Annotated in this window: 57 protein-coding genes (1 of these 57 running past the window's edge); 28 read left to right on the top strand and 29 right to left on the bottom strand. The window is 33.3% G+C overall.

What is annotated here, in order from left to right; translation table 11 throughout:
- Window positions 1–17 precede the first annotated feature (17 nt).
- From AC1EUY_RS09345 to AC1EUY_RS09375, 7 genes are all read right to left on the bottom strand, one after another.
- Entirely contained in the window at window positions 18–2,858 is a 2,841-nt protein-coding gene (locus AC1EUY_RS09345) for a M16 family metallopeptidase (protein ID WP_480195260.1), read from the bottom strand.
- Between the two features lie 116 nt (window positions 2,859–2,974).
- A complete protein-coding gene (locus tag AC1EUY_RS09350; protein ID WP_480195261.1) occupies window positions 2,975–3,394 on the bottom strand; it encodes a nuclear transport factor 2 family protein in 420 nt (139 codons plus the stop codon).
- 813 nt (window positions 3,395–4,207) lie between these two features.
- Window positions 4,208–5,074, bottom strand: coding sequence for a lipoyl synthase (lipA, locus tag AC1EUY_RS09355; RefSeq protein ID WP_480195262.1), 867 nt, complete (start codon window positions 5,072–5,074; stop codon window positions 4,208–4,210).
- Window positions 5,075–5,096: 22 nt separating this feature from the next.
- A complete protein-coding gene (locus AC1EUY_RS09360) occupies window positions 5,097–6,314 on the bottom strand; it encodes an NRAMP family divalent metal transporter (protein ID WP_480195263.1) in 1,218 nt (405 codons plus the stop codon).
- A 34-nt stretch (window positions 6,315–6,348) separates the two neighbouring features.
- Window positions 6,349–6,909, bottom strand: a complete 561-nt coding sequence (locus AC1EUY_RS09365) for an RNA polymerase sigma factor (RefSeq protein ID WP_480195264.1) — start codon at window positions 6,907–6,909, stop codon at window positions 6,349–6,351.
- Window positions 6,909–8,015, bottom strand: a complete 1,107-nt coding sequence (locus tag AC1EUY_RS09370; RefSeq protein ID WP_480195265.1) for a glycosyltransferase — start codon at window positions 8,013–8,015, stop codon at window positions 6,909–6,911. The genes AC1EUY_RS09365 and AC1EUY_RS09370 overlap by 1 nt, the downstream gene beginning before the upstream one ends.
- A 15-nt stretch (window positions 8,016–8,030) precedes the next feature.
- A complete protein-coding gene (locus AC1EUY_RS09375; RefSeq protein WP_480195266.1) occupies window positions 8,031–8,234 on the bottom strand; it encodes a membrane or secreted protein in 204 nt (67 codons plus the stop codon).
- 134 nt (window positions 8,235–8,368) lie between these two features.
- On the opposite strand from AC1EUY_RS09375, the gene aqpZ reads away from it, so the two are divergent.
- Window positions 8,369–9,055, top strand: a complete 687-nt coding sequence (gene aqpZ, locus AC1EUY_RS09380; RefSeq protein ID WP_480195267.1) for an aquaporin Z — start codon at window positions 8,369–8,371, stop codon at window positions 9,053–9,055.
- Window positions 9,056–9,254: 199 nt separating this feature from the next.
- Here aqpZ and AC1EUY_RS09385 read toward each other — a convergent pair whose 3' ends face one another.
- The 3 genes from AC1EUY_RS09385 to AC1EUY_RS09395 form a co-directional block, all read right to left on the bottom strand.
- Window positions 9,255–10,553 carry a Fic family protein gene (locus AC1EUY_RS09385; protein WP_480195268.1) on the bottom strand — a complete coding sequence of 433 codons (1,299 nt, stop codon included), beginning with the start codon at window positions 10,551–10,553 and terminating at the stop codon, window positions 9,255–9,257.
- 169 nt (window positions 10,554–10,722) lie between these two features.
- On the bottom strand, window positions 10,723–11,730 hold the full coding sequence (gene murB / locus AC1EUY_RS09390) for a UDP-N-acetylmuramate dehydrogenase (protein ID WP_480195315.1): 1,008 nt from the start codon (window positions 11,728–11,730) through the stop codon (window positions 10,723–10,725).
- Window positions 11,730–12,920, bottom strand: a complete 1,191-nt coding sequence (locus AC1EUY_RS09395; protein WP_480195269.1) for a pyridoxal phosphate-dependent aminotransferase — start codon at window positions 12,918–12,920, stop codon at window positions 11,730–11,732. The genes murB and AC1EUY_RS09395 overlap by 1 nt, the downstream gene beginning before the upstream one ends.
- 144 nt (window positions 12,921–13,064) lie before the next feature.
- On the opposite strand from AC1EUY_RS09395, the gene AC1EUY_RS09400 reads away from it, so the two are divergent.
- The gene (locus tag AC1EUY_RS09400) at window positions 13,065–14,405 is read left to right on the top strand and encodes an aspartyl protease family protein (RefSeq protein ID WP_480195270.1); all 1,341 of its coding nucleotides are present in this window, start codon (window positions 13,065–13,067) and stop codon (window positions 14,403–14,405) included.
- 26 nt (window positions 14,406–14,431) lie between these two features.
- On the opposite strand, the gene AC1EUY_RS09405 is transcribed toward AC1EUY_RS09400, so the two are convergent.
- On the bottom strand, window positions 14,432–14,935 hold the full coding sequence (locus AC1EUY_RS09405; RefSeq protein ID WP_480195271.1) for a DUF1573 domain-containing protein: 504 nt from the start codon (window positions 14,933–14,935) through the stop codon (window positions 14,432–14,434).
- A 126-nt stretch (window positions 14,936–15,061) separates the two neighbouring features.
- Here AC1EUY_RS09405 and AC1EUY_RS09410 point away from each other — a divergent pair, with 126 nt between their 5' ends.
- Complete coding sequence (locus tag AC1EUY_RS09410) at window positions 15,062–17,695, top strand: valine--tRNA ligase (RefSeq protein ID WP_480195272.1); 2,634 nt, start codon at window positions 15,062–15,064, stop codon at window positions 17,693–17,695.
- A 340-nt stretch (window positions 17,696–18,035) separates the two neighbouring features.
- Here AC1EUY_RS09410 and AC1EUY_RS09415 read toward each other — a convergent pair whose 3' ends face one another.
- The 7 genes from AC1EUY_RS09415 to AC1EUY_RS09445 form a co-directional block, all read right to left on the bottom strand.
- On the bottom strand, window positions 18,036–20,633 hold the full coding sequence (locus AC1EUY_RS09415) for a zinc-dependent metalloprotease (RefSeq protein ID WP_480195273.1): 2,598 nt from the start codon (window positions 20,631–20,633) through the stop codon (window positions 18,036–18,038).
- Window positions 20,634–20,830: 197 nt separating this feature from the next.
- Entirely contained in the window at window positions 20,831–22,639 is a 1,809-nt protein-coding gene (locus tag AC1EUY_RS09420) for an acyl-CoA dehydrogenase family protein (protein WP_480195274.1), read from the bottom strand.
- A 32-nt stretch (window positions 22,640–22,671) separates the two neighbouring features.
- Window positions 22,672–23,025: a four helix bundle protein gene (locus AC1EUY_RS09425; protein WP_480195275.1), complete on the bottom strand. Its 354-nt coding sequence runs from the start codon at window positions 23,023–23,025 to the stop codon at window positions 22,672–22,674.
- Window positions 23,026–23,059: 34 nt separating this feature from the next.
- The gene (locus AC1EUY_RS09430; protein ID WP_480195276.1) at window positions 23,060–24,253 is read right to left on the bottom strand and encodes an acetyl-CoA C-acyltransferase; all 1,194 of its coding nucleotides are present in this window, start codon (window positions 24,251–24,253) and stop codon (window positions 23,060–23,062) included.
- Between the two features lie 61 nt (window positions 24,254–24,314).
- Window positions 24,315–24,674 carry a four helix bundle protein gene (locus AC1EUY_RS09435; RefSeq protein WP_480195277.1) on the bottom strand — a complete coding sequence of 120 codons (360 nt, stop codon included), beginning with the start codon at window positions 24,672–24,674 and terminating at the stop codon, window positions 24,315–24,317.
- A 33-nt stretch (window positions 24,675–24,707) separates the two neighbouring features.
- Complete coding sequence (locus AC1EUY_RS09440; RefSeq protein WP_480195278.1) at window positions 24,708–27,116, bottom strand: 3-hydroxyacyl-CoA dehydrogenase NAD-binding domain-containing protein; 2,409 nt, start codon at window positions 27,114–27,116, stop codon at window positions 24,708–24,710.
- Between the two features lie 20 nt (window positions 27,117–27,136).
- The gene (locus AC1EUY_RS09445) at window positions 27,137–27,595 is read right to left on the bottom strand and encodes a MarR family winged helix-turn-helix transcriptional regulator (RefSeq protein WP_480195279.1); all 459 of its coding nucleotides are present in this window, start codon (window positions 27,593–27,595) and stop codon (window positions 27,137–27,139) included.
- Window positions 27,596–27,790: 195 nt separating this feature from the next.
- Here AC1EUY_RS09445 and AC1EUY_RS09450 point away from each other — a divergent pair, with 195 nt between their 5' ends.
- From AC1EUY_RS09450 to AC1EUY_RS09465, 4 genes are all read left to right on the top strand, one after another.
- The gene (locus AC1EUY_RS09450) at window positions 27,791–28,717 is read left to right on the top strand and encodes an ABC transporter ATP-binding protein (RefSeq protein ID WP_480195280.1); all 927 of its coding nucleotides are present in this window, start codon (window positions 27,791–27,793) and stop codon (window positions 28,715–28,717) included.
- Window positions 28,718–28,719: 2 nt separating this feature from the next.
- Window positions 28,720–30,039, top strand: coding sequence for an ABC transporter permease (locus AC1EUY_RS09455; RefSeq protein WP_480195281.1), 1,320 nt, complete (start codon window positions 28,720–28,722; stop codon window positions 30,037–30,039).
- 41 nt (window positions 30,040–30,080) lie between these two features.
- A complete protein-coding gene (locus tag AC1EUY_RS09460) occupies window positions 30,081–30,953 on the top strand; it encodes a DUF6268 family outer membrane beta-barrel protein (protein WP_480195282.1) in 873 nt (290 codons plus the stop codon).
- Between the two features lie 98 nt (window positions 30,954–31,051).
- Window positions 31,052–32,215: a sigma-54-dependent transcriptional regulator gene (locus tag AC1EUY_RS09465; protein ID WP_480195283.1), complete on the top strand. Its 1,164-nt coding sequence runs from the start codon at window positions 31,052–31,054 to the stop codon at window positions 32,213–32,215.
- Between the two features lie 223 nt (window positions 32,216–32,438).
- Here AC1EUY_RS09465 and AC1EUY_RS09470 read toward each other — a convergent pair whose 3' ends face one another.
- From AC1EUY_RS09470 to AC1EUY_RS09480, 3 genes are all read right to left on the bottom strand, one after another.
- Window positions 32,439–33,254 (bottom strand): DUF3800 domain-containing protein, encoded by an 816-nt coding sequence (locus tag AC1EUY_RS09470; protein WP_480195284.1) that lies wholly within the window; start codon window positions 33,252–33,254, stop codon window positions 32,439–32,441.
- Window positions 33,236–33,523 carry a helix-turn-helix domain-containing protein gene (locus AC1EUY_RS09475; RefSeq protein ID WP_480195285.1) on the bottom strand — a complete coding sequence of 96 codons (288 nt, stop codon included), beginning with the start codon at window positions 33,521–33,523 and terminating at the stop codon, window positions 33,236–33,238. Before AC1EUY_RS09475 ends, AC1EUY_RS09470 begins: the two co-directional genes overlap by 19 nt.
- A 162-nt stretch (window positions 33,524–33,685) precedes the next feature.
- Window positions 33,686–34,192 carry a flavodoxin family protein gene (locus AC1EUY_RS09480; protein WP_480195286.1) on the bottom strand — a complete coding sequence of 169 codons (507 nt, stop codon included), beginning with the start codon at window positions 34,190–34,192 and terminating at the stop codon, window positions 33,686–33,688.
- Between the two features lie 120 nt (window positions 34,193–34,312).
- Between AC1EUY_RS09480 and AC1EUY_RS09485 the strand changes: the two genes are divergently transcribed.
- Genes AC1EUY_RS09485 through AC1EUY_RS09500 form a run of 4 tightly spaced genes read left to right on the top strand, consistent with a single transcriptional unit; the run spans window position 34,313 to window position 38,610 of the window.
- Window positions 34,313–35,170 carry a PPK2 family polyphosphate kinase gene (locus AC1EUY_RS09485; RefSeq protein ID WP_480195287.1) on the top strand — a complete coding sequence of 286 codons (858 nt, stop codon included), beginning with the start codon at window positions 34,313–34,315 and terminating at the stop codon, window positions 35,168–35,170.
- Complete coding sequence (locus tag AC1EUY_RS09490) at window positions 35,167–36,549, top strand: M20/M25/M40 family metallo-hydrolase (protein ID WP_480195288.1); 1,383 nt, start codon at window positions 35,167–35,169, stop codon at window positions 36,547–36,549. The genes AC1EUY_RS09485 and AC1EUY_RS09490 overlap by 4 nt, the downstream gene beginning before the upstream one ends.
- 5 nt (window positions 36,550–36,554) lie before the next feature.
- A complete protein-coding gene (gene menD / locus AC1EUY_RS09495) occupies window positions 36,555–38,225 on the top strand; it encodes a 2-succinyl-5-enolpyruvyl-6-hydroxy-3-cyclohexene-1-carboxylic-acid synthase (RefSeq protein WP_480195289.1) in 1,671 nt (556 codons plus the stop codon).
- A 43-nt stretch (window positions 38,226–38,268) separates the two neighbouring features.
- Window positions 38,269–38,610, top strand: a complete 342-nt coding sequence (locus tag AC1EUY_RS09500) for a DUF2853 family protein (RefSeq protein ID WP_480195290.1) — start codon at window positions 38,269–38,271, stop codon at window positions 38,608–38,610.
- A 65-nt stretch (window positions 38,611–38,675) separates the two neighbouring features.
- On the opposite strand, the gene AC1EUY_RS09505 is transcribed toward AC1EUY_RS09500, so the two are convergent.
- A complete protein-coding gene (locus AC1EUY_RS09505; protein ID WP_480195291.1) occupies window positions 38,676–39,095 on the bottom strand; it encodes a nucleoside-diphosphate kinase in 420 nt (139 codons plus the stop codon).
- 137 nt (window positions 39,096–39,232) lie between these two features.
- Between AC1EUY_RS09505 and AC1EUY_RS09510 the strand changes: the two genes are divergently transcribed.
- From AC1EUY_RS09510 to AC1EUY_RS09520, 3 genes are read left to right on the top strand one after another with little or no spacing between them, the layout of a single operon-like run.
- Entirely contained in the window at window positions 39,233–40,258 is a 1,026-nt protein-coding gene (locus tag AC1EUY_RS09510; protein WP_480195292.1) for a DHH family phosphoesterase, read from the top strand.
- Window positions 40,236–40,784, top strand: a complete 549-nt coding sequence (gene gldI / locus AC1EUY_RS09515; RefSeq protein WP_480195293.1) for a gliding motility-associated peptidyl-prolyl isomerase GldI — start codon at window positions 40,236–40,238, stop codon at window positions 40,782–40,784. The genes AC1EUY_RS09510 and gldI overlap by 23 nt, the downstream gene beginning before the upstream one ends.
- A gap of 11 nt (window positions 40,785–40,795) precedes the next feature.
- A complete protein-coding gene (locus tag AC1EUY_RS09520; protein WP_480195294.1) occupies window positions 40,796–41,902 on the top strand; it encodes a peptidylprolyl isomerase in 1,107 nt (368 codons plus the stop codon).
- Window positions 41,903–41,913: 11 nt separating this feature from the next.
- On the opposite strand, the gene AC1EUY_RS09525 is transcribed toward AC1EUY_RS09520, so the two are convergent.
- Window positions 41,914–42,264, bottom strand: coding sequence for a ribose-5-phosphate isomerase (locus AC1EUY_RS09525; RefSeq protein WP_480195295.1), 351 nt, complete (start codon window positions 42,262–42,264; stop codon window positions 41,914–41,916).
- A 12-nt stretch (window positions 42,265–42,276) separates the two neighbouring features.
- On the bottom strand, window positions 42,277–43,362 hold the full coding sequence (gene meaB / locus AC1EUY_RS09530; RefSeq protein ID WP_480195296.1) for a methylmalonyl Co-A mutase-associated GTPase MeaB: 1,086 nt from the start codon (window positions 43,360–43,362) through the stop codon (window positions 42,277–42,279).
- A gap of 82 nt (window positions 43,363–43,444) precedes the next feature.
- Here meaB and AC1EUY_RS09535 point away from each other — a divergent pair, with 82 nt between their 5' ends.
- The 10 genes from AC1EUY_RS09535 (at window position 43,445) to ppk2 (AC1EUY_RS09580) (ending at window position 51,908) form a co-directional block, all read left to right on the top strand.
- On the top strand, window positions 43,445–44,011 hold the full coding sequence (locus AC1EUY_RS09535) for an RNA polymerase sigma factor (protein ID WP_480195297.1): 567 nt from the start codon (window positions 43,445–43,447) through the stop codon (window positions 44,009–44,011).
- Complete coding sequence (locus AC1EUY_RS09540) at window positions 44,004–44,564, top strand: hypothetical protein (RefSeq protein WP_480195298.1); 561 nt, start codon at window positions 44,004–44,006, stop codon at window positions 44,562–44,564. The genes AC1EUY_RS09535 and AC1EUY_RS09540 overlap by 8 nt, the downstream gene beginning before the upstream one ends.
- A complete protein-coding gene (locus AC1EUY_RS09545) occupies window positions 44,545–45,561 on the top strand; it encodes a hypothetical protein (protein ID WP_480195299.1) in 1,017 nt (338 codons plus the stop codon). The genes AC1EUY_RS09540 and AC1EUY_RS09545 overlap by 20 nt, the downstream gene beginning before the upstream one ends.
- A gap of 92 nt (window positions 45,562–45,653) precedes the next feature.
- Window positions 45,654–47,132, top strand: coding sequence for a cysteine--tRNA ligase (gene cysS, locus AC1EUY_RS09550; RefSeq protein WP_480195316.1), 1,479 nt, complete (start codon window positions 45,654–45,656; stop codon window positions 47,130–47,132).
- A gap of 74 nt (window positions 47,133–47,206) precedes the next feature.
- Window positions 47,207–47,449 (top strand): membrane protein insertion efficiency factor YidD, encoded by a 243-nt coding sequence (yidD, locus tag AC1EUY_RS09555; RefSeq protein ID WP_480195317.1) that lies wholly within the window; start codon window positions 47,207–47,209, stop codon window positions 47,447–47,449.
- 65 nt (window positions 47,450–47,514) lie between these two features.
- A complete protein-coding gene (lgt, locus tag AC1EUY_RS09560) occupies window positions 47,515–48,438 on the top strand; it encodes a prolipoprotein diacylglyceryl transferase (protein ID WP_480195300.1) in 924 nt (307 codons plus the stop codon).
- A 102-nt stretch (window positions 48,439–48,540) separates the two neighbouring features.
- Window positions 48,541–49,785, top strand: a complete 1,245-nt coding sequence (gene rocD / locus AC1EUY_RS09565) for an ornithine--oxo-acid transaminase (RefSeq protein WP_480195301.1) — start codon at window positions 48,541–48,543, stop codon at window positions 49,783–49,785.
- A gap of 1 nt (window position 49,786) precedes the next feature.
- The gene (locus AC1EUY_RS09570; RefSeq protein ID WP_480195302.1) at window positions 49,787–50,248 is read left to right on the top strand and encodes a nuclear transport factor 2 family protein; all 462 of its coding nucleotides are present in this window, start codon (window positions 49,787–49,789) and stop codon (window positions 50,246–50,248) included.
- A gap of 2 nt (window positions 50,249–50,250) precedes the next feature.
- Window positions 50,251–51,117, top strand: a complete 867-nt coding sequence (gene ppk2 / locus AC1EUY_RS09575) for a polyphosphate kinase 2 (protein WP_480195303.1) — start codon at window positions 50,251–50,253, stop codon at window positions 51,115–51,117.
- Between the two features lie 5 nt (window positions 51,118–51,122).
- Window positions 51,123–51,908: a polyphosphate kinase 2 gene (gene ppk2, locus AC1EUY_RS09580; RefSeq protein WP_480195304.1), complete on the top strand. Its 786-nt coding sequence runs from the start codon at window positions 51,123–51,125 to the stop codon at window positions 51,906–51,908.
- 32 nt (window positions 51,909–51,940) lie between these two features.
- On the opposite strand, the gene AC1EUY_RS09585 is transcribed toward ppk2 (AC1EUY_RS09580), so the two are convergent.
- A complete protein-coding gene (locus AC1EUY_RS09585) occupies window positions 51,941–52,279 on the bottom strand; it encodes a CCC motif membrane protein (RefSeq protein ID WP_480195305.1) in 339 nt (112 codons plus the stop codon).
- Window positions 52,280–52,281: 2 nt separating this feature from the next.
- Entirely contained in the window at window positions 52,282–52,572 is a 291-nt protein-coding gene (locus tag AC1EUY_RS09590; protein WP_480195306.1) for a DUF2752 domain-containing protein, read from the bottom strand.
- Between the two features lie 48 nt (window positions 52,573–52,620).
- Here AC1EUY_RS09590 and AC1EUY_RS09595 point away from each other — a divergent pair, with 48 nt between their 5' ends.
- Window positions 52,621–53,175, top strand: coding sequence for a Smr/MutS family protein (locus AC1EUY_RS09595; RefSeq protein WP_480195307.1), 555 nt, complete (start codon window positions 52,621–52,623; stop codon window positions 53,173–53,175).
- On the opposite strand, the gene AC1EUY_RS09600 is transcribed toward AC1EUY_RS09595, so the two are convergent.
- The gene (locus AC1EUY_RS09600; protein WP_480195308.1) at window positions 53,168–54,064 is read right to left on the bottom strand and encodes a hypothetical protein; all 897 of its coding nucleotides are present in this window, start codon (window positions 54,062–54,064) and stop codon (window positions 53,168–53,170) included. The two genes, AC1EUY_RS09595 and AC1EUY_RS09600, sit on opposite strands and share 8 nt — an antisense overlap.
- An 80-nt stretch (window positions 54,065–54,144) precedes the next feature.
- On the opposite strand from AC1EUY_RS09600, the gene AC1EUY_RS09605 reads away from it, so the two are divergent.
- A complete protein-coding gene (locus AC1EUY_RS09605) occupies window positions 54,145–55,281 on the top strand; it encodes a cysteine desulfurase family protein (protein WP_480195309.1) in 1,137 nt (378 codons plus the stop codon).
- Here the strand turns inward: AC1EUY_RS09605 and AC1EUY_RS09610 are convergent.
- On the bottom strand, window positions 55,274–56,182 hold the full coding sequence (locus tag AC1EUY_RS09610) for a hypothetical protein (protein WP_480195310.1): 909 nt from the start codon (window positions 56,180–56,182) through the stop codon (window positions 55,274–55,276). The genes AC1EUY_RS09605 and AC1EUY_RS09610 overlap by 8 nt on opposite strands.
- A 210-nt stretch (window positions 56,183–56,392) precedes the next feature.
- On the bottom strand, window positions 56,393–56,788 hold the full coding sequence (locus tag AC1EUY_RS09615) for a MerR family transcriptional regulator (RefSeq protein ID WP_480195311.1): 396 nt from the start codon (window positions 56,786–56,788) through the stop codon (window positions 56,393–56,395).
- 87 nt (window positions 56,789–56,875) lie between these two features.
- Here AC1EUY_RS09615 and AC1EUY_RS09620 point away from each other — a divergent pair, with 87 nt between their 5' ends.
- Both AC1EUY_RS09620 and AC1EUY_RS09625 read left to right on the top strand, forming a co-directional pair.
- On the top strand, window positions 56,876–57,340 hold the full coding sequence (locus tag AC1EUY_RS09620; RefSeq protein ID WP_480195312.1) for a hypothetical protein: 465 nt from the start codon (window positions 56,876–56,878) through the stop codon (window positions 57,338–57,340).
- Window positions 57,341–57,348: 8 nt separating this feature from the next.
- Window positions 57,349–57,671 carry the 5' portion of a class I SAM-dependent methyltransferase gene (locus AC1EUY_RS09625; protein ID WP_480195313.1) on the top strand. It continues 295 nt past the right edge of the window, so 323 of the gene's 618 nt are visible here — the first part of the coding sequence; its start codon is at window positions 57,349–57,351; the stop codon falls past the right edge of the window.

Genomic DNA, 57,671 nt, shown 5'->3' on the forward strand with positions numbered 1-57,671 from the left:
CAGAAATTAAGGAGCGACTAATTATTCGCTTTATTTAATAAAACAGGTTCACCAAAACCTAATTGCCTTAATCTATCTTTCTGAGATGCAGCGTCACCAACTACCAAATAGATCATTTTATTGGCATCTAAATATTTACTCGACAAATTTTTTATTTTATCTACAGTCATGTTTTTAACAATATTTTCTCGTTGTTTTACATAATCATTACTCCAGCCGTAAGCACTTATATTGTCAAGCATATTTAATTTAGAGTTTAAAGTTTCAAAAGCTCTGGCATTACTTTTAATCAATGCACTCTTCGTAGTCTCTAAATCTTTCTCACTATAATTTTCACCATACTTTTCAAGTATGTCTTTTATTAAAGCAGCAGATTCGTAAGTAACATTTGAGCGTACGCCGCTTCCAATGGTAAAAGTACCTGGAATTTTGGTGCCAGAAAACCCAGAGCCAATACCATATGTATATCCTTTTCCTTCACGAAGTTGTTGTGTTAACTGAGAAGCAAATCCGCCACCACCTAAGATATAATTCATTACTTGTGCTGGATAATAATTTTCATCTGTTGCTGCTAATGCAGGATAGCCGAAACGTAACACCGACTGTTTGGCTCCAGGAACATCATAGAAATATACCTGAGATTTTTCGGGTACAGAATTCATTGTATATTCAGGAAATATAACTTCCTTCGAAGCCCACTTTTCATTAATAGTTGAAAATGAATTAGCGACCTTATCTTTTGTAATGTCACCAACAATATTGAAACTAGTAATTGATGGTGAAAAATTAGTATTGTAATAATTTTTCAAATCATCGATAGTTATGTCTTTAACAATATCTTCACTACCTAATATGTTTTGCGAGAAGATATGATCTTTACCATAAATTAATAAATTATATGCATTATTTGCGATATTATTTGGGTTCGCTTGTTGTTGCTTAATACGACTTACTGTACTTTGTTTAATACGATCTAATTCTTTTACATCCCAACGAGGTTCTAAAAGTACTTCTTCAACTAATGCCATAGTTTTTTCAAAGTTTCTCGCTAGGCAATTTCCTGTAATTGTAATACTTTCTCTATTGGCAAACATATTTATCTCAGCACCTAGTTGCTCAATTGCCTCTTCTAATTGCTGAGGTGTTTTATTTTTTGTGCCTTCAGTCATTAACTGAGCTAGTAAATTTGCAACACCAACTTTGTTTGGATCATCTAGTAATTGTCCGCCCTCAATAGTCATTTCAAAACGAACAAGCGGAACTTCATTATTTTCAATACCCGATAATTTAATACCATTAGCAAGCGTTTCTTTCCAAATTTGCGGTGTAGTTACCTCAATAGTTTTACCGTAAGGAGGTTCCTCAGATCGATCGAAAGATGATGGTGTTTTTTCATATTCAGCCACAATACTAGTATCAAATGTTTCTTCATTACCTTGTACTATTTGCTCTTCAACTACTGCTGCCTTTTGTGAATTGGTTAGTGCTAGTGCCAATTGTCCTTTAGGCACAAAACTCGTAGCTACATAGTGTTTATCTTTTATATAGTTGTTGTAAACATTCATAACATCATCTGCCGTAACTGCTAAAATATTCTTGACATCTTGATCAATATAACTAGGATCATTTTTATATATGTTATACTGTGCTAATTGAAATCCTTTACCCAGTACACTCCCTAAATCGTTATAAAAATCTGTTTCTAGACCTGCCTTTATTCTATTTAAGTCTTTTTCGCTAATTCCGTTGACTTCAAAGTCTTTTAGTGCTACCTCAATAGCCACTTTTACACTATCTAAACTAACATTTTCGAAAGCACGAACACTTATCATGGTTTGTCCAGCTATTTCCGAATTGTAGGTAAACATAGTTGCATTTGCAGTGAGTTTTTTATCCTCAACCAATACTTTGTATAGCGGAGCATTCTTACCTTCCGATAAATATTGACATAAAATATCTAGGGCATAAGAATCTTTATCATAAATAGGTACACCAGGCCAGGTAAGTGTGAGTTCAGGCAATCTTGCAAAGTTATCTTCGTGATATAATTTTTTAGTTGTTTCTAAAGTAACTGGTTGTTTTTCCATTTTTGGAATAGCGTCTCCTCGTTTAATTTCATCAAAGTATTTCTTTACCCATTCTTTAGCTTGTGCAGGATCAAAATCACCAGCTATTGTTAGCGTTACATTATTCGGAACATACCATTTTCTAAAAAATTCTTTTACGTCATCTAACGTTGCATTTTGTAGGTCTTCTAAAGAGCCTATAACTTGCCAGTTATATGGATGGTTTTTTGGATACAAATTTTTACCAACAACATAAAAAGTATGACCATAAGGGCGATTGTCAACACTTTGTCTTTTTTCATTTTTAACTACCTGCTTTTCCTTAGCAAGTACAGGTTCTGTAACTGTATTGATAAACCAACCTAATTTATCTGCTTCTGCCCATATCATTTTTTCTAGCGCATCTTTAGGCACTGTTTGATAGTAATTCGTTCTGTCTCTACTGGTTGATCCGTTAGCTCCAGATCCACCAATTCTTGCACTCATTTTATCTAATCCACCCTTTCCTAAATTTTCTGATTCTAAAAAAAGTAGGTGTTCAAAAAGATGTGCAAAACCTGTTCTGCCTTCTTTTTCTCTTGCGGAACCTACATGACTTGTAAGCGCTACAGCGACAACAGGATCTGATTTATCAATATGAAAAATTACATCTAAACCATTATCTAAAGTAAACTTTTCATAGTCAACTTTAAATTCGGTATCTGCTGTTGTATTGACATTTTCTTTTTTACAGCTTGTAAAAAAAGCAAATGAAATAAGGAAGAAAAAGAGTTTGAATCTGATAGCTTTCATGAGGGCCATTTTAATTAGAAATTTGAATGTCACGAAATTATAGAAATTGATACTTAAACTCTAATTGATTTTGTTAAATGTTTTTAAAAAACTACTTATAAATTATTTTTTTAACATTATTCAGGATAGTCCTTGTAGGTGAATGATTTATGAATAATTTTCCATTTTCCTTCTACTTTTAATAATAGCATATAATCGGTATAAATGCGTTTTCTCGACGGCATTAGAATTTCAATTCTAGCTATAGCCGCATCACCTTCATAATCTATAGAAATTACTTTACCAATACGATTGCTTTTTCTTCCTTCTTTTAAATTATCAATATATTGTTTACCAGACCAAACTTGTAAGGTGTCGTTTGAAGTGAAATACAAGTTGAAATCTTCATGGAAAGCATTACGTAGGCGATCGGGCTGGCCATTTGCTGTTCCCTCAATATAATCGTATAATACTTTATTGATTTTTTCTATTTCAGACTGACTATTCATATTGAATAGCCCAAATAGTAACAATGCTACGGCGATTACTTTTTTCATTTTTATGATTTTTTGATTACTTTATTGTGATAGTATCGTATCTGCTATCTTTTTAAAGGTAGTAAAAAAATGTAGATTTAGAATTAAACTTACATTTATAACCAATAGCTTCGATTATAAACTGATGGTTTTTAGTTAACATTTTTTTGCAGCTTCAATACAATACTCATTAATATTAATAAAAAAGTGAAAAATTCTTACCTAAATTATCATTTAATAATAGTGAAGGTTAATGCGTTGTTAATTGTACTTTTTTGACAAGATCAGAAGATTTTAAATTGACATTTTTAAATAATTCTTCCTTGGTTATTATTTGTTCTATATGCTGAGCTAGTTCATATGCTTAGGTTTGGCAAAGAATATGAAGCATAGGCTTAAAACGAGTCTGTTAAAGCACCTAAGGCACTAAAGAAAAATAAAAGTTCTCTACCAAATTCCATGTAACCATACTAATGAGGGCTAAAGATATTAATTTAAAAAAGATATATGTTAAAAATAAAAAACGCCCTCAAAAAGAGGGCGAATTTCTTAACTAACTCAAATAATTCATACAATGAAAACAAACCTTAAATTTGCTTCATTAATAACGTATCAATTCTCGTGCCAAACTTTTTTTGATCGAAAATTTTATTTCTTAGAAATAAAAAAACGCCCTTATAACTAAGGACGTTTTCTTTTAACTAACTCAAATAATTTATACAATGAAAACAAACTTTTGGTAGTTTGCTTCTATTCTACAACGCAAATATCTTACATATATTGCTTTTATTGAGTTAATAAGGCGTTAAACAGTGTTAGAAAACTGTTAATTTATTAAAGAATATGCTTTTGAGCTTTATAGGAAGATCGTACTAGAGCACCACTTTCAACATGTCTAAAGCCCATAGCTAGACCTATTTCTTCGTACTTTTTAAATTGCTCTGGTGTTATAAATTCCTTAACTGGAAGATGTTTCTTACTAGGTTGTAAATACTGACCAATTGTAACTACGTCCACATTATTATTTCGCAAATCTTCCATAGTTTTAATCACTTCTGCTTCACGTTCACCTAATCCGAGCATAATACCCGATTTGGTTCTCTTAATACCTTGCTCTTTTAAATATTTTAAGACTGCCAAACTACGATCGTATTTCGCTTGTATACGAACTTCACGAGTTAGACGACGTACAGTTTCCATATTGTGAGATACTACCTCTGGAGCAACCGCTACTATTCTGTCAATATTTTTATGAATTAATTGAAAGTCTGGTATCAAAGTCTCAAGAGTCGTTTCAAGATTTGCTCTTCGAATTGCTTTCACAGTTTCAGCCCATATGATAGAGCCACCATCTTTTAGATCGTCACGATCAACTGAAGTTACCACAGCATGCTTTATCTGCATAATCTTAATAGAACGTGCAACCTTTTCGGGCTCTTCCCAGTCCACCGTTTCAGGTCTGCCTGTTTTTACACCACAAAATCCACACGAACGCGTACAGATATTTCCTAAGATCATAAACGTAGCCGTACCTTCACCCCAGCATTCGCCCATATTGGGGCAACTACCACTTGTACAAATGGTATGTAGATTGTATTTATCTACCAACCCTCTTAGCTCCGTATATTTTTTACCTACAGGTAATTTTACACGTAACCATTTTGGTTTTTTTGTGGGTATAATTACAGATTCCTCAGCCATACTTCAATTTTGAATTGCAAATTTACGAATTCATTAGAAACCAAATACTAAACCCAATCAAGAAAATGATGCCTAAATAGCTCAATAGCTTCATTGGTGTAGAAGGATGCCATGCTTTAGGCGTGTGCTTGCCAGCTATTAATATAAAGTTAGCAATGGCATAAAATGGTGCGGTTAAAAACGATAGTATGGTTGCAATATATACCATGTCTTTCATGTTCTTTACAAAGAAAGAGAGTATTATAATTGTGCCAGCTGATAATAATAGAATCCAAATTAAGTAGTTTGCCTTATATTTTTTTTCAAAAAGCAATTCTGTAGATCTTGCCATAGCGCGCGGCGATGCATCGAGTGTTGTTAGCGTCGTGCTAAACATGGTAGTAAATGCCGCAATAGCTACAAAAATAGACGTTTTTTCTCCTAAGTTTTCAGTATATAAATTGATGAGTTGTTGTGCAAACTTACCCGCAGAGCTATCGAAAGATGCTCCAGAACCAAACATAACCAATGCACCTAACGTAATAAAACAAATACCTAAAAACACAGTACCTATATAACCGATATTAAAATCAAATAATGCTTTTTTGGGAGTAAAATCTTCAACTGTTGCTTTCTGCTTTTCGAGTGCCCAAAGTGAGTGCCATGCAGAGATATCAAGTGGTGCCGGCATCCAGCCTAAAAAGGCAATTAAAAAAGCAATTTCAATACTACCCTTAGGCAGAACTTGTTCAAAACCTACCGATGTATTCGAATTGAATATGGCAATACTCACTGCAGCTACAGTGCTTATAGTGAGTGTAATGATAATTACCTTAATAAGGTTATCTAATACTTTGTACTTTCCTACCATTAATATGAGAAGACATATACTAGTGATAATAATGCTCCATATAATTGGATTGGTAGTGATGCCAAATAAGTTTGATGCCAATCCCGCTGTTACAATCGTAACAGCTGCTTGGATGGTAAACATGGTTGCAAAGGTGAGCAAATAATAAGTCCAGAGCACACCTTTCCCTAATTTTAGATAACCATCAATTAGACTTTCTCCTGTTGCTGAAGCGTATCTTGGACCGTACTGAAAAAAAGGATATTTAAATAGATTTACCAATAATAATGCCCAAAGTAAGCCAAAGCCAAAATCGGCACCTGCGCGCGTTGATTGTACTAAATGTGAAACCCCTATGGCGGCACCAGCAAATAATAAACCCGGACCTAATGAGTGTAGGATTTTTTTCATCTAAATTCAATAGTTGCGTGAAAGTACAAATAAATCAAGAATTCGAGTGCTTAATAATTTCAGCTAATAATTTTTTAGCACGGAGTAGTTTTACCTTTACATTATTCATGGGCTCATCCGTTTCTTCTGCAATTTCTTTATAACTCATTTCTTGAAAGAAACGCAAATTGATAATCTCTTGATAATGGGGTTTTAATTGTTTGATATATGCTAATAACTCTGCTAAATTTTGCTCTATAATTAATTTATCTACTGGGGTAGGTTCTTCATCTTTAATTTTATAGGCTTCAGCACTCTCTTTGTGTATAGAGATGGTCTCGTTTTTTTGCTTACGAAGTTGATCGATCAATAAGTTATTGGCAATAGTCAATAGCCAAGGTTTGAACTTATATTTTTCATCGAAGGTTGCGATTTTATCAAAAGCCTTGGCAAATGACTTTATCGTGATGTCTTCTGCTTCATTTTCATCATTTGTTTTACTCGATATAAATCGATACACATCTTTCCAAAAAGTATTTAAAAGTAATGTATAGGCAATTTCTTCTCCTTTTTTTGCTCGTTGAATGGCTTCTGTTATTTTACCTTTCTCTCCCATTACCAATGTTTTGGTTTTTGAATTATATTACTAAAAAACAAACCCAATTGGGTAAGCACTAATAAGAAGTCTAATACAGGTGTAAATACAACAAGGTCTTGCTCATATAATTTTGAAGCAGATTTTGATATAATACTATATTGAGCGATAAATCGAATGGTTATGAATACTATTATGAATTGCCAATTTAACGAAAAAGTCAATAATAATATTGCTAACAGCCAAAATAAGAGTTGGCTGGTATAAAATAACCCCAACAGAAACTGATGAATAGGTTTATAATGAGTAGCCGTAGAAATATGTCTTCGTTTTTGTTGAAACCATGATGTAAAAGTGTTTTTGGGTTCAGATACGGTAAAACTAGCTTTTGTAAAATGAATGGTAGTATTCTCTTTCGTGGCTATCTGATTTATAAAGAGGTCATCATCACCCGACTTTATTGCTATATGTGATTGAAAACCTTGCGCTTGCTTAAATAGCTCTTTTTTATATGATAAGTTACGACCAACGCCCATATAGGGCAATCCTGCCTTTGCATATGAAAAATATTGCATCGCAGTTAGTAAGGTTTCATAACGAATTACTTTATTGATAAAGCTGGGTCGTTTTTTATAGGCGCCATAGCCAAGAACAATTTTTGTCTTTTCATCAAATTGAGAAACCATCTCTGTGATCCAGTTCTGTGATACAGGTGTACAATCTGCATCTGTAAACAGTAAGTATTCATTTGAAGTCATTTCGATTCCTTTAGCGATGGCATTCTTTTTATTACCAGCATACTCTTTTGTAGCCTGTACAGAAATATATTTTAGGTTTTTATATTCTTTTTGAAAATTTTTGATGATTTGTGCTGTGCTATCGGTTGAGGCATCGTTAATGACAATAACTTCGAAATCAGCATAATCTTGCTTAAGGATGTTTGGTAAATTTTCTTTTAGAGTTAGTGCTTCATTTCTAGCCGCAATAAGAATGGATACGGCAAGATTGGTATGATTTTGTTCTTTTTTCTCTGTAGAGAATGCAAACTTTCCAAAAAAGAATAGCCAATACAAAACCTGAAGAACAACCGTAACTACAAAAGTGTAAAAAAGAATGGTAAGTAGCATAGGCTACAAACATAGTTATTTATGCTGAGGTTCAGCACAGCTATCAAACTGATCAGGTGTTTTACCACAAAAACCACAGGCTTCTCCATCTTTATTTAACATTGGGTTTTGACTTGCACACGTACCCGCAAATTCACCATCTTTTTTTGCCCAAATTTTTATGGCTATTCCAGCGAACGCAAGTGCTAATAACCCGAGTGTGATTAGAAATAATTTCATACAAAAACTTTGGGCAAAGATACAAAATACAAGGTTAATAAAGGCATAAAAAGATTATTGTATATTTGAGATATTGTGACCTTATTACCATATAAGTGTCTTAACTATAATCAATTAATTTAACCTTATTTATTATGAAAAAATATTTAGCCGAAGTATTCGGAACTTTTTGGTTAGTGTTCGGAGGTTGTGGTAGTGCAATTTTTGCTGCCGCATTTCCCGAACTTGGAATTGGCTTTGCTGGAGTGGCTTTGGCATTTGGTCTCACAGTTTTAACCATGGCGTATGCTGTAGGTCATATTTCTGGCGGACATTTTAATCCTGCGGTCTCTTTAGGATTATGGGCAGGTGGTAAGCATGCTACCAAAGAAATAGTACCCTATATTATTTCTCAACTGGTAGGTGCGATACTTGCCGCTGGCGCTTTGTATTTAATCGTTTCTGGTAAAAGTGATTTTGATGGTATTGGTGGTTTTGCTGCTAATGGATATGGAGATTTATCACCTGGTGGGTATTCTATGACTTCGGCATTTATTGCCGAGTTTTTACTAACCGCTTTTTTCTTATTGATTATTTTAGGAAGTACTAACGAAAGAGCTCCTAAAGGATTTGCCCCAATTGCCATTGGTTTAGGGCTAACCTTAATTCATTTAATAAGCATCCCAATTACAAATACTTCAGTTAACCCAGCGCGTTCTATGAGTCAGGCTTTGTTTGCTGGAGGAGAATATTTAACACAATCTTGGTTATTTTGGGTAGCGCCAATTGCTGGAGCCATTGTGGCTGGGTTTATTCATAAGGCACTGTTCGATAAAGAATAATCAACATTCTTAAAAAAAATGAATACCAGTCTTCTATGGCTGGTATTTTTTTGATTACGCTTATCGGTCTAGTATAAGAGAATAGTAGCGGATTTTTACACACTAACTTTTCGGTTAAACACAGACCTTTTTTTATATTTACTTACTTTCGTTTTAGCGATTAAACCGCTATTATTTTTAGCATTGTTGGCAATAGTACTTATTGTTCCAAATATCTGTCAATGTTTTCTTTTGAACTTATTTTAAATACTACATTTCTTCCATCTTTATCTTCAATGATTAAGCCAGCGTTAACTAATTCGTTTAAATCTTTGCGTGCGGTTTGTCGAACAACATCGTGTTTTTTAGAGTAAGAGGAAATATTGATTTTTGCTTTTTCTTTTGAATATAGAAAACCGACTAAATCTGCTTGTCGTTTGTTTAACCCTTTATCTAGAATTTTATATGAAATCAGGTTTGCTTGCTCAATATCTTTTTTCTTTTTGTCTCGATACTTAATTAAACTTTCGAAAGCAACGCGTAAACTTTTAATTGAATAATTGATAAAGTAGGTCATATCATTATTATCGTTTTCAGTTTTTAAAAATGCTTTGTCGTATTGGATACGTGAGTTTAGAATTGCTCTTGAAATCGAAATATTTTTTATTAACGTATATTCTTTTTTTACTAAAAACCAATAGAATAATGCCCTTGCAGTTCTTCCGTTTCCATCCATAAACGGGTGAATGTAGCCAATTTGGAAATGAATTATTGAAGCTTTTATGATAGGGTGAATAAAAGGTTTTTCCGAGTTTGCAAATTCACATAAATCTTCCATATATTTTTCAACCAATTCAGAATCTGGTGGTGTGTGTGCTATTTCTCCATCTACGTGGTCTTGAACATATATTTGTTTATTTCTAAAATCTCCTGCACAATATTCTGCACTTGTACTTGCGGTCATTGTCTTGTGTAATTCTATTATAAGTGCAAAATCAAGAGGTTTGTCAATTTCTTCAGTTATAAGTTTAATGCTTCTTAAGTTGTTGAAAATCATCTGTTCAGATTCATTTCTGGGCTTTCGACCAGATTTAAGCATTTCGAATGCAACTTTAGTTGTTGTTGCAGCACCCTCTATTTGTGAACTTGAAATCGCCTCTTCTAAAATTGAGTTTTTTAAATACTCTGCTTTATGAAATGATGTTATGGGGTTTTTGTATAATCCTCCTATGAGTTTTAAATCAAATTCGTGAAGGTTTTCTTGGATATTTTCAGTTAGACAATAATTGAATTCAGTTTTTCCAAATTTTACTCTCTTGAAATTACCTCTTCTATGCAGTTTAATCAGACTCCACGCTTTGAGTGGGTCGTTATAAGGCATTTTTTTTCTGTGCTTAAGTTCTTCCCAATAAAAATACCTATCGTCAGCAGTTTTTAAAAAGTCCGCATATTTCTTGTCAAAGTAATCATCGATTAATTCGTCTGTCATTAATGCTTGAGGTGGATTTTCAAACTTCATTGTTCAGATATGTTAAATATGAATTCAAAATTAACATATTTACCACAATTATCCAAATTTCAGGATATTATTACTAACGTTAAGATATGGTTCCGTTTTAATGAACTATATCGATTGATAAGCGAAGTTCGAAGAAAATATGTTAAGAAACAAACTAAATTATGAAGTATCAAATGATATTGACTTCTGCTTCTAGGTCAATATCAAATTTATCTTTTACGGCTTTTTGAATTTTTTTAGAGAGTTCAAGAATTTCTTGCCCAGTTGCATTGCCATAATTTACCAAAACTAAGGCTTGATTTTTATGCACACCCGCATCGCCGAAGCGTTGTCCTTTAAATCCACATTGTTCCACCAACCAACCCGCTGGTACTTTTACTTCGGTTTCTGAAACAACATAATAGGGTATTTTTGGGTATGTATGTTGTAGTTGTCTAAACTGATGTTTTATCATTACAGGGTTTTTAAAGAAGCTCCCACTATTGCCTAGTTCTTTAGGATCTGGCAATTTACTTTTTCGAATGGCAATAACGGCATTCGAAACATTTTTTATAGTTGGAACGTCAATACTATTTTTTTCTAGTTCAGCCTGAATGGCACCATAAGAAGTATTAAGTACGTGTTTTTCTTTCGAAAGCTTGAAGGTTACAGTTGTAATGATGTAGTTACCTTTTGCATGCCGTTTAAAAATAGAATCTCTATAACCAAATTCACAATCCTTATTTTCGAAGGTAACAACAGTATTAGTTTTAATTTCTAACGCTTCTAATTCATACATTACATCTTTTAATTCTACGCCATACGCCCCAATATTTTGAATGGGGGCAGTACCTACATTACCCGGAATAAGCGACATATTTTCAACACCTCCGAAATTATTATTAAGACACCAAAGTACAAACTCATGCCAATTCTCACCAGCTTGCACTTTTACAAAAACATAATTATCTTCTTCATTTACAAGCGCTTTTCCTTTTAAATTGAGATGTACAACGAGTTTTTCGATATCTTTAGTTAAAAGCATATTACTTCCGCCGCTAAGGATAAAGAAATCATTGTTATTTGTAATAACTGTTTTTAAATCATCTAGACTGTTTATTGAAACAAATTGGTGTGCATTTACATCAATACCAAAAGTATTATAGGGTTTTAGCGATATGTTTTTTTGAATTTCTATCAAGAGTTATATGTTTCTAACGCTGCTTTTAAAATTTCTACCGAACGAATTAAATCCTCTTTTTTGAGTACATAGGCAATACGAACCTGATTCAAACCCAATTCATTTGTAGAATAAAAACCAGCTGCTGGTGCGACCATAATCGTTTCGTTATTTAGGCTGAATTCTTCTAGTAACCATTGTGCGAAATCATCAGCATTCTTAACTGGCAATTCGGCAATACAATAAAAAGCACCTTTAGGTTTCGCTACTTTAATACCTTCTATTTTTTGTAACTCGCTTATTAAGGTATTGCGACGCTCAACATATTCTTCTTTTACGGCGTCAAAATAACTTTGTGGTGTTTCTAAGGCTGCTTCACTGGCAATTAAGGCATAAGTAGGTGGGCTTAATCGCGCCTGAGCAAATTTTAAGGCTGTTTGAATCACTTCTTTATTCTTAGATACGATACATCCGATGCGTGCGCCGCACATGCTGTAGCGCTTAGAGACTGAATCAATAACAATAGTGTGATTATCAATTGCTACTTCTTGTAAAACGGAGTAATGTTGCAATCCATCGTAAGCAAATTCGCGATAGACTTCGTCAGCAATTAAAAATAAGTCATGTTTCTTAACAATGGATGCCAATTTTTGAATCTCATTTTTACTGTATAAATACCCAGTTGGATTTCCTGGATTACAGATTAGAATTGCCTTCGTTTTAGAAGTGATAAGTTTTTCAAATTCCTCAATAGGAGGTAATGCAAAATTATCTTCAATTTTAGAAATTACGGGAACTACCTTTACACCAGAGGCAGTTGAAAATCCGTTGTAATTCGCATAAAAAGGCTCAGGAATGATTACTTCATCTCCTGCATCCATGATACTACCAAACGTGAAGAGTAAGGCTTCACTACCACCAGTTGTGGCAATGATACTATCGGCTTCAACATGAATATGATGTCTTTCATAATACTTCGCCAACTTTTCGCGGTATTCTCGAGAACCTTCAGATCTGGCGTACGCCAATACATCAATATTATTATTTTTAACAGCATCTAGGGCAATCTGAGGTGTTTTAATATCTGGTTGACCAATATTGAGATGAAATACTTTAATTCCTCGTTGTTTTGCGGCTTCTGCATAAGGAACTAACTTACGGATTGGCGAAGAAGGCATTAAAGAGCCTTTCTGAGATATAGTAGGCATAAACAATACTTAGTTAAGCAACAAATTTGAGAAATTATTATGGATTAATAAATAGTTTATGCAAGATTTTACTATCGTTAAATTTATGCTAATTTTTTTTTAACATACTAAGTTTTTCGTAGCTTTAAAATTATACCTAACAGTATGCCAACGATACGATATAAACTACTTATGTATTTTATTTTATTCTCTTCGTTATTTTCTATTTTTTCTCAAGATAAGTTTATGATTGAAGGCGATACGAAAAGCCATTCCATTTCTTTTAAAATGGTGAATGATTTAATCGTTATTCCTGTAGAAGTAAACAATTCTAAGCTCAATTTTTTATTAGACACTGGTGTTAATAATACGATCATGTTCAACTTAAGTGAAGCTGATTCTACCAATTTAAAAAACACACAAAAAATTAAAGTGAGAGGATTAGGAGAAGGTAATTTTATTGATGCTATTTTATCTGAAAAAAATTATGTTAAAATTGGAAGAATGGTAAATGGTCAACATAAAGTATATCTAATTCCAGGTAAAGAATTTGATTTGTCAGCGAGGCTAGGTATGAACATCAATGGTATTATTGGTGGTGATCTTTTTAGAGATGTAATTATAGATATTAATTATTCAAGCAAAAGATTGAAATTCTATAACCCCAAATTTTACACTTACAAGCCCTGCAAAAAATGTGAAGTTTTTGACTTGAGCTTTTATCGTAACAAACCTTATGTTGATATAAAAGTAAAAGATGAGGATAAATTAATTGAAACGAAATTACTCATAGATACTGGCGGAAGCAAAAGCTTATGGCTTTTTGATAGATCAAGTAAACATATAGATTTGCCTAAGAACTATTTCTCAGATTTTCTGGGTAAAGGATTAAGCGGAGATATTTTTGGAAGAAGATCAAAAATCGACGAAGTAATACTTGGTAGATATCGTTTTAAAAATGCAAATGTAGCCTATCCAGATTCTTCCTCAGTGGCAACCGCTTATAAATTTGAAGAACGTAACGGTAGTCTTGGTGCAGGTATTTTAAAAAGATTTAGATTGTTAATTAACTATAGAGACAAAAAGCTAGTACTCAAAAAAAAATCTAGCCACTTTAAAGATCCATTTTTGTACAATAAAAGTGGCTTAGATATTATTCATGCTGGGCAAATATTGATTGGCAATCGTTCAGGTGTAAGAGACAGTTATACACTTACCTCAGATAAAGAAAATTCAAAACCTATAGTTCAGATTTTGTACGAACTTGTGTATGATTTTAAGCCCATGTATATGATATCACATGTTCGTGAAAATTCACCTGCTGCACTATCGGGGTTAAGACCTAAAGATGTTATTTTACAAGTAAATGGTAAAGCTGCGTACAATATGAAGTTAGAAGAGGTTATACATCTGTTTTCTAAGGAAGATGGTAAACTAATAAAGTTGTTGATAGAACGTAATGGCAAAAAAATGTTTTATTCATTTCGCTTGAAAAACATGTTCTAAAAAAACGGTTTTGAAAGCCATTTTTCTTAATTATTCTCTTTATCGTTAGAGAGCATACTTTTCTCTTTTCGCTCTAACAATGTTAAAGCACTTACTTTTTTAACATTACCTTTAATAAAGATAACCTTTTTAGGTTCAGAAGCATTTGAAAAAATAGTAATTGCCTTATTAAAAGGTACCGCTTTATTGGTGTCATATTTTACAGTTATTTCAGCCGTTGCTCCTGGCATAATAGGCTCTTTTGGGTGCGAAGGCACTGTGCAACCGCAACTTGCCTTTACACTTGAGATAATTAATGGTGATTTTCCAGTATTCATAAAAGAAAAAACACGCGTTCCATCACTTCCTTTCTCAACAGTTCCATAATCTATGGTTTCTTTTTTGAATTTAAACACTGGTGCATTTTCATCTTGCTGTTTAGCAACTACTTTCTCAGCTTTATTAGCGTCTTCAGCAACGACAGATTTTTCTTGAGCACTTAACGCTGTAAAAGCAAAAATTCCAACAAATAAAAAAACTATTTTTTTCATACTTCTATATCTTTATATTATGGTGTAAAGTTAATCATTTTAAACTTAAAATTATAACGAGCAAAGTTTTTACATATTGCTTAGAATTGTACCTTTGCACTTCATTTTTATCAAGAATTAAGCCAAATGGAAATTCCGTCTAAATATAACGCTAAAAGTGTTGAAAGTAAATGGTATGACTACTGGATGAAATACAATTATTTTCATTCTGAAGTTGATGAAAGGGAGCCTTATACGATTGTAATTCCTCCCCCAAATGTTACCGGAGTTTTACATATGGGCCATATGTTGAACAACACCATTCAAGATGTGTTAATACGACGTGCACGCTTGCAGGGTAAAAACGCCTGTTGGGTACCTGGTACCGATCATGCATCTATCGCTACAGAAGCAAAAGTAGTAGCAAAATTAAAAGATCAGGGTATTGATAAAAATGATATAACACGTGAAGAGTTCTTAAAGTATGCTTGGGAATGGAAGGAAGAATATGGAGGCATCATTTTAGAGCAGCTAAAAAAACTTGGAGCGTCCTGTGATTGGCAACGCACTAAGTTCACTATGGATGATGATATGAGCCAGGCGGTGATTAAAGTGTTTGTTGATCTGTATAATAAAGGATTAATCTATCGTGGTTATAGAATGGTAAATTGGGATCCTGAAGCACAGACTACGCTCTCTGATGAAGAAGTTATTTACGAAGAGCGTACCGATAAATTATACTATGTGAACTATGCAATTGAAGGTGAAAATAACTTCGTAACGATTGCAACAACACGACCAGAAACTATATTGGGAGATACTGCCGTGTGTATCAACCCTAATGATAAGCGATTTAAGCATTTAAAAGGTAAAAATGTAATTGTTCCAATCTGTGAGCGTGTAGTTCCTATCATAGAAGACGATTATGTTGATATTGAATTTGGTACAGGATGCCTTAAAGTAACTCCTGCGCATGATGTAAATGATAAAGAAATTGGTGAGCGTCATCAATTAGAAATTATTGATGTGTTGAATGCCGACGGAACCATGAATAGTTATGGCTTGCACCATGAAGGAAAAGATAGAGTAGTAGCAAGAAAAGAGATAGCTAATGAACTTGAAACCCTAGGTGTTTTAGTTAAAACAGAAGCTATTAAACATAACGTCGGAACTTCTGAACGCACAAAAGCAGTTATAGAACCAAGATTATCTGATCAGTGGTTCTTAAAGATGGAAACGCTAGCGAAGCCTGCCATAGAAGCTGTTTTAAAAACTGAAGAGGTGAAGTTGTATCCTAAAAAGTTTAAAAATACATATCGCCATTGGATGGAAAATATTCGAGATTGGAATATTTCACGCCAACTTTGGTGGGGTCAACAAATACCTGCTTACTACTACGGAGACGGAAAAGAAGATTTTGTAGTTGCTGAGCATCGCGAAGATGCGTTAGCGCTTGCAAAAGTAAAAACAGGAAATGAGCAACTTTCAATTAATGATTTGCGTCAAGATGCTGATGTATTAGATACTTGGTTCTCATCCTGGCTATGGCCGATGTCTGTATTTGATGGTATTCGTAATCCTGATAATAAAGAAGTGAATTATTATTATCCAACAAACGATTTGGTAACAGGGCCCGATATTTTGTTCTTTTGGGTTGCCAGAATGATTGTTGCGGGCTATGAATACAAAGACAAACGCCCATTTGAAAATGTATATCTTACGGGTTTAGTAAGAGATAAGCAGCGTAGAAAAATGAGCAAGTCATTAGGTAATTCGCCTGATGCCCTAAAATTAATAGAAGATTATGGTGCCGATGGAGTTCGTGTAGGTCTTTTACTAAGTTCGGCTGCGGGTAATGATTTATTATTTGATGAGGCATTATGTCAACAGGGAAAACAATTTGCTAATAAAATATGGAATGCTTTCCGTTTAGTAAAAGGCTGGAAAGTAAGCAATAGTATTGAACAGTCTCAATCGTCTAAAATAGCATTAGATTGGTATAATGCTAAGTTTAACAAAACATTAGCTGATATTGAAGACCATTATAGTAAATATAGGTTGTCTGATGCGTTAATGGCAATCTATAAACTAGTTTGGGATGATTTTGCTTCTTGGTTACTCGAGATTGTTAAACCAGGGTACAAACAACCTATAGACTTACTAACCTATAAAGCCATTATTAGGATTTTTGAAAACAATTTAAAAATTCTTCATCCTTTTATGCCGTTTCTCACTGAGGAAGTATGGCAACATATTACAGAAAGAACTCCTGAAGAAGCTTTAATTATTACTCAATATCCAAGTATTAAAGAGATAGACACTCAGCTCATATTAGGTTTCGATTTTGCTTCCGAAGTAGTTTCTGGTATAAGAACTATTCGTAAGAGTAAAAATATTTCTTTTAAAGAAACAATTGATTTAGCAATACTCAACTCTGAAAATGTATCTACTCAATTTGATAGTGTTATTGGTAAACTTGGTAATGTAGCCAACCTTACTTATACTGAAGAAAAAGTAGAAGGCGCATTGAGTTTTAGAGTAAAATCTAATGAATATTTTATACCAATGATAGGAGCTATTGATGTAGAAGATGAGGTCAAAAAATTAACAGAAGAACTTAATTACACAGAGGGTTTTCTAAAATCAGTTCAGAAAAAATTAGCAAACGAACGTTTTGTTAATAATGCACCCAAACAAGTAGTTGCGAGTGAAAAGAAAAAAGAAGCAGACGCGCTCGCTAAAATAGAAACGATTAAAGCCAGTTTAGCTGGTATGAGATAAAAAAAGCGCCACTTGTAAGCAGTCATGGTCGGAAGATTTTTTCTTCTGACTTTTTTGTTTTATGAAATAGTTCTAGCAATGATTTAATTGATTGATTATCAGATTGTTGTTTTGTTTTTATGATATAATTTTAGTATCTTGTTATCTGATAATCAATATATTATGTCGGTATTTAAAGATCATAAAATTACAGTAAGTCAAATATTGGGTGTTATACCAGAAGCGCTTTTATCCACAAGGAAACTTAGACCATTTTGAAACATAAAAAAATGGCCAGAATTTCTTCCGACCATGACTAGCTTTAAGCAGCTTTCTTTATCTATAAATATTAAAAGAAAAATTAATTAATCTCTTTTAATGCATTGTCAATTAAAGTTCTTAAATGTTGTCTATGTGCTCTAGAAGCTATATTACCACTAGGCGTAGCCATAGTTCTGATATTCTTTAAATTATAAAGTATCATAGACTTTACAGGGTTTGAATAACGACTGCTCTGTTTTCCTGTTAAGGCATCAATCAACATATTGGTGTATTCTAATTGTAAATTCTGTCTGAAAGAGTTCACGCTAGAGTATCTATCTGCTGAAAAAATAGCATTGTTTAAGTCAGTCATCATCTGTGATAATTTATACTTATTACCATACAATTCTGAATCTACAATTCTTTGCGTAGTATATGGGTGTAATAAATGTCTTAGTACATTTCTTTGATATGTTAATACCTGACCATGAATTTTAGGATCTTCTGGAGCTCCAAAGAAATTATATCCTCTACGTTGCATCGCAATATAATTGTATAAATCACTTGGAGCCTTAAAAGCGTTTGGAGCAAATACATATTTACTTAACGCATTCATAGCCCTCTTCTGATCATCATAACTAACAGGTGTATAAGGTTGTGTTTCACCTTGTTGACCTGCCATAGCTCTGTCAACATATACACCACCAATAAATCTAGAAATTATATCACCAGCTCTTGCTTTTTGATAACTTAAGGTATAATAAGCTCTTCGTAACTCTTGATATGACTTTCCTTTTACAGAAAATTTAGATTTTACATCTTTCATTAAATCATCGACTAATTCAAAACGATCAATAGAATATCCAATCTGATCATTTGAAAGATCGCCCGTCATTACTCTAGGATCCATTGCTTTACCAGGAGAACGCATATCATCAGCATCATTGCCAAAAATTAATTCAGGTTTCGTTGACAGCTCTAATAAAGCATTCTTCTCTGCATCAGACTTAAAAGGAGTATATCCAAATTGAATAGCCCAGACATCATAAGGTCCTACTGATACATCATAATAATGACCTTGTTTGCTTCTATCTTTCGTAAGGTTAATACCTGCATAATCCATTACAGATCCTGTTAAGCATTTACCTTTTATAAAATCAGCATCAGCTAATTGTTCAGGTGAGAATAACTGACTTGCTTTCATATTATGATTGAGACCAAGGGTATGACCAACTTCATGCATAATCAGTGAAATCATACCTTCTCGTTTGATACGTTTCATTTCTAGATCAGAATTACCCTCTGCCGTAATTACTGCTTGACCTAGCATCATATTTTGATGCATTTCATGGCCCATTGAACAAAATACTTTGTTGTTTTTTGTATATTCAGAAGGATTAAATTCTTTTGCAGGAGATGCTAAATCATATAATTTTTCTGCCATTACTCTATTGGTAAAATGCACATATTCTAACATAATATCTGCTCCTAAAATTTGACCGGTTCTAGGGTTTACAAAACTGGGTCCGTAGCCACCAAACGGTGGATTTGGAGAAGAGGTCCAACGCAATACATTATAACGAATATCACCTGCATCCCAATCGGCATCATCAGGCTGCACTTTAGCAACAATTGCATTTTTAAAACCTGCTTTTTCAAAGGCTTTATTCCATTCTTCAACACCTTCTTTAATCGTTGCTCTCCATTCTAATGGTGTAGAGTTTTCTATCCACCATACAATAGGTTCTACAGGCTCAGAAATAGCCGCGCTAGGATCTTTCTTCTTTAAATTCCATCGATGTACTAAATCTCTATATGGAGTTGAACTCGTAGATGTTTGATCTGTTACTTGTGTAAAGAAGTATCCTACTCTAGGGTCATCAAATCTCGGCTTATAATCATTCTCTGGCATTGCTATTAAGCTATGAAATACCTTTATGCTGACATTTCTTCCGTCAGTTACAGCAGCAGATCCTCCATTAAGAACTGAAGGTTTAGAATATACATATTCAACTGCTACATCTGTATTTAAAGGAAAATTTCTAATAGCATTTATCTTTGTTTTATTCTTATCTAGATTACCTAAGGTGAACGCAGTCGGGCGTTGACCTGGAAATCTTGGAGGTTTTACTTGAGAAAATGTTTCTTTTAAGAAAAGATTATCTGCTTTAATAAGATATAAGCCGTTTTTCTTATCATGCGCCTCAATTTTTAAACTAGCCATATTACCTTCACTGGTATTGGCGTCTTTAGATCTTGATAATGGGTTGTTTGGATCAAAATAAAAAGATGTGTTTTGAGTTACGAACTCAATTTTATTGAAATACTTTTTTATTTTGAATACTTTTTCACCACCAAAGGCACCTCTAAATCTTCCAGCATCTAAAACCCCGTCAGCTACTTGGTTAAAGTGAATGAATTCTTTACCAATCTGATCTTCTTTAATAAGCATTTGTAACGAACCTGTAATCGTATCTCGATACATTTTAAATAAACCATCAATCTCTTTACTAGATTTTGTAAGCTCTTTGATGGTTTTCTCTTTTTTCTTTTTTGAAGCAGGTTTTGCAGGCATTTCTGATTTGCCTTTTCTCTTTTTCTTTTTTCGCTGGGCTTCTATATTTTGTGGCGCTAAAAATACAGCCATAAGAAGTGTTAACGAAAAAAGCTTAATTGCTTTTGAACATTGAATTTTCATAGTAGTGAATTAAATTTATAGGGTATAATATGATGATTATACATAATTGAATTGTGCTAATATAGAAAAAAAGCGAGGCTCATTATGGAAGCTAATTGTTAAAAAGTGTTAATATCTTGAAAATAAAAAAGCCACTTCATTTAAGAAGTGACTTTTTAAAAATCCACCAAACTTTGTTTCAATGATGAAACAATTTCTTAGAAACAATATTTATTTTCTGCTTTCACTTTTTCAGCTATTTCATTACGTAAGTCAACAATATCTGGATAATTCGTATATTTAGTGAAGCGCTTTAAGCCCATAAGCATCATACGCTGTTCATCTCCTTCGGCAAAAGAAATGATGCTCTCCTTGCCTTTATCTTCAATAATATTAATGGCATTATATAGATATAGTTTAGACATGGCAATTTGTACAGATTGAGTAGCTTCACCGAAGCGTTTTGCATTTTTCTCAGTTCTTAAAACAGCAGATTCTGCCATATAAATTTCAATTAAAATATCGGCAGCAGCTATTAATAATTGTTGATGCTCTTCTAAATCTTGACCATACTTTTGAACAGCAGCACCAGCAACCATCAAGAACACTTTTTTAAGTTTAGCTATCATTGTTTTTTCTTCTGAAAATAATTCAGCATAATCTGGTGTATCAAAAGAAGGAATTCCCATTAATTCTTGTTGAACTGCCTGGGCTGGGTTTAATAGATCTACATGTCCTTTCATTGCTTTTTTAACAAGCATACCAACACATAGCATTCTATTTATCTCATTAGTACCTTCGTAGATTCGTGCAATACGCGCATCTCTCCATGCAGCTTCCATAGGAGTTTCTTCAGAGAATCCCATACCGCCAAAAATTTGGATACCCTCATCTGCACAATTTTGAACATCTTCAGATACTGCTACTTTTAAGATAGAGCATTCAATTGCATATTCTTCAACACCTTTTAATTCGGCTTCTTGATGACTATTACCTGACGCTTCTCGTATAGCGATTCTATCCTCAATATTTTTAGCCGCTCTATAAGTAGCTGATTCACCTACATAAGCATTCATAGCCATTTGCGCCAATTTTGTTTTTATAGCTCCGAAATCTGCAATTGGAGTTTTAAATTGCTTACGTTCATTCGCATAATCGACAGCAGTAGTTAAAATACGTCTTTGCGAGTCTAAACAAGCAGCAGCTAGTTTAATACGCCCAACGTTTAGAGCATTCATGGCTATTTTAAAACCATTTCCTCTTTCAGATAACATATTTTCTACAGGAACGACCGTATCATTGAAGAATACTTGACGTGTAGAAGACGCACGAATACCTAATTTATGTTCTTCTTCACCAAGTGTAATCCCATTAGGATTATCTTTATCATATTCTACAATAAAACCAGTAATATTTTTATCATCTTCTATTCTAGCAAAAACAATCATCAAACGACAAAAACCTGCATTAGAGATCCACATTTTTTGTCCATTAATTTTATAGGATTTTCCATCAGCAGATAATTCAGCAGTAGTTTTTCCTGAATTTGCATCAGAACCAGCACCAGGTTCAGTTAAACAATACGCTCCAAACCATTCACCTGTAGCTAATTTAGGTACATATTTTTGTTTTTGTTCTTCAGTGCCGTATAAGGTAATTGGCATTGTACCAATACCCGTATGTGCTCCAAAAGCTGTACTAAAAGAACCTGTACCGCTAGATATGTAGTCACATGTTAAACATGTAGAAACAAACCCCATTCCTAAACCACCATATGCCTCAGGTACCGCAACACCTAAAAACCCTAGTTCACCAGCCTTACGCATTACTTCTTCAGTCAACGCATAATCCTTAGCTTCAAATCGAGCTTTATGTGCAATAATTTCACGGTCATTAAACTCAATAACCGCTTCTTTCATCATCTTTTGTTCTTCTGAAAAATCTTCAGGAGTAAATACGTCTTCACATTTTGTTTCTTTTACTAGGAACTGTCCTCCGCGTAAAATATCTTTATTTAATTCTGACATAGTGTTAGATTTTAGGATTCAAGAACCAAGAATTAAGACTTAAGTCTTTTTTGGAAACTTGATATCATTTTTTGAATTTGTTTTATTTTTTGTTCTAATTCTTTAAAATTTTCTTCAGATAGATAATCTTCGTTAAATGCAATAATTAATTGTGTTTCCCATTCAAATGCAGAACCTAAACTATCTTCTAAATATTTATTAAAATGTTTGTCAGTGCTTTTACTTGAACCTTCTGCAATATTTGAAGGAATTGAAACTGCACATCTATTCATTTGCGTTACTAATCCAAATTTTTCAAAATCAGGAAAAGTTCTTGTTAGTTTATAAGAATCTTGAACTAGTTTTATGCTTTCAGTCCAAATTTTTAATTTTTTGAAGTTGTGCATTTGTCTTGATTCTTGTGTCTAACAGTCTTGTGTCTTAATTAAGGAATTCAAATATACCTGCTGCACCTTGTCCAGTACCTACACACATTGTAACCATACCATGCTTACCTTGCATATTACGTTTGCGCATTTCATCAAATAACTGTACAGATAATTTTGCACCTGTACAACCAAGTGGATGCCCTAGAGCAATCGCACCGCCATTTACGTTAATGATATCATTGTTAAGTCCTAATTCACGAATCACTGCAAGTGACTGCGATGCAAAGGCTTCGTTTAATTCGATTAATTCAATGTCTTTTTGTGTTAAACCAGCTTGTTTTAAAGCTTTAGGAACAGCTACTATAGGACCAATACCCATAATACGCGGTGGAACACCAGCGGCTGCATAACTTACTAAACGAGCAATCGGTTCAAGGTTTAATTCTTTAACCATTTCCTCACTCATGACCATGACAAAGGCTGCACCATCACTTGTTTGAGAAGAATTACCAGCGGTAACACTTCCGTTAGCAGCAAATACAGGACGTAATTTTGCTAAAGCCTCTTTGCTAGTACCACGACGAGGACCTTCGTCTTTTGTAACTGTGAAATTACGTGTTGTTTTTTTGCCATTCTCAATATATGTTTCGTCAACTTCTATAGGAACAATTTGATCTTGAAAACGATCTTCAGCTTGTGCTTTTAAAGCTTTCATATGTGAATTGTAAGCAAATTCATCTTGATCTTCACGTGATACTTTGTATTCTTGAGCTACGGCTTCTGCAGTATTACCCATTCCCCAGTAATAGTCTTCATGACCTGTCTTTACCACATCATCATAATTTAACTCGGGCTTAAATCCTGTCATGGGTACTGAACTCATGCTTTCTGCACCACCAGCAATGATACAATCTGCCATTCCTGCTTGAACTTTTGCAACTGCAGTTCCTATCGTTTCTAAGCCTGAAGCACAAAAGCGATTTACGGTTACCCCTGGCACATCAACAGAATCTAATCCTATTAGTGAAATAATACGTGCCATATTCAAACCCTGTGATCCCTCAGGCATGGCATTACCTACAATTACGTCATCAATTCGTTTTACATCAAATTCAGGCAATGTACCCATTATGTATTTGATGGTTTCTGCAGCCAATTCATCGGCTCTTTTAAATCTAAATCCACCTTTTTTAGACTTTCCTACGGCGGTTCTATATCCTTTTACTATATATGCGGTCTTTGTCATAGTTATTAATCTTGTTTTGAAAGCGAGAACCTAGAGCCTAGAAGCCTAGAATCTAGACTTTTCATTCATTTAAATTGTCAATAAATTTTCCTATCATTTTTTGAATTTGAAGAATATGGTTTTCCAGTTCATCAAATTGTTCTTGATTTATATAATTTTCGTTTTTAGCAACGATGAGTTGAGTTTCCCATTCGAAAGCTGAACCTAAACTATTCTCTAAAAATGTTTTAAAATGTTTATTTGAACTTTTACTAGAACCTTCTGAAATATTTGAGGGTATAGACACTGCACATCGATTCATCTGACTTATTAAATTGAATCTTTCAAAATCAGGAAAAGTTCTTGTTAGTTTATAATTTTTACTAACCAAATCTATTCCATTTTGCCAAATTTTTATTTTTTTGAAGTTATGTCTACTCATTAGTCTAGTTTCTTGGTTCTAGATGTCTAGTTTCTAATTCCTTAGCGGTTTACCTGTCTTTAACATATGCTGAATACGTTCTAAAGTTTTGCGTTCTGTACATAAACTTAAGAAAGCCTCACGCTCAATATCTAATAAATATTGTTCTGATACTTTTGTGGGCTCTGAAAGATCACCACCAGCCATAACATAGGCTAATTTGTTAGCAATCTTTTGATCATGCTCGCTAATAAAATTACTCGCTTGCATAGAATCTGTTGCAACCATAAATGCTCCTAGTGCTTGCTTACCCAATACTAAAACATCTTTTCTATGTGGTTTTTGTGAGTATCCAGCATCAGCTAATAATTTAGCATGTTTCTTCGCTTCAGCAATCTGACGATCTTTATTAACTACGACTACATCTTTTCCATGCTGCAAGAGACCTAAATCGAATGCTTCGTAAGCAGAAGTTGAAACCTTAGCCATACCAATGGTTAAGAAATACTCTTGTAAAACATTTAATTGAACATCACCTTTACGGAAAGTATCTGACGCCCTTAAAGCCATTTCTTTAGATCCACCACCGCCAGGAATAACACCCACACCAAATTCTACTAGCCCCATATAGGTTTCTGCGGCCGCTACTACCTTATCGGCATGTAGTGAGATTTCACAACCACCACCTAATGACATACCGTGTGGTGCGACTACTGTAGGAATTGATGAATAACGCATGCGCATCATGGTATCTTGAAAATATTTAATGGCCATGTTTAGTTCATCATATTCCTGTTCAACGGCCATCATAAAGATCATTCCAATGTTAGCACCTACTGAAAAATTTGCACCTTGATTACCAATAACTAATCCATCGAAGTTTTTTTCAGCTAAATCAATTGCTTTATTCAAACCAGCCAGAACATCACCGCCTATGGTATTCATTTTTGACTGGAATTCACAGTTTAAAATACCATCACCTAAATCTTCAATAACAACTCCAGAATTTTTAAATACTTCATTCGATTTACGAATGTTATCTAAGATGATAAATGCATCTTGACCAGGTTTTTTAGTTTGTGCTTTCGTAGGAATATCATAATAGTAGGTTGCGCCGTCTTTAACTGTATAGAAAGATTTTTCACCTTTGGCAATCATTTCTGTTATCCAAGCGGCAGGCTCTTTTCCTTCAGCTTTCATTAATTCAACGCCTTTCTCTACACCTACAGCATCCCAAATTTCGAATGGACCATTTTCCCAGCCAAAACCTGCTTTCATAGCATCATCAATCCGGTATAATTCGTCAGAAATTTCTGGAATTCTATTTTGAACATACGCAAACATGGCTGCAAAATTCTTACGATAAAATTCACCAGCTTTATCTTTACCACCAACTAATATTTTAAATCGATCAATGGGTTTATCTATTGTTTTTGTTAGTTCTAACGTAGCAAAAGAAGCTCTTTTCTTAGAACGATATTCCATCGTATCTAAATCTAAAGTTAAAATTTCTTTTTTACCATCAGCATTTACAGATTTTTTATAAAATCCTTGACCCGTTTTGCTTCCTAACCATTTGTTTTCCATCATGGTATCGATGAAATCAGGTAACTTAAATAAGTCGTGTGCCTCATCGTTAGGGCAGTTGTCGTAAATTCCGTTAGCTACGTGAACTAAAGTATCTAACCCTACTACATCTACTGTACGGAAGGTCGCAGATTTCGGACGACCAATGACGGGTCCTGTCAATTTATCAACTTCCTCAACAGTTAATCCTAATTCTTTTACTTGATGGAATAATGATTGAATACCAAAGATACCAATACGATTACCAATAAAGGCAGGCGTATCCTTCGCTAAAACAGAAGTTTTGCCCAAGAATTTTTCTCCATATTCCATTAAGAAGTCAGTTACTTCTTGTTTACAATCCGGTCCAGGAACTACTTCAAATAATTTTAAGTATCGTGGCGGATTAAAGAAGTGCGTTACGGCAAAATACTTACGGAAATCTTCGCTACGTCCTTCATTCATAAATTTTATAGGAATACCTGATGTATTAGAAGAAATAATGGTGCCAGGTGTTCTATGTTGTTCAACTTTTTCAAAAACACTTTGTTTAATATCTAAGCGTTCTACAACAACTTCCATTACCCAATCAACATCTTTTATTTTATGAAGATCGTCATCTATATTACCAGTGGTAATTCTATCGGCGAACTTTTGATTATAAATGGGTGACGGTTTAGACTTTAATGAAGCTGTTAAAGCATTATTTACTAAACGATTTCTTACTACTTTATCTTCTAAAGTTAATCCCTTAGCTTTTTCTGCATCATTTAGTTCTCTCGGAACAATATCTAAAAGCAATACTTCTATACCAATATTGGCGAAGTGACAAGCAATGCCTGACCCCATAATTCCGGAACCGATAATCGCTACTTTTTTAATTCTACGTTTACTCATTTCTAGGTTTATACTCAGTTTTAGATTGCTTTACGTTGTACTTGATCATATATACAACGATCTGCTATTAATTCATTAATTCTTTCAGTTACTTCAAAGAAGTGTGTAAGTTTTTCATCAGAGATTTCGGCTCTTACTTTTTCATTAAAAGTAATCACATGTTCTCTTGAAACTTCACGCATTTCTTTACCATAGTCTGTTAACTTAATAAGCACACTGCGACCATCCTCAGGATTTTTCTCCCGATAAATAGCACCTTTGTCTTCCATAGTTTTTAGAATACGTGAAAGACTGGTAGGCTCCATACCCATTTGGGGTCCTAATGCAGTTGAAGGAGTGCCATTTTCATAGTCTATGTTCAATAAAACAAATGCTGTTGCCATAGTACTACCGTGTTTAGCAGCTTGTTCATTATACATTTTGGCGACTGCTTGCCAAGTAGCTCTTAGTGCGTGATCTATGGTGGTCTCTTTGTGCATTTCACAAATATATAAAAAAATACTATGCACGCATAGTAAATTTAAAAAAAATTATGCACGCATAATAAATTTGTCATTAAGTGTAACATAATTTGTGCTTTGAATACTTATGAGTAGTATCTATTTTAATTTCACTTATGTGGAAGCTTAGAAAACAAAATTTTATGTAGGTTTGTCAAAATTTCAAAACACCTTATGAGTAATTTATTAGTAGCAGAAAATATTGTCAAAAATTTTGGAGATTATCGTGCGCTTAATAACGTATCAATAGAAGTACCTAAAGGAAGCATTTTCGGATTACTTGGTCCTAACGGGGCTGGTAAAACCACCTTGATTCGAATCATTAACCAAATTACGATGCCAGATGAAGGCTTGGTAACTTTAGACGGAGAGCCACTAAAACCAGACCATATTAGAGATATTGGTTATTTACCTGAAGAGCGTGGTTTGTATAAATCAATGAAAGTAGGTGAGCAAGCCTTGTATCTAGCACAATTAAAGGGCTTAAGCCAAACAGAAGCTAGAAAACGTTTAAAATATTGGTTTGAAAAATTTGAAATAGGGGATTGGTGGAATAAAAAAATACAAGAACTTTCAAAAGGGATGGCGCAAAAAATTCAGTTTATAGTAACGGTATTGCATCAACCTAAATTATTGATTTTTGATGAACCATTTTCGGGTTTTGATCCTATAAATGCGAATAGAATAAAAGATGAGATTCTTCAACTACGAGAAGAAGGCGCTACTGTAATTTTTTCTACCCATAGAATGGAATCTGTTGAAGAATTATGTGATCATATAGCACTGATTCATAAATCTAATAAAGTACTTGACGGAAAATTAATAGATATAAAGCGTGAATATCGATCTAATACTTATGAAGTTGGGTTAGTAACTAAAAATAAAGAAGCTATAAGAGATAAGCTCTCAGAAAAATTTGAATTGTCTAATGCCACTTTTAGAACAATTAATGATGAACTAAAATTTAATATTAAAATTAATGAAAATGGCTCTGCCAACGATTTAGTATCCTATCTTACTAGTTTAGGGGAGCTAACACATTTTGTAGAAGTAATACCAAGTGCAAACGATATTTTTATTAAAACTGTAGAAAGTAATTAATTATGAATCATTTAGGATTAATAACAAAAAGAGAATTCTTAAATAAGGTAAAGAACAAGTCTTTTATCATTATGACGTTTCTGAGTCCGTTAATAATGGTAGCATTGTTTGCGCTAATTGGTTATTTAACGCAGTTGAATAATGACGGTGTAAAAACAATTTCTGTTCTAGATGAAAGTAATTTGTTCTCAGGTGAGTTTAAAAGCACTGAAAAGACAAAGTATGACATTCTAACTGATATTAGTCTAGAGGATGCTAAGAATTTGATAAAAGAAACCGATAATTATGGCTTGTTATACATTCCTAAATCAAGTACCATCGATGGATTGAAAGATGGCGTAAAATTCTATTCTGAAAAATCACCTTCTATTATAGTAATGGATAAAATAGAAGATCGTTTAGAGGAGAAAGCGCGTAATATAAAGTTAAAAGAGTCTGGTTTTGATCCTGAAACTATTGCAAAATTAAAAGTAAATATAAATACGAATCTTGAAACTTTTGATGGTGAAAAAACCTCAAAATTAGGAGGCGGATTAAAACTTGCTTTTGGTGGCGCTGCGGGTTATTTATTATTCATGTTTATTATTATTTATGGTAATATGATTATGCGGAGCGTTATCGAAGAAAAAACCAGTAGAATTATTGAAGTAATCGTTTCATCAGTAAAACCTATGCAATTATTGTTAGGTAAAATTTTTGGAACCTCTTTAGCAGGTATTGCACAGTTCTTAGTTTGGGTTATCATAGGCGGAATTGCCATGCTTGGTGTATCCGCGATATTTGGTATTAATATAGGTGCAGCTCAAATGGAGCAGCAACAAGAAATGTTGAAACAAGTTTCCGAAAATTCTGATTTGCAAAACCAAGTAAGTTTGGTACTAAATGAGATAAATAACTTACCGCTTCTTAATTTAGTGATTATGTTCATTTTCTTCTTTATTGGAGGTTATTTATTATACAGCTCATTATATGCAGCTATTGGTGCGGCAGTAGATAATGAAACTGACACGCAACAATTTATGATGCCTATATTGATGCCTTTAATGTTGGCTATTTATGTGGGTTTCTTTACTGTGATTGAAAATCCGCATGGTACAGTATCGCAAGTATTTTCATATATACCATTTACGTCTCCTGTAGTGATGCTTATGCGCATACCTTTTGGAGTGCCTATATGGCAGCAATTACTATCGTTAGTCTTATTATTTGCTACCTTCTTTTTATTTGTAAGAATTGCGGCAAAAATATATCGTGTAGGTATTCTTATGTATGGTAAGAAACCTACTTATAAAGAATTGGCTAAATGGTTAAAATATAAATAGGTATCTTTCGTTATTAATTCTAACCTTGACCCTAAAAAGAATTGAAACGACTTTTGCCATTACTTTTAGTGTTAGTTTGTTGTGGTACTTCTTTTAGTCAAATAAAAGATATCGGAGGTATAGACTATACCTACGCATTCAATAAATCAGGATCACCTGATTTCGCGAGAACACGTGTTTGGCTTAATTACCCGATACAACTCAAAAAGAAAGACCATATTTTAGTAAATGGCTTACGGTATAGTAATATAAAACTAGATTTTGATACAAATACAACCTACAATTTTGATACAGATCCACTACGTGAGATACATGTGTTAGAATATACCTTAGGTTATACTTTTTTAATGAATGAAAAGTGGCGATTTACAGCGCAGGTTTCCCCTACGATAGCATCAAATTTAGAAGGTAAAATCTCAGGTGATGATCTTACTTGGAGTGGTGGTGTTTTATTTATAAAAACCAACGAAACACCAAAGAAAACCAGATGGACATTAGGCTTGGTGTACAACCAACGTACTGGAATACCATTACCACTACCTTTTGCAACCTATTTTAGAGAAGTGAACAACCACATAACATATACGCTTGGGGTACCCATTAGTAAAGTCAAATATTTTTTTGGTATGCGAAAGTATAGTTTAGAAAGTTTTGTTACGTTAGATGGGTATTACTCGAATTTAAGTTTAAACTTAGCTATTGGAGATCAGATTGCCGAAAACATTTCATTATCTGGTGTCGTAACTGGGCTTGGTTTTGACAAATATATAGGTAAACGCATGAACCTATTTATTAAAGGTGGTTATACTTTACGAAATTCACTTCGCTTGGTAAAGAGTAGAAATGATGAAATTTTTAATTTTGATCTGTCAAATACTTTTATTTTTAGGGGTGGATTAAAGTTTAATTTCTAGCTCCATTTCCCAATTCATAACTATCTAAAGAAATAGTTTGGTACAAAGATTGTAACTTCGCAATTATACCGATCAAGATAAAAGAACAAAGACTGAAAATGAGCAAAATACTTATCATAGAAGACGAAGCTGCAATTCGCAGAGTACTTAAAAAGATTATTACAGAAGAAAACAGTAGTTACCAAGTTGAAGAAGCTGAAGATGGCCTTAGCGGAATGGAGCTTATCAAGAATAATGATTACGATTTAATTCTTTGCGATATTAAAATGCCAAAGATGGATGGTGTTGAGGTACTAGAAAGAACGCAAAAAATAAAACCTGAGATTCCTATGTTAATGATCTCTGGGCACGGTGATTTAGATACCGCTGTCAATACGATGCGCATGGGTGCTTTCGATTATATTTCTAAACCACCAGATCTAAATAGACTTCTTAATGCAGTTCGTAATGCACTCGACAAGAAGAATTTGGTTATCGAGAATAAACAACTTAAAAAAAAGGTAAGTAAGAATTATGAAATGGTAGGCGATAGTACTGCTATTTCACATATAAAAGAGATTATAGAAAAAGTAGCTGCTACAGATGCAAGAGTTTTGATTACGGGCCCGAATGGTACGGGTAAAGAGCTCGTTGCACATTGGTTGCATGAAAAGAGTGAACGCGCAAAGGCGCCTATGGTAGAGGTAAACTGTGCTGCAATTCCTTCTGAGTTGATCGAGAGTGAATTGTTTGGTCATGTAAAAGGTTCTTTTACGGGCGCCAATAAAGATCGTGCTGGTAAATTTGAAGCAGCGAACGGAGGTACCATTTTCTTAGACGAAATAGGCGATATGAGTCTTTCTGCACAAGCTAAAGTATTACGTGCTTTACAAGAAAACAAGGTGAGTCGTGTAGGTAGCGATAAAGATATTAAGGTGAATGTGCGTGTAGTAGCGGCAACCAATAAAGATCTTAAAAAAGAAATTTCGGAAGGTAAGTTTAGAGAAGATTTATACCATCGATTAGCGGTAATATTGATTCAGGTGCCTGCATTAAACGATCGTAGAGAAGATATACCCTTATTGGTAAGTTTCTTTGCAGAAAAAATAGCAGGAGAACAAGGTACTGTAGTAAAGTCATTTTCCGACAAAGCGATTAAAAAACTACAAGAATACGACTGGACAGGCAATATACGCGAACTACGTAATGTTGTTGAGCGTCTTATTATTTTAGGCGGTAGTGAGGTTTCTGAAGAGGATGTAAAATTGTTTGCGAGTAAATAGATGCGCTTATCGGTTTTGTATATGAAAAGTAGCGTGTAAATAAACACATACTTTTCCGACTAAAATAATGTTTTTAAATTAGCCTAAAAAGCTTGTTTTTTAACGTAGTTCATTGTTGGTATACGTTTTTTATGAATTCATAAATATATTGTATATTTGCAACAGTTAAGTCTGCGAAACACGAAAGTCGACTCCACGTCGTTATTTCAAATTTAATTTGGAATTAGTGTTTTAGTGGGCTTATTTTATTTTCAGCCGTTAATGGATTTTTTCTATTGTCATAATAATTTTTCCACCCATCATATTTTTGTGTATCGTACAAGTCAATTACCAGTTTCACTTGGTCTCTGATAAAGTTATAATATCTAACTTCTCCTCTTTCAAATACTCTTTGAATAGTCCAACAAAAGTAGTCAGCTAAATTTAATAATGGATCTTTTGTTGGATAATTTACATTGAAAACTACTTCGGTTTTTGATTCTTTGTTTCCATTAATTTTAGTAAATCTTTGTTTGGCTTTAAGAAATGCTAATTCTAAATTATGGTTTTTAGTACTTTTTCCACGCTCTGAAATATGCATAACAAGTTTGTCGTGCTTTGAGAGTTTGTTTTTAAGTAAATGGGACAGTAAGTCGGCATAAAAATACTCTTCTTTACCCTTATGTTTTGTTTCATACCGCTCAATGTCTTTTCTTCCAACAACTGCTTCAAAACTGCAATTTATTGTTTTCATTAAGTCAAACATTTCCTTTCTAACCTCTGGCAAATCGTCTGTTGCGTGTAAATAATATCCAGTTTTATTAATCTTCTTTAAAACACTTGGAACGTGATAAAATTCATCACTAACAATTTTATCTTGAAGCACATTTATTTTATCTCTGACTTCATCTAATGGGTCTTTCACTTTTATCATACCGAGAATAAAGGTTTTCGACACTCCATCTTGTCCAATAATGTTTTTCTTTCCTTTACCATAGAAAGTAGTATCTCCAGCTTCATCCAAAAAGCGATGATAATCCATTAATTTATTCTTTCCCATTTTTTTTTTTGCGCTACTATTCTTAATATTTTCTCATCTTTTAACTCATTTACTATTTTGTCTGAAAACCATATTATTAATAGTTCGTTGTACTCTACTTTATATATTTTAGAGAACTTTTTAATAAGTTCTTTTTTTGCTACTCTATTATTGTTTTCAATTTTACTTAAAATAGAAGTATCAATTTCCAATTTTGCGGAAACCTCTCTTAAAAGAAGATTGTTTTCTTCTCTTAATTTGCGTATTGTTTCTCCGAAGTTACTTTCCATATTTTGACTTGACAGTATTTGTCATATATACAAACAAAAAAAATAGACTGCAAAATTTAGTTCTGTAGCCAAAATGTATGCCCAACATTAAGCTTAAGCGGAGTTTTAATTCCGTCTAGCCAGTGATAAGCGAAGTTCGAAGAAAAAATCTTTAGAAACAAACTAAATTAACTTCCTAAAATTATCAATTTGCTGCTTTGCTTCTTCGGCTATCACATCATTTTCTATCCAAGCATGTGTATCACCAAGATACTGCATACCTAAATAATTCGCAGATGCCACAAACGGTATATTAAATCCGTTGATAAGGTCATTTGCATTCGCAACGCTGAGCATCGCCATATTTTTACCTCGTAACTGTCTTCCTAGTTTTTTTTCTATAGTGAGTAGATCAGAAATTCTGTCAAAGAACACTTTCATAATACCACTCATGCTATACCAATAGACGGGTGTCGCAAACACAATCGTTTTATAATTGGTAATAAGCTTTCTTAGCAATGGTATGAAATCATCAGTGCTATTTTTATGCTCATAGTCGTAATAGCTAATAGTATACTTATTAAGGTCAATAATAGCAAACTGATTTTTCTTATTTAAATAATCGATAACCCTTCTGGTATCTCCATCACTTCTAGAACTTCCAAGTATAATAACCGTTTTATTTTTCATACCCTAAAACAAAGAAATTTTTAGTTGTTATGATCTAATTTGTAATAGATAAATTCAATCTCATGAAAGCAAAAAACTATCTTGAAGAATTAGTATCTTTAGCCATCATTTTTTTAGTCTATGAGTTCAAAAAAATATAAGATTACCAGTAAAATCAAATTAAGTGATTACAAAACGAAAGTTGTTGATCAAAAAGCCAAAAAGAAACTAAAAGTAATTCGTAAAGAATTAAGTGCGTTGCAAGATACCATGTACGCACATGGTAAATATAGTATGTTAGTATGTCTTCAGGGTATGGATACTGCTGGTAAAGACAGTTTAATTCGCGAAGTATTTAAAGATGTAAATGCACGCGGCGTTGTGGTATATAGTTTTAAAGTGCCCACAGAAAAAGAGTTAAAGCATGATTTTTTATGGCGCCATTATATTGCCTTACCTGAACGTGGTAAAATTGGTGTTTTTAATCGTACGCATTATGAAAATGTTTTGGTAACACGGGTACATCCTGAATATATTTTAGGGGAAAATATACCATCTGTTACTTCTGTAGATGCTATTGATGATTCTTTTTATCATGACCGAATGGATAGAATCAATGATTTTGAAAATCACATAACACAGAGCGGAACGATTATTTTAAAATTCTTTTTACACCTGTCTAAAGATGAACAACGAGATCGATTATTACGTCGTATCAATCTTCGTGAAAAGAATTGGAAATTTTCTTCGGGAGACTTAAAAGAGCGTAAATTATGGGATAAATATCAAGAATGCTATGAAGATGCTATTAATAGAACATCTACAGAGAATGCACCTTGGTATATCATTCCTGCCGATGATAAACCTACGGCAAGACTACTAGTTGCCGAAACAATTTTAAATACATTAGAAGGTTATAAAGATATTGAAGAGCCAGAACTAGATGCAAAAACAAAAAGTAACTTATCTCAATTTAAAGCAGAATTAGAAAAAGAATGAAAACTATAATTAGTATTTTAATGTTCCTTTTTTGTGTAATTATCACTGCACAATCTAATGATTATAAAAAGGATTCGACTCAAATAAAAAGCATTTATAATAAATCACTCCTTGATGGAAATAGCTATGAATGGCTTCGTCATTTATCATTGAATATAGGTAATCGTTTAGCGGGATCTGAAGGTGATAAAATGGCAGTTACCTGGGCAAAAAAAGAGTTAGATAAATTAGGATTAGATTCTGTGTGGTTACAATCTGTTAGAGTGCCGCATTGGGTGCGTGGCGCAAAAGAAGAGGCGTACATTCAAACAAAAGAAGGAAAAGTTGAGGTTCCTATTTTGGCATTAGGTGGTTCGGTAGCAACACCAGATCAAGGTATACTAGCCGAAGTTATTGAAGTGCATAGCTTAGCAGAAGTTGACTCGTTAGGTGCGAAAGTAAAAGGGAAAATAGTCTTTTATAATAGACCCATGCCAGCTGATAAAATTGAGACCATGCGAGCCTATGGCGCAAGTGTAGATCAACGTTATAGTGGTGCTAGAGTAGCTGGAAAGTACGGAGCAGCTGGAACAATTGTGCGTTCTATGAACTTAAGTCTAGACGATCATCCACATACGGGTACCATGAGTTATGGAGCTATAAAAGCTGAAGAAGAGATTCCAACGGCAGCGATTAGTACCAATGGAGCAGATGTACTGAGTAAAATGCTTAAAGAAGATGCGTCAACAAAGTTTTATTTTAAACAAAATTGTAAAACCCTACCAGATGTACAATCGTATAATGTAATTGGAGAAATAAAAGGAAATGAGTTCCCAGATGAGATTATAGTTGTTGGAGGGCACTTAGACTCTTGGGATGTAGGTGATGGGTCTCACGATGATGGAACTGGTGTAGTACAGTCTATGGAGGTACTTAGACTTTTTAAAGAATTGAATATTCAACCTAAGCGCACGCTTAGAGTGGTGCTGTTTGCGAATGAAGAGCATGGTTTAAGCGGAGGTAAAGAGTATGCTAAATTGGCTAAACAAAATGATGAACATCACATTGTTGCTTTAGAATCAGATTCAGGAGGTTTTACACCTAGAGGCTTCGGGTTTACTTGTAGTGATGCAAATTATAAGCAAGTAGAAAGTTGGAAGTATCTTTTCAAACCTTATAATCTTCATATTTTCGCCCGTGGCGGAGGTGGAGCCGATATTGGTCCGTTGAAAAAAGAAAGTAATGTGTTGCTAGGGTTGCGACCAGATTCGCAACGTTATTTTGACTATCACCATACTGAAATAGATACCTTCGATAAAGTGAATAAAAGAGAACTCGAATTAGGTGCAGCTTCTATGGCAGCAATTTTGTACTTATTCGATACCTACGGGATTAAATAGATTGAATGAACTACCCTAAAAAAGAATTAGCACAATTAGTTATCGGGTATTGTGTTGCAAATGGAATAGAAGATGTTGTTATTTCGCCAGGTTCTCGAAATGCACCTTTAACGATTGGTTTTTCAAATCATCCTAAAGTAAAAACGTATAGTATTGTTGATGAGCGCTGTGCAGCTTTTTTTGCTATGGGAATTGCGCAACAAAAAAAGAAACCTGTTTGTATAGTATGCACCTCTGGTTCTGCCTTGTTAAATTATTATCCTGCTGTAGCGGAGGCATATTATAGTGATATTCCACTGGTGGTTATTTCCGCCGATCGCCCAAAGCATAAAATAGATATTGGTGACGGACAGACCATACGTCAAGAAAATGTGTTTAAAAATCACTCATTGTTTAATGCTAATTTAGTTGAGCATGATAAGTATATGGCTAGTAATGCATCTCTAATTAACGAAGCACTTTTAACAGCCAGATTACAAAAAGGACCAATACATATAAATGTACCGTTTGAAGAGCCTTTGTATGAACTTACTGAGAAACTCGAAGTTGAGATACTGTCTAACAATATTTTTCAAGCGACGCAAAAAGATGTAACAGAAACTGAGCTCAGCGCGCTAGCGAATGTATGGAATAGACCAAATAGAAAAATGATTTTGATCGGCTCGAATTATCCTGAGGCTGTATTGCAAGATCAACTAACTACATTAGTAGAAGATCCTTCGGTATTGATTTTTACAGAAACGACTTCAAATGTACATCACGACAAGTTTGTCAACAGTATTGATAAGCTTATTATGTCACTAGATGAGCCTATGTTTGCAGCTTTAAAACCTGATATTTTGATTACGCTCGGCGGAATGATAGTCTCGAAAAAGATAAAGCAGTTTTTAAGAGCGCATCAGCCAAAACACCATTGGCACATTGATGAGAAGAAAGCGCCAGATACTTATTTCTGTTTAAAGAAACATATAAAATCGAACCCCATTAAATTTTTTAAAAACTTTATACCTTTTACAAAGTGTCATGACAGTGATTATCAAGTTGTCTGGTTAGACAAACTAGTAAGTAATAGAAAGAAGCATAATGAATATGTAGCAGATATCGCATTTTGCGATTTAAAAGCTTTTAAATTTATTTTGAAGTCATTACCTGATGATGTTCAACTTCAACTGGGTAATAGTTCGATTGTACGATATGCACAATTATTTGATGTAAATAAGACCCTAAAAGTTTTTTGCAATCGAGGCACAAGTGGTATCGATGGATGTACTTCTACGGCCATAGGGGCGGCAACAGCTTCAAAGAACCAAACAATCTTTATATCGGGTGATGTGAGTTTTTTTTACGATGCAAATGCGTTATGGAACGCATATATACCTAAAAATTTTAGAATTATTATTATTAATAATGATGGTGGCGGTATTTTTAGAGTAATACCAGGTCCAACAGAGACAAGCGCTTTAGAATATTTTGAAACGCCTCATGGTTTAACTGCTCAGCACTTATGCAAGCTGCATTGTATAGAATATTTTTCCGCTTCAAGCGAAGATTCATTACAACAGAATCTTAAAAATTTCTATGACATTTCTGAAAATCCAAAATTATTAGAAGTTTTTACACCCAGTGAAGTGAATGCAACCGTATTAAAAAATTATTTTAAATATCTTGACTATTGATTTGATACGCATGAGTAGTTAATAATCAGTTAAATAAATAAAAATGAGTAAAAGAGACGAACTTATTAAGAAGTATGCTGCTGACCTAAAAAATAAATGTGGCGTGAATCCTGAAATGGATTTCTTAACAAAAGTAACGATCGGTTGTGGTCCCTCGATTTATAATAGAGATTCTGCAACCATGTCTAGTTCAAATGAGAAAGAATTAGATACTGTTAGAAATAATTTTATACGTAAAAAATTAGGTGTAAGCGATGCTGAAAAAGGTGAAGTTGCACTAAATAAGGTGATGGATACGTATGGTCGCTCTGAAAAAACTAAGTATAGAGCTGTAGTATATTATCTATTGGCTAAAGAATTGAAAAAAGAAGCAGTATACAACTAAGGTATGCTTTACAAATAGAAAAGCTGACGTTTCTGCCAGCTTTTCTATGATGATAAACATTTGGTTTAAAACATTTCTCTTTCAGAAAAATGAAAAGCTCCTTCAATAGCAGCATTCTCATCACTATCTGAACCATGAACAGCATTTTCACCAATAGACTCAGCATATAGTTTTCTGATAGTTCCTTCAGCAGCTTCAGCAGGATTTGTAGCACCGATCAATGCTCTAAAATCTTCAACAGCATTATCTTTTTCTAAAATAGCAGCTACGATAGGGCCACGTGTCATATATTCAACCAATTCACCAAAGAAAGGACGTTCTTTGTGAATTGCATAAAAAGCTCCAGCATCTCTTTGCGTCATTTGCGTTAATTTCATCGCTACGATTCTAAAACCAGCAGCATTTATTTTTTCTAAAATTGCCCCTATATTACCTTTTTCAACAGAATCAGGTTTAAGCATGGTAAATGTTCTATTTGTTGCCATTATGTTTTTTTGAAATTTTGCAGCAAAAGTACATCTTTTAATGTTAAATACAAGTTAATAATTATGGGCATACAATAGCTTTTTAAAACTATCAAAAATCAATGTCTTAAAATTTATAAATTGTATCTTCGCAAGCAATGAAATCTAACGAAATAAAAGAACTAAAACAGTTACTATCTCAAGAAAAAAAGATAGTCATAATTCCACATAGAAATCCTGATGGAGATGCGTATGGCGCTTGCCTTGCACTTTATCATTATTTAAAAGGTTTAGGTAATACAGCAACGGTAATATCTCCTAACGAAGCACCAGAGTTTTTGATGTGGTTGCCAGCAGCAGATGATATTTTAATATTTGAACAACATGTAAACGAAGCAACTGAAATTATAAAAGAAGCTGAATTAATTTTTACACTCGATTTTAATGCGCTACATAGGGTAGGTTTTGAAATGCAGCAAGTTTTAGAAAATGTAACGACTCCATATGCAATGATAGATCATCACGAACAGCCTGATGATTACGCGAAGTTTACATATTCAGACCCTTCTATGTCATCTACATGCGAAATGATATATCATTTTTTTGACAAGTTGGATGTTTTAGATAAGATTGATACATCGATTGCGCAATGTTTATATACGGGAATATTGACCGATACAGGCTCTTTTAAGTATCCATCTACTACCAATATAACCATGAATATTGCGGCAGATTTAATGAGTAGAGGTATTGATCATACAAGAATTCATAACAATATTTTTGACACAAACTCATACAATCGTTTACAATTGCTAGGAACTGCATTGCAAAACCTAAGAACATTGAATGATTGTAACACGGCATACATTACCCTCTCGCAAGAAGAAATGGGGAGGCATCATTTTAAAAAGGGAGACACAGAAGGTTTTGTAAATTACGGACTTTCTTTAAAGGGAATAGTACTTGCTGTTATCTTTATTGAAGATAGAAAACAGGGTATCATTAAAATATCATTTAGATCAAAAGGAAAGTTTTCTGTCAATAAATTCGCAAGAGAACACTTTAATGGCGGCGGACATGATAATGCAGCTGGCGGAAGAAGTGAAGTAAGCTTAAAAGAAACAGTGGATCGTTTTATAAAAATAATACCAACGTATAAAAATGAATTACAAGCATCCTATTAACATAGCTGTCTTTTTAATACTATCAGTAAGTTTTATGGCCTGTTCAGAACCAGAGGCTAGAAAACCTGTGGTAAGAAAAACTACTACGTTTCTTAAAGAATCAATAGAAAGAAATAAGGTTATAAATAAGCAAGAGGAAGAAGAGTTGGCAAGGCTAATTAAAGCTGATTCAATACATGAGTATATAACTTCTACAAATGGTTTTTGGTACTATTATGTCACCAAAAATGAGAGTATAAATAAACTGCCTGTTAAAGGAGATGAGGTAACATATGAGTATAAGATTGATAATATTTACGGTGAACCTATATATAGTACAGAAGAATTAGGAGAACGAATATATATTGTTGAAAAACAAGAACTCATAACAGGTTTGCAAGACGGTTTAAAATTAATGAAAGAAGGTGAAACTATCGTTTTCTTATTTCCTTCATATAAAGCGTATGGGTATTCTGGCTATCAAAAAATTGGAGTAAATCAGCCCTTAAAATATACCGTTACAGTAAAAAAAGTAATAAGCAAATAAATTAGTAGATAATGAAATCCGTACGATTAATCGCAGTAGTTTTTTTAGTAGTATTGACATCATGTAAAGCAACAAAATATACAGATCTTGACGATGGTTTGTATGCAGATATTCAAACAGATAAAGGAGATATTTTACTAGAGTTATATTATAAAACAGTACCTATTACTACAGCAAATTTTGTGTCGTTAGCAGAAGGGTCAAACCTGTATGTTGATGATAAATTTAAAGGAAAACCTTTTTACAATGGTTTAACATTTCATCGTGTTGTACCAGATTTTATGATTCAAGGTGGAGATCCTCGCGGGAATGGTACTGGTGGACCAGGTTATAAATTTGATAATGAGCACCCAAAAAATGAAGAGGGAAAAGAATTACATGCTTATGATAAACCTGGCGTATTAGGAATGGCCAATAGTGGTAGAGATATGAACGGAAGTCAGTTTTTTATTACTCATGTTGAATATTCTAGCTTAGATGGTGGATATACTATTTTTGGTCAGGTTGTAGAAGGACAAAATGTAGTAGATAGTATAGCGGTAGGTGATAAGATGAATGAAATCAATATTATTAGAGTAGGTAAAGAAGCGAAGCGATTTGATGCGTCAAAAGTATTTTCTAATTATTTTGCCTCTATCGAAGAAAAAGCCAGATTGCAAAATGAAAAAATGACGAAGCTAAAAGAAGAATTTCTTAAGAATGCTGAAGAGTATAAGAGCAAAGCCAAAGAGTTTGATTCTGGTTTAAAAATGTACATATATGAAGAAGGTTCTGGGGTTAAACCTAAACGTAGTACCCAAGTACGTATTAACTGTACGGCCTATTTTAAAGATGGTAACGTGCTTTACACTACTTATAAAGACAAGGCGCAAGACTATGGTAAGTTTGATATGAGGCAAGATGAGATGGGTGGCTATAATCCACTTAATTCAATCTACGACGAGACGGCTAGGTTAATTCCAGGTTTTAGAGAGGGTGTTTTAAACATGAATTATGGCGATAAAGCCATTTTATTTGTTCCTTCACATTTAGGATATGGATCGCAACAAAACGGGCCAATACCACCTAATACAGATCTTATTTTTGAAGTTGAATTGGTAGATGAAAGTAAAAATTAGTAGTTGACTACTTAATTATACCACACGGCATAGCGTTGCCTTCTTAGTGCTAAGGCTACTATTTTTTCCATTTTTAATGCTTCAGATCTTGTAGCTAAAGGTTTGATATGATTGTAAAGACTGGGTCTTAAATACAGACCATACTTTTGAACAATATTTGAAGATAGTTTATAGCCTTTTATATTTCTGTAACCAGTTTTATGTTGTTCGAACCTTTCTTTTGGTGATTTACGGGTCATGCCAACATAAAGACATTGTAACACTCCATTAAATTGAGGATTAGCAGCTCTAAATTTATGGCTTTCAGTAAAAACACGTTTAGATAACTCTATAACGTAAATTCTATATTGAACTCGGGGCATTTAGGGTACAATTTATTTTCTTGATAACAGCAATAATGATTTAGCCGCTTCAAAAGGAGTTATTTGATTGTTTTTCATTTTTTCAAGCTGTTCTTTGAGTGCTTTTTTGATAGTAAGATTTGTATAAAATTGATCTTTTAACTGCTGATTAACAGTTTCTAATAACCAATACCTATTCTGCTCGTTTCTCTTTTTAGAGAAAAAATTATTTTCTTTTACCAAGTTCAAATATTCCTGAATAATTTCCCAAACTCCGTCTATATTTTCATTATGTAATGCACTGCAAGTAGCTACTTTTGGCTGCCAAGTACTATCTTTTAACGGATATAAATGTAGTGCCCTTGTAAATTCTGTTTTTGCAAGTTTAGCAGGTTTTAGAGTATCGCCATCTGCTTTATTAATAACAATGGCATCTGCCATTTCTATAATACCTCGCTTAATGCCTTGCAGTTCATCTCCAGCTCCAGCAAGTTTTAGCAATAAAAAGAAATCAACCATAGAATGAACAGCAGTTTCACTTTGACCAACACCTACCGTTTCAATTAAAATGGTATCATATCCTGCTGCTTCACATAAAATAATGGTTTCACGCGTTTTTTGTGCAACGCCGCCTAAAGAATCACCTGAGGGAGATGGACGAATAAAGGCATTTTGATCTTTAACCAATGCTTCCATTCGTGTTTTATCACCAAGAATACTTCCTTTGTTTATCGAACTCGTTGGATCTACAGCTAACACAGCTACTTTTTTACCAATACTTGTTAGATACGTTCCAAAAACCTCTATGAAGGTACTTTTCCCTACTCCAGGCACTCCAGTAATACCTATTCTTACAGAATTGTTAGTATGTGGTAAACAGTTTGTAATAATTTCAGCAGCCTGTAGCTGATGTTTTTCGTGTGTGCTTTCTATTAATGTGATGGCTCTACTTAAATAGGTAACATTACCTTTAAGTATTTCAGCAACAAATTCAGATGTTGTAGGTAATTTATTGCGGTTAAACTGTATTCGTTGTATAGCGTTAGAATTGGTTGATTTTGGTCGATCTACACCTTCTATTTCTTGCAGTGCACTGCTATTTTTTTTCTTTTTTGTCATTCCGCTATAGCGATAAAATGTAAATTTAAAATAAAAAAAATTAGAAAACTGCAACACCGCCTAAAATGAATCGTATTTACTAATGAAGCAAAACGATAACATGAGCCAAACTAAATTTTTGCAAGCTAGATTAATAGCAGATTGTAAAAAGAATGATAAAAAAGCCCAATTGCAATTGTATGATATGTATTGCAATGCTATGTATAGAACAGCTTACAATTTTGTAAAAGATAGAGGAGTAGCCGAAGATATGATGCAAGAATCTTTTATAAAAGCTTTTCAGCATATGAGTTCTTTTAGTGAAGAAGTAACATTTGGTTCGTGGCTTAAAAGAATTGTCATTAATAGATGTTTGGATTGGCTTAAAAAAAGAAAATTGACCATCGTTTCTATTAATGAACACAATAAACAAATTGCAGACGAAGATGACTGGCAAGTAGAAGATGGAGTTACCATGGGTGAAATTAACAAAGCTATAGATGCATTACCAGAAAAATATAAAGTGGTTGTTAAGTTATTTTTATTAGAAGGATATGATCATCAGGAAATTTCTGAGATTTTAAAAATTACTGAAGTAGCCTCGAGATCCCATTTACACAGAGGAAAAAACAAATTAAAAGAATTATTAAAACAATACAATTATGCCTAAAGATTTACGAGATATTGTTAAAGAAGCGCAACATGAAAAATTGCAATTACCTAAAGACCATAGAGGTAGGTTTGAAAATAGATTAGGTGAATTGCAGGAGTCAAAGAAAAATAATTTCTTTTTTCTAAAGATAGCAGCATCGCTACTCATTGCAGCAGGTGTTGGATATTTTGCCTTGAAGAGCAATGTTGATACAACTGTATCAGACCCAGAAATCGCATCTACCGAGATTGTGAGTTTAGGTAGTATTTCACCTGAAATGCAGAAAATAGAAAATTATTATGAGTCAGCCATAAATTTTGAATTAGCAGAATTAGAACCAACGCCAGAGAATAAAAAACTTGTTGACGATTATCTTGAAACCATAGGTAAGCTTGACGCCGATTATAAGCGATTAAATAAAGAGCTTGCTGAAAAAGGTTTACAAGAAAAAACAGTGAATGCGTTAATAACCAATCTACAACTGAGACTGCAATTACTATTGCAATTAAAAGATCAAATAAATGAATTAAAAACATCTAAAGAGAATAACAATGAAGAGATTACAATTTAATATAGTTTTTGTGTTGGTATTTGCCTTTATTACATGGGCAAATGGTCAGAATAACTTTAAAGAAGAATTTAAGGTAAAGCCAGATGTGGTTATTAATGTAAATACGCGCTATACCGATATAGAAATTGAAACATGGGATCGCAATGAAGTAGTTGTAGAAGGCTTTATGAAAGTTGAAGGAGAAGACATTACGAAAGAAATGCGCGATGATTTTTATAAAAAATGGAAACTTGAAGCGCTAGGTAATTCAAGTAAGATAACTATAAAATCGAGAATAAATAATTTTATAGATATTCACTCTTTTGATTTTGACAATCCCGATTATGAGTTCTTTTTTCTTAATGAAAATGGGCAGAATAAGTTTCATTTCCCAGAGATATCTATAAGCGGTTTAGCTATTTTAGATTCTATAGATTTTGTGATGCCAGAACTACCTGAATTTCCAGAATTGCCTGTATTACCAGAACTACCTCCAATACCAAATGGACCTTCAGAGTTTGACTTTGAAGCTTATAAAAAAGATAAAAGCTATCTCGAACGTTGGAAAAAAGAGAATGAAGATGTTCTTGGTAAAAACCCAAAGGTTAAAGTGGGCAGAAATTCCTTATCAATAAACAATGATAACTCAACTTTTAGATGGAATATAACTTCAGAAGGTCAAGATTGGGTGGCAGATGAATTAAAAGAACGACTTGAGAAAAGTAAAATTGCAAGAGAAAAAGCTAATGAAAGGCGTCAAGAATCTTATAAAAAACGACAAGAAGAATATGAGAAAAGGGTAAAAAAACTAGCTGAAAGAAATAAAGAAAGAGTCACTGCTCGTAAATTAGCCTTGGTAAAAAGACAAGAAGAGTTGAAAGATAGAAGGAAGAGTATGCAAGACTTATTAAAGAATAGAGAAAAAGTAAAGATAAAACGTATCATTAAAATAAAGGCACCTAAAAATGCTAAGTTTAATATGGATGTTAAATATGGGGCGATGAGCTTTCCAAAATAGATGTTTTCCACTAAATGAAACCACTCTTTTTTGAGTGGTTTTTTTTTGCTCAAAATGTTGTTACCTTTACCGCTTTAAAGAAAAATACCTTAATGGAACTCTATAAAAGTCAGCAAATAAAAGTTTATAACTCATTATCAAATAAAAAAGAAGATTTTGCGCCTTTAATTCAAGGTTATGTTGGTATGTATGTTTGCGGACCAACAGTATATAGTAATGTTCATTTGGGTAATGTGCGAACATTCATGTCTTTTGATATGATTTTTCGTTATTTTAAACATTTAGGCTATAAAGTACGCTATGTTCGTAATATTACAGATGCAGGTCACTTAGAGAATGACGCCGATATTGGTGAAGATAGAATTGCCAAAAAAGCGCGATTAGAAGAATTAGAACCGATGGAGGTGGTACAACGATATACTGTAGATTTTCATGATGTGTTGAATCAATTTAACTTTTTACCACCAAGTATAGAGCCTACGGCAACTGGGCATATTGTAGAGCAGATTGGTATTATTGAAGATATTCTAGCCAAAGGATTAGCATATGAAGTAAATGGTTCGGTATACTTTGATGTGTTAAAATATAATAAGAATGAGCATTATGGTATTCTTAGCGGAAGAAATATCGAAGACGCAATTCATAATACACGCACACTAGATGGACAATCTGAAAAGAAAAACCCACAAGATTTTGCTTTATGGAAAAAAGCACAACCCGAGCATATTATGCGTTGGCCTTCGCCTTGGGGAATAGGTTTTCCTGGGTGGCATTTAGAATGTACTGCCATGAGTACAAAATATTTAGGTGAACAATTTGATATTCATGGTGGAGGTATGGATTTAAAATTTCCACATCACGAATGTGAAATTGCCCAAGCCCAAGCGAGCAAAGGTGTATCACCTGTTCGCTATTGGATGCATGGCAATATGTTGACGCTCAATGGTAAAAAAATGGCTAAATCAACGGGTAACAGTATTTTGCCAGGCGAACTTATTTCTGGTAACAATGGTATTTTAAGCAAAGCGTTTCCAGCTACTGTTGCACGTTTTTTCATGTTGCAGGCCCATTATAGAAGTATTCTAGATTTTTCTAATGATGCATTAGAGGCAGCAGAAAAAGGATATTATAGATTAATGAATGCCGTTGCCGATTTAGCAAAATTATCATTTTCAGACACGTCATCATTCGATATTAAGCCTTGGAAACAACTATGCTATGATGCCATGAACGACGATTTTAATTCGCCTATTTTAATTGCACAGTTGTTTGAAGGTGTAAAGTATATCAATCAGTTAAAAGAAAATAAAGTTACGCTTTCTGAAGCTGATTTAAATGATTTTAGGAGAACCCTAAACACCTTTATTTTTGATGTATTGGGTTTAGAAAATGTAGTTGTTGAAGATAGTTCAGATAGACTTTCTGGGGTGATGGATATGCTTATTAACATGAGAAATGAGGCCAGAGCAAATAAAGACTGGGCACTTTCAGATAAAATTCGTGATGAGTTGCAAGCCATCGGAATTCAATTAAAAGATGGTAAAGATGGTACTACTTTTTCAGTAAATTAATGTTTTGAAATCATATGCTTGTTAACTAGATAGTTAGAGAAGTAAGCATCAACAGATAAATACACAAATAAACGATTAAACAAATATTTACATATCCGTTTATTTTATTAGTGCGCTTTTATCAAGTAGCAATTTCTCCATATACACCAGCAAGTTGTAGATATTCACCTACATGTTCCCATTACACTGTAGAAGCTTTACAAAAGCACGGATTATTTCGTGGAGGGTGGTTAGCTATAAAACGTGTAGGTAGCTGTCACCCTTGGGGAGGTGAAGGGTATGATCCTGTTCCAGAAAGTAAAAAAGACAAGCTTTAATTTAAAGTTAAACCTGAATAAATACAGAACAAAAACTCCTATATTTACGCTTCAATTTTTAGTACATGAATTTACTACTCGCAATCGACTGGAATTTTAATCCAGATATCTTCAAATTAGGTTCTTTTCCTATAAAATATTATAGTTTAATGTACGTGTTAGCGTTCGTGCTAGGTCTAGAGATCATGAAACGCATTTACAAGAAAGATGGAATCACTATTGAAAAGTTAGATTCACTATTTATATATACCATCTTAGGTATGCTTATTGGTGCCAGAGTAGGACATTATTTATTTTATGAAGAAGATTATACTTTAGCTGAGGTTTTTCTTCCATTCAAATTAAATCCATTTGAATATACTGGTTTTAGAGGCTTGGCAAGTCATGGAGCAATTATCGGGATGATTATAACAACATATATTTATAGTAGAAGAGTTGTTAAAAAACCGTTATTGTGGACACTCGATCGTATGGTAATTGCCTCTGCGCCTGGTGCTGCATTTGTTAGGTTAGGTAATTTATTTAATTCTGAGATTGTAGGGAAGCCTACTGGTACCGATTTTGGATTTAAATTCATAAGAAATGATATTTCTGAATTTCAAGCGATGAAGATTACGGGTGCTAAAAATGTTGAAAAAGCATATGATCTTATTGAGAATAGTTCAAGATTTAAGCAAGTACTAGGTGATATACCCAATAGGTACCCAACACAATTATACGAAGCATTCGGCTATTTATTAGTTTTTGGAATATTATGGTATTTCTATTGGAAAACCGATAAGAAAAAACACGTAGGCTTCTTGTTTGGGCTTTTTATGGCTTTATTTTGGGCGGTTAGATTTATCGTTGAATTCTTTAAAGAGTGGCAAGGTGGTCTTGAAGAATGGATAGATGTAGGCATCAAACTTAATACAGGACAATGGTTAAGTATTCCGCTAGTTTTGATAGGACTTTTTTTTATGTTTAGAAAAAAACCGAAATTAGCTTAAAATATTAGGGATGATTTCTTTCCCACGCTGAATTTTCGACACTTCGAAAGGATAAAGGTAGATAAGGAATGGTTATTTTATTCACTTTAAAATTTATTTAAAATGGCTGTTTTAGAACAAATTTCTTCACAACAAGCAATCGATTTAGAAAACAAGTATGGTGCACATAATTATCATCCTCTACCCGTAGTATTAAGTAGAGGAGAAGGCGTCTATGTTTGGGACGTAGAAGGAAAAAAATATTACGATTTTTTATCAGCATATTCTGCTGTAAATCAAGGGCATTGTCATCCAAAAATTGTGGGTGCAATGACTGAGCAAGCACAAACGTTAACCTTAACATCAAGAGCTTTTTATAACGACATGTTAGGTCGTTATGAAAAGTTTGCGACCGAGTATTTTGGTTTTGATAAACTACTACCTATGAATACAGGTGCAGAAGCTGTAGAAACTGCACTAAAATTATGTAGAAAGTGGGCGTATGAGAAAAAAGGAATTGATGAAAATAAAGCACAAATAGTTGTTTGTAAAAACAATTTTCACGGAAGAACTACCACGATTATTTCATTTTCAAACGATCCGGTAGCACGCAAAAACTTCGGTCCGTTTACAGACGGATTTATAAAAGTTGAATATGACAACTTACATGCGTTAGAAGAAACATTAAAGAGTAATGAGGATATCGCTGGGTTTCTAGTAGAACCTATTCAAGGGGAAGCAGGAGTCTATGTGCCAAGCGAAAATTATTTAGCAAGCGCAAAAGCACTGTGTGAAAAACACAATGTATTGTTTATGGCTGATGAAGTACAAACGGGGATTGCCCGTACAGGTAGATTATTAGCTGTTAATCACGAACATGTTACACCAGATATTTTAATTCTTGGTAAAGCGCTATCTGGTGGTGCTTATCCAGTATCTGCAGTCTTGGCTAACAATCATATTATGAATGTGATTAAACCTGGAAATCACGGTTCTACTTTTGGAGGGAACCCTATTGCCGCAGCTGTGGCTATTGCTGCTTTAGAAGTGGTAAGAGATGAAAATTTAGCTGAGAATGCTGATACATTGGGTAACATTTTTAGAGACCGATTGAGCACTTTTGCTAAGAACAATGATCTTGTAAAATTAGTGAGAGGAAAAGGATTGTTAAATGCAATTCTTATCAATGATACTGAAGATAGTTCTACGGCTTGGGATATTTGTATTAAGTTAAGAGATAATGGTTTATTAGCTAAACCAACGCATGGAAATATTATTCGATTTGCCCCTCCTTTAGTGATGAATAAAGAGCAATTAAATGAATGTGTAGATATTATTATTAAAACAATTTCTGAATTTAAAAAGTAATATGAGATCAAAAATTATAGGTATAATTTTCTTGTTTTTCTTTACTGGAATTGCTTCCGCTCAAAGCGATCAAAAAACAGAAGTAAAAAAAGTGATTGATCTTTTTTTTAAAGGATTACAAAGTGGCGATACTGCTATCGTAAAAAGTACTGTTAAAGAGCCTATTTTACAAACTACTGCAGTAAATAAAGAAAATAAAACTCTTTTTAGAACCACTGATTTCTCTAACTTTCTAAGTTCATTGGCAAATAAGAACCCCAATGATACATGGGAAGAAAAATTGCTATCCTATACTATTCAAATAGATGGTACTATGGCAAATGTTTGGACACCTTATGAGTTTTATTTGAATGATACCTTTAGTCATTGTGGTGTGAATACATTTCAACTGGTATCTTTTAATGGTGTATGGAAAATAGTATATTTGATTGATACGCGACGAAAAAAATCATGTAAGAAATAGATATGATTGAGACACATAAAAATTATATAACAAAAGAAGATTTTAACACGGTACAATCTCGAGAAGAGTTGCTGAAGCTTATTAAAGAAAAAGATATTGATATAACTCGAGTTCTAAAGCGATTAAAGTACGAAGATGAATTACGTAATTTACAAATAGAGCTCGTTAAATTGCAACAGTGGATTTCTAAAAATAATAAACGTGTTGTTATAGTTTTTGAAGGACGCGATGCAGCTGGAAAAGGAGGTAATATTCGACGGTTTACTGAACATTTGAACCCTCGTTCGATGAACTCAGTAGCCTTGACTAAGCCTACCGAAATAGAAAAAGGGCAATGGTATTTTAGACGTTATATAAAAGAATTATCGAACCCTGGAGAGATTGTATTTTTTGATAGAAGTTGGTACAATAGAGCTGTTGTAGAACCCGTAATGGGTTTCTGTACTAAAGAACAATACGATATTTTTATGCTTCAAGTGCCCGAATTTGAACATATGTTATACGAAGATGGTGTAAAAATCATAAAGTTTTGGTTTTCGATTTCTAAAGAAGAACAGAAGGCAAGATTTGATTCAAGATTAGAAACACCTTTAAAACGATGGAAATATAGTCCCGTTGATCAAAAAGGGCAAGAGTTATGGGATAAATATACATTTTATAAAGAGCAAATGTTTAGTAAAACACATACCGCATATTGTCCTTGGACGATCGTAAAAGCTGATAATAAAAAAACGGCAAGACTCGAAACAATGCGTTATGTATTATCCCAATTTGATTATGAAGGAAAAAGCGAAACATTAACGACGTTATTGCCCGATCCAAATATTATTACGCGTTATTATAGATCTAATCACCAAATCGATTCGTAAAAGTTATGCAAGATTATAGTTTGACAGATGACGATATTTTAAAGTTAAATTCAAAGAAAGGATTAGAAGCATTGCTCTCTGAAGAAGAGTTCAATCCTGTAAAAACAATTCGTTATATTGATTATGAAAAGCGACTTAAAAAGTTGCAGATCGAATTAGTACGCTTACAAACTTGGGTTATTAACAATAATGAACGTATCATCATTATTTTTGAAGGTAGAGATGCTGCTGGTAAAGGTGGTGCAATTAGAAGGGCAACAGAGCGTATGAACCCTAGAATGTATCGAATTGTAGCCTTGCCAAAACCTAACGAAGAAGAAAAAACACAATGGTATTTTCAAAGATATGTTAATCGTTTTCCTAGAGCAGGTGAGATCGTTTTTTTCGATAGAAGTTGGTATAATAGGGCTGTTGTAGAGCCCGTGAATCAATTTTGCACCAAAGAGCAACATGAAATCTTTATGCATCATGTAAATGGCTTTGAAAAGATGTTAATCGATTCTGGTATTAGATTAGTAAAAATATACATGTCAATTTCGAAAAGAGAACAGGCAAAACGTTTTGCAGAAATTAAAAATGATCCGTTAAAACAATGGAAAATGACACCTGTAGATGAAAAAGCGCAAGAACTATGGGATGTATATACAGAGTATAAAACCAAAATGTTCGAAAATACAGCAGGTGGTATTCCGTTTAAAATTATAAAAGCGAATAGAAAAACATCGGCTAGAACAGCTGCGATTCAGTACATTTTAAAAACGATTCCTTACGATAAAAATTTAGAGATATAAAAGAGGCTGCTTTTATAAGCAGCCTCCTGTTTTTATTGATTTTGTAATTCTTCTAGTTTTTCACGTAAGAGTTCCTCATTTTGTAGGTCTTCAACAGAAAGACCTAGCGCAAGCAGTACATAAATAATCATTATAATAAATAAGACACTAAGTACAACGGCAATAATGGCCATTATTCTACCTGCTTTCACATTTCCTGGGTCTCCATAATCTTCAGGATTTGCTTTATAAGTTCTTAGTGATCCGTTTGCAATAACTATAGTAATAATACCGAGTAAAATTCCAGGAATACCGTAACAAAAACATCCGATGATAGATAAAATTCCGAGTACTAATATTAAGGTTGAATTGGGTAATTGTTGTCTTTCCATTTTTAGAGATGATTAAATATATAATTGGTGACCATAATGATAATATTAATTATAAATAATGTTAATAATACTTTATGACCATTTTTAAAATTCATTTTAAGATGTGCCAGTAAATATCCAAACATAGCTATAATGGTATAAATGGCAGGATACATATAAAAAGCTTCTGTAAACTGACCTTTTAGTAATAAAACAACCGATCGTTGCATGCCACAACCCAAGCATTCGATCCCTAGATTCGATTTAAAGGAACAGCTTAACAGGTTTTCTTCTAAAAAAGTAATGAAGCTCATATATTTTTTAAATGTACAAAAATATGATTGTATTTTTATAGTCTAATTATGAATAAGTATTTTACAATAGGAGACAAGGTTTCTGTAATTGATGATATTATAACTGGTATTGTTTACAAGGTTAATAGAAACGAAATTAGCATCAAAGACGAACATGGTTTTATACATGAATATCTTTCTTCAGAGCTTGTTATGTCTCATGACAACGATAAGAGCACTTCTAATCTCTTAATTGTTGAAAAGAAGGAGTTATTGGAAAAGGAAGATTTTAAAAAAGCGTTCGTTAAACCAAAAACAGCAAACTTAAAGAAGCAACTACCGTTAGAAGTAGATTTGCATATTCACCACCTCACAAATGCTACCAAAGGAATGACTAATTATGACATGCTTAGCTTGCAATTGGCTACTGTGAAGAAGCAACTAGCATTTGCAAAAAAGCAAAAGATAAAACGTATTGTTTTTATTCACGGAGTTGGTGAAGGGGTCTTAGAAGCCGAAATTAAAAAACTATTAAAGAATTACCCTGTTGAGGTATATGCCGCTTCCTTTCAAAAATATGGTTTTGGTGCAACAGAGGTATATTTATATCAAAACCCTATTTAGTAGCTTCATCATTTTCAAGACTCGATATTTCTCTTATAATTTTACCGAAATCATAAGTATCAAATCGGATTGTACTTTCGTTAGTGTTGGTAAGGTTAAGATTATTAATGGTTACAGAGGTTGTAAAAATTCTAGTAAATTTCTCTGGGATGTCTGGTAAAGGGTTTTCTGCAGTATTAGTGCTATCTGCATCTAAATAGTTAAGAATACCATCGCCATCATCATCTTCTGTATTACCTTCTAATTTAGTGGGTGTTCCGTCACCGTCATCATCATCATCCCTGTAATTAGGTATTCCGTCTTTATCGGTGTCTATAAGATTACCATCGGCATCAAGTGTAATTTCTTTTGAAGTTTCAATACCATCATTATCATCATCACTATCAAGGTAATCGGGTAAATCATCTGTATCGCTATTATCGTCAGTAAAATCTCCATTATTATTTAGATCTTCTTGTTCGGCATTTAAACCATCTTTATCATCCTCAGTTTTTATGGTGTTCATAACAAGACTGCCTGTGCCTGTCCATTCATTAATGATGGTAGGTTCATTTGGCGGGATATTTTGGCAAAAATAATTAGTGCCGTTAATCGTATTGTTAAACGTTCTATAGTTAATTGTATTGTTTCCAGTTTCTCGTAGCGAAATAGCAGTTTTTGTACCCTCAGTTATAAGAAAACTCTTATTTGTGGTAGTAAATTGTACACTTAAAGCTTCGCTATCATTCGTTTTATAAAAAACATGTGTAATTACGTGGTTAGTTCCACTAGTATCAACAGAAAAGCAGTCATCAAGACTACCGTCAAAAACGAATTCTGGTACATCTATATTACCATCATCACAACCCATTAAAATCACAATACTAAAAAATGCAAGTAGTTTCTTCATAGTCACAAAAATAAACGTTTTGATGAACTGACCGAGATTACATCCTTATAAATTAACTATTTTTGCACAGTTTTAACATCATGAAGAGAGTTTATCTAGATAATGCTGCAACTACACCTATACATCCTGAAGTTATTCAGACAATAACCGAAGTGATGCAAGACGTCTATGGTAATCCGTCATCTACGCATCAATTTGGTAGAAAAGCGAAGGCTGTTGTTGAATCTGCAAGAAAGTTTATTGCGCAGTGTTTTAATGTGTCTGCTGCTGAGGTCATATTTACATCGGGTGGGAGTGAAGCAGATAATTTAATTCTAAGAAATGCCGTTGAACATTTAGGAGTTGCCCATATTATTAGTTCTAGAATAGAACATCATGCTGTGCTACATACTATCGAAGCATTACAGAAAGAACAAGATATTGTAGTAAGTTATGTAAACTTAAATGCATCTGGTGAGGTTGATCTTCATCATTTAGAATCTTTGCTTGAAACTAATAATGGAAAGATATTAGTAAGTCTAATGTGTATTAATAATGAGTTGGGTAATTTGCTTGATGTGGAAGCGGTTTGTAAATTATGTAACAAATATGATGCCTTATTTCATTCTGATACTGTACAATTGATAGGGCATTATCTGTTAGATTTACAAAAAACACCTATTGATTTTATGGTTGCCAGTGCGCATAAATTTCATGGACCTAAAGGTGTAGGTTTTGCGATTATAAAAAAAGGATTTGGTATAAAACCTATGTTAATAGGTGGAGGGCAAGAAAAAGGAGCGCGTGCGGGTACTGAAAATGTACATAACATTGCAGGGATGCACAAAGCACTTGAAATTGCCTATACAACTATGGATGCCGACGCTGACCATATGAAAAAATTGAAAAAATATTTTATCACTGCCTTAAAAAAAATTGATGCAAATATCGAATTTAATGGATGTTCTAACGATTTAGAAAAAAGTACTTATACCATTTTAAATGTACGTTTCTCAAAGGAGATTAAAATGTTACTTTTTAACTTAGATCTTAAAGGGATTGCTGCTTCAGGGGGCAGTGCCTGCCAAAGTGGAAGTACGAAAGGCTCTCATGTGCTACATACCATTCTTTCTGAAGAAGATAGTAAAAATACATCGATACGGTTTTCTTTTAGTAGAGATACTACAAGAGAAGATATTGATTATACCCTAAGGACTTTGAATAATATTATCAATTAGTATCAAATTTATGTTGTCTTTTATAAGTGTTACCTCTGCTATCTGTTGTGACTCTGGAGAATTTCGTAGCAAAACCGTCTGAGGTCTCATGCAATTCATAACTAAAATTATCGAATGTGCCTCGATCATATTGTTTAACCAAGTTAATATTATTTCCTAAGTAAATATATCCTGTGAATACGAAACCAGTATGATAATTAACAAGAAAAGCATTTCGTTTACTTCCGAATGTCTTTTGCATTACGAAATAATATGGGTTGGTTATATTATGATAACTTAAGGATACAGTGGTTTGACCGTTTAAATTTTTGATCTCAGTTAGATTTCCATTTGAGTCGTAGTGGTAAGATCCACCATTTTCCTCTATTCTAAGATCTAGAATTCTTGAAATATTATTATTAACCCCAAAAACAAACTCAGATTTATCATTTAAAAGAGACCATTCATTATTAGTCGAATTATAACTTCTATATTCTCTCCTTATGACGCTATGATCTGTGTATTCATATTGAAAAGAATATTGAGGAATAGAATAGTGATGTACTATTCGGCCTTTATCGTCGTACTCAAAATTCTCATAGTCATATAAGACATTTGGTGCGTTTTCTAAGTATATTCTGCTTAAAGCTCCACAAGAATTATATTCAAATTTAAAGTAACGATCAAATTCAGCTCCAAAAGAACTAATTTCATGTTTTCTAGTGATTCTATTATTTTCATCGATACTGTATTCAACAAATGTCTCAACAGTTCCCTGTTGCGTTAAATCACCACGTGAGTAACTAGTTATATTTAAATCATTAGTAAGAATACTAGAGTTGTTTAAACAATTCTCTGAGCTATCATTTGAACAAGAAATTAACGGAAGAAATAATAATAAGAAGCAAGTTATTTTTTTCAAAAGATTAGTTTTAACTAAAATATAAATTTTACGTAAAAGAAAAAAACGTGATTATTTTACGATTACGCTTATCGGTTTGTGTATGATTAATAGCGTGGTTTAGCGATTAATTTAACAAGTACATAATAAACTGAAAATCCGTGAGGATTTTTAAAAATAGGTGAGAACAAGCAATAAATTATATATGTTGTTGGCATCTCGTTCTTTTTCTTATGATAAAATTTTACAATTAGAATTATCTAATTCCGAATCACACGCAAGTTTGGATGAGACGATTTTTGCTAGAATCATTTTTTTCATAGCCTTTAATTCTGTTATTTTTTTGTCAATCTTTTTTATTTTGTTCTCAACTTTTAATTCCATTGTAGAACAGTTGGCCTTATTCAATTCAAACAATTCTAGAATTTCTGCTATTTCATTAAGAGTAAAACCGAAACTTTTCGATTTTTTTATTAGAAATAATGTATTAAGGTTCTGCTCACTATATTGCTTATAATTATTCCATTCAGATTCCGAACGATTAACCTTAATTAATCCTTTCTTTTCGTAAAATCGTATGGTATCTCGAGATAAGCCCGTTTTATTTGAAATTTCTCCTATTAACATAATTTTTTTCTAAAAATAGTGATTTTTTCCTTGACCGTTGACTATACTCCATGGTTTATCTTTGCCAATAAGTCAAATAAAAATGAAATGAAGTTCTTGAGAATAAACACTATTTGGGGAAATATAATCTCTGTGTTCAATGGTCTTGCATCAAAAAAATCATTAGCATGTACTGCCGGTTGTTGCGAAAAAGAATCCATCTCCATTAAGCAGAAAACCTCAATTGATTTAGAAATAGTAAAGCATGAATACGAATCGATAGCCTGTAATTTAATAGAATCCAAACTGGCTGAAAGAAAAAATGAACTTCAAAAAGAAGTGTTTTCTAGAGTAAAGAATACAAAAGAAATTGAAGCGGGATTTATCTTTTCCTTTCCATACGAGGAAAAATTCTTATTAAAAATGACAGAATATATTATAACAGAAAAAAGATGTTGTCCGTTTTTCGCATTTGAAATTAAGCTTCCTCGAACAAATAGTATTCTACTCGAAATTACAGGATCTTTAGAATCTAAAAAGATGCTAGAAATGTTTTTAGCTGAATTTAATTGAAAAAAACGATGGGATTATACGACAAATACCTTCTTCCAAAGGTGATTGATTGGACTTGCAATCAACAACCAAGCGTGAAGCAAAGAGAAAAAATCATTCCTTTAGCTAGCGGTAATGTTTTGGAAATTGGTATTGGTTCGGGTTTGAATTTACCTTTTTATAGTAAAGAAAAAGTAAAAAGCCTTTTAGCTATTGACCCTTCCATTGAAATATGGAATAAAAATCGTATAAACACTAACGAATTATCTTTTGAATTCAATTTCGTAAAAACTATTGCAGAAAATATTCCCGCTGACAATAGTAGTTTTGATACAGTTGTATTTACATATAC

The organism is Maritimimonas sp. 2210JD6-3 (assembly GCF_056591795.1).

Excerpts from the sequence above, each read along its gene's own strand:
- AC1EUY_RS09485 (WP_480195287.1), top strand. The coding sequence starts at position 34,313 with ATGAGTTCAAAAAAATATAAGATTACCAGTAAAATCAAATTAAGTGAT.
- AC1EUY_RS09590 (WP_480195306.1), bottom strand. The coding sequence starts at position 52,572 with ATGAGCTTCATTACTTTTTTAGAAGAAAACCTGTTAAGCTGTTCCTTT.
- rocD (WP_480195301.1), top strand. The coding sequence starts at position 48,541 with ATGGCTGTTTTAGAACAAATTTCTTCACAACAAGCAATCGATTTAGAA.
- AC1EUY_RS09450 (WP_480195280.1), top strand. The coding sequence starts at position 27,791 with ATGAGTAATTTATTAGTAGCAGAAAATATTGTCAAAAATTTTGGAGAT.
- AC1EUY_RS09600 (WP_480195308.1), bottom strand. The coding sequence starts at position 54,064 with ATGAAGAAACTACTTGCATTTTTTAGTATTGTGATTTTAATGGGTTGT.
- ppk2 (WP_480195303.1), top strand. The coding sequence starts at position 50,251 with ATGATTGAGACACATAAAAATTATATAACAAAAGAAGATTTTAACACG.
- AC1EUY_RS09375 (WP_480195266.1), bottom strand. The coding sequence starts at position 8,234 with ATGAAATTATTTCTAATCACACTCGGGTTATTAGCACTTGCGTTCGCT.
- AC1EUY_RS09425 (WP_480195275.1), bottom strand. The coding sequence starts at position 23,025 with ATGCACAACTTCAAAAAATTAAAAATTTGGACTGAAAGCATAAAACTA.
- AC1EUY_RS09585 (WP_480195305.1), bottom strand. The coding sequence starts at position 52,279 with ATGGAAAGACAACAATTACCCAATTCAACCTTAATATTAGTACTCGGA.
- AC1EUY_RS09535 (WP_480195297.1), top strand. The coding sequence starts at position 43,445 with ATGAAGCAAAACGATAACATGAGCCAAACTAAATTTTTGCAAGCTAGA.
- lgt (WP_480195300.1), top strand. The coding sequence starts at position 47,515 with ATGAATTTACTACTCGCAATCGACTGGAATTTTAATCCAGATATCTTC.
- menD (WP_480195289.1), top strand. The coding sequence starts at position 36,555 with ATGAACTACCCTAAAAAAGAATTAGCACAATTAGTTATCGGGTATTGT.
- AC1EUY_RS09445 (WP_480195279.1), bottom strand. The coding sequence starts at position 27,595 with ATGCACAAAGAGACCACCATAGATCACGCACTAAGAGCTACTTGGCAA.
- aqpZ (WP_480195267.1), top strand. The coding sequence starts at position 8,369 with ATGAAAAAATATTTAGCCGAAGTATTCGGAACTTTTTGGTTAGTGTTC.
- AC1EUY_RS09490 (WP_480195288.1), top strand. The coding sequence starts at position 35,167 with ATGAAAACTATAATTAGTATTTTAATGTTCCTTTTTTGTGTAATTATC.
- AC1EUY_RS09430 (WP_480195276.1), bottom strand. The coding sequence starts at position 24,253 with ATGACAAAGACCGCATATATAGTAAAAGGATATAGAACCGCCGTAGGA.
- AC1EUY_RS09360 (WP_480195263.1), bottom strand. The coding sequence starts at position 6,314 with ATGAAAAAAATCCTACACTCATTAGGTCCGGGTTTATTATTTGCTGGT.
- meaB (WP_480195296.1), bottom strand. The coding sequence starts at position 43,362 with ATGACAAAAAAGAAAAAAAATAGCAGTGCACTGCAAGAAATAGAAGGT.
- AC1EUY_RS09455 (WP_480195281.1), top strand. The coding sequence starts at position 28,720 with ATGAATCATTTAGGATTAATAACAAAAAGAGAATTCTTAAATAAGGTA.
- ppk2 (WP_480195304.1), top strand. The coding sequence starts at position 51,123 with ATGCAAGATTATAGTTTGACAGATGACGATATTTTAAAGTTAAATTCA.
- AC1EUY_RS09465 (WP_480195283.1), top strand. The coding sequence starts at position 31,052 with ATGAGCAAAATACTTATCATAGAAGACGAAGCTGCAATTCGCAGAGTA.
- AC1EUY_RS09510 (WP_480195292.1), top strand. The coding sequence starts at position 39,233 with ATGAAATCTAACGAAATAAAAGAACTAAAACAGTTACTATCTCAAGAA.
- AC1EUY_RS09540 (WP_480195298.1), top strand. The coding sequence starts at position 44,004 with ATGCCTAAAGATTTACGAGATATTGTTAAAGAAGCGCAACATGAAAAA.
- AC1EUY_RS09435 (WP_480195277.1), bottom strand. The coding sequence starts at position 24,674 with ATGAGTAGACATAACTTCAAAAAAATAAAAATTTGGCAAAATGGAATA.
- AC1EUY_RS09480 (WP_480195286.1), bottom strand. The coding sequence starts at position 34,192 with ATGAAAAATAAAACGGTTATTATACTTGGAAGTTCTAGAAGTGATGGA.
- AC1EUY_RS09525 (WP_480195295.1), bottom strand. The coding sequence starts at position 42,264 with ATGCCCCGAGTTCAATATAGAATTTACGTTATAGAGTTATCTAAACGT.
- AC1EUY_RS09545 (WP_480195299.1), top strand. The coding sequence starts at position 44,545 with ATGAAGAGATTACAATTTAATATAGTTTTTGTGTTGGTATTTGCCTTT.
- AC1EUY_RS09345 (WP_480195260.1), bottom strand. The coding sequence starts at position 2,858 with ATGAAAGCTATCAGATTCAAACTCTTTTTCTTCCTTATTTCATTTGCT.
- AC1EUY_RS09385 (WP_480195268.1), bottom strand. The coding sequence starts at position 10,553 with ATGAAGTTTGAAAATCCACCTCAAGCATTAATGACAGACGAATTAATC.
- AC1EUY_RS09605 (WP_480195309.1), top strand. The coding sequence starts at position 54,145 with ATGAAGAGAGTTTATCTAGATAATGCTGCAACTACACCTATACATCCT.
- AC1EUY_RS09415 (WP_480195273.1), bottom strand. The coding sequence starts at position 20,633 with ATGAAAATTCAATGTTCAAAAGCAATTAAGCTTTTTTCGTTAACACTT.
- AC1EUY_RS09615 (WP_480195311.1), bottom strand. The coding sequence starts at position 56,788 with ATGTTAATAGGAGAAATTTCAAATAAAACGGGCTTATCTCGAGATACC.
- AC1EUY_RS09370 (WP_480195265.1), bottom strand. The coding sequence starts at position 8,015 with ATGCTACTTACCATTCTTTTTTACACTTTTGTAGTTACGGTTGTTCTT.
- cysS (WP_480195316.1), top strand. The coding sequence starts at position 45,654 with ATGGAACTCTATAAAAGTCAGCAAATAAAAGTTTATAACTCATTATCA.
- AC1EUY_RS09595 (WP_480195307.1), top strand. The coding sequence starts at position 52,621 with ATGAATAAGTATTTTACAATAGGAGACAAGGTTTCTGTAATTGATGAT.
- AC1EUY_RS09500 (WP_480195290.1), top strand. The coding sequence starts at position 38,269 with ATGAGTAAAAGAGACGAACTTATTAAGAAGTATGCTGCTGACCTAAAA.
- AC1EUY_RS09405 (WP_480195271.1), bottom strand. The coding sequence starts at position 14,935 with ATGAAAAAAATAGTTTTTTTATTTGTTGGAATTTTTGCTTTTACAGCG.
- AC1EUY_RS09505 (WP_480195291.1), bottom strand. The coding sequence starts at position 39,095 with ATGGCAACAAATAGAACATTTACCATGCTTAAACCTGATTCTGTTGAA.
- AC1EUY_RS09440 (WP_480195278.1), bottom strand. The coding sequence starts at position 27,116 with ATGAGTAAACGTAGAATTAAAAAAGTAGCGATTATCGGTTCCGGAATT.
- AC1EUY_RS09475 (WP_480195285.1), bottom strand. The coding sequence starts at position 33,523 with ATGGAAAGTAACTTCGGAGAAACAATACGCAAATTAAGAGAAGAAAAC.
- AC1EUY_RS09395 (WP_480195269.1), bottom strand. The coding sequence starts at position 12,920 with ATGCCTACTATATCTCAGAAAGGCTCTTTAATGCCTTCTTCGCCAATC.
- AC1EUY_RS09410 (WP_480195272.1), top strand. The coding sequence starts at position 15,062 with ATGGAAATTCCGTCTAAATATAACGCTAAAAGTGTTGAAAGTAAATGG.
- lipA (WP_480195262.1), bottom strand. The coding sequence starts at position 5,074 with ATGGCTGAGGAATCTGTAATTATACCCACAAAAAAACCAAAATGGTTA.
- AC1EUY_RS09350 (WP_480195261.1), bottom strand. The coding sequence starts at position 3,394 with ATGAAAAAAGTAATCGCCGTAGCATTGTTACTATTTGGGCTATTCAAT.
- AC1EUY_RS09420 (WP_480195274.1), bottom strand. The coding sequence starts at position 22,639 with ATGTCAGAATTAAATAAAGATATTTTACGCGGAGGACAGTTCCTAGTA.
- AC1EUY_RS09520 (WP_480195294.1), top strand. The coding sequence starts at position 40,796 with ATGAAATCCGTACGATTAATCGCAGTAGTTTTTTTAGTAGTATTGACA.
- AC1EUY_RS09470 (WP_480195284.1), bottom strand. The coding sequence starts at position 33,254 with ATGGGAAAGAATAAATTAATGGATTATCATCGCTTTTTGGATGAAGCT.
- AC1EUY_RS09570 (WP_480195302.1), top strand. The coding sequence starts at position 49,787 with ATGAGATCAAAAATTATAGGTATAATTTTCTTGTTTTTCTTTACTGGA.
- AC1EUY_RS09620 (WP_480195312.1), top strand. The coding sequence starts at position 56,876 with ATGAAGTTCTTGAGAATAAACACTATTTGGGGAAATATAATCTCTGTG.
- AC1EUY_RS09365 (WP_480195264.1), bottom strand. The coding sequence starts at position 6,909 with ATGGGAGAGAAAGGTAAAATAACAGAAGCCATTCAACGAGCAAAAAAA.
- AC1EUY_RS09400 (WP_480195270.1), top strand. The coding sequence starts at position 13,065 with ATGCCAACGATACGATATAAACTACTTATGTATTTTATTTTATTCTCT.
- gldI (WP_480195293.1), top strand. The coding sequence starts at position 40,236 with ATGAATTACAAGCATCCTATTAACATAGCTGTCTTTTTAATACTATCA.